The sequence below is a fragment of the Trinickia sp. Y13 genome (assembly GCF_029522115.1).
Lineage (GTDB): Bacteria > Pseudomonadota > Gammaproteobacteria > Burkholderiales > Burkholderiaceae > Trinickia.
Genome location: NZ_JAKWFK010000017.1, coordinates 57,672 through 108,261, shown reverse-complemented (window position 1 = coordinate 108,261; position 50,590 = coordinate 57,672). Strand labels below are relative to the sequence as shown.

The 50,590-nt window shown below is 62.6% G+C and carries 54 protein-coding genes (1 of these 54 running past the window's edge); 23 read left to right on the top strand and 31 right to left on the bottom strand.

The features are described 5' to 3' along the window. Both MMB74_RS23835 and MMB74_RS23830 read right to left on the bottom strand, forming a co-directional pair. Positions 1 to 240, bottom strand: a 240-nt coding sequence (locus MMB74_RS23835; protein WP_277431132.1) for a transposase, incomplete at its 3' end; no start/stop codon positions are given. A gap of 449 nt (positions 241 to 689) precedes the next feature. Continuing rightward, positions 690 to 1,103, bottom strand: a complete 414-nt coding sequence (locus MMB74_RS23830; protein ID WP_277431127.1) for a hypothetical protein — start codon at positions 1,101 to 1,103, stop codon at positions 690 to 692. Positions 1,104 to 1,314: 211 nt separating this feature from the next. Here MMB74_RS23830 and MMB74_RS23825 point away from each other — a divergent pair, with 211 nt between their 5' ends. From MMB74_RS23825 to MMB74_RS23815, 3 genes are all read left to right on the top strand, one after another. After that, on the top strand, positions 1,315 to 2,064 hold the full coding sequence (locus tag MMB74_RS23825; protein WP_277431126.1) for a hypothetical protein: 750 nt from the start codon (positions 1,315 to 1,317) through the stop codon (positions 2,062 to 2,064). A 343-nt stretch (positions 2,065 to 2,407) separates the two neighbouring features. Continuing rightward, positions 2,408 to 2,959, top strand: a complete 552-nt coding sequence (locus MMB74_RS23820) for an isochorismatase family protein (protein ID WP_277431125.1) — start codon at positions 2,408 to 2,410, stop codon at positions 2,957 to 2,959. Positions 2,960 to 3,124: 165 nt separating this feature from the next. Beyond that, complete coding sequence (locus tag MMB74_RS23815) at positions 3,125 to 3,421, top strand: hypothetical protein (protein ID WP_277431124.1); 297 nt, start codon at positions 3,125 to 3,127, stop codon at positions 3,419 to 3,421. A gap of 110 nt (positions 3,422 to 3,531) precedes the next feature. Here the strand turns inward: MMB74_RS23815 and MMB74_RS23810 are convergent, their stop codons facing one another. From MMB74_RS23810 to MMB74_RS23780, 7 genes are all read right to left on the bottom strand, one after another. After that, positions 3,532 to 4,092, bottom strand: coding sequence for a hypothetical protein (locus MMB74_RS23810; RefSeq protein ID WP_277431123.1), 561 nt, complete (start codon positions 4,090 to 4,092; stop codon positions 3,532 to 3,534). Between the two features lie 465 nt (positions 4,093 to 4,557). Next, positions 4,558 to 4,920 carry a transcriptional regulator gene (locus MMB74_RS23805; protein WP_277431122.1) on the bottom strand — a complete coding sequence of 121 codons (363 nt, stop codon included), beginning with the start codon at positions 4,918 to 4,920 and terminating at the stop codon, positions 4,558 to 4,560. Then, positions 4,917 to 5,156: a DUF6516 family protein gene (locus MMB74_RS23800; RefSeq protein WP_277431121.1), complete on the bottom strand. Its 240-nt coding sequence runs from the start codon at positions 5,154 to 5,156 to the stop codon at positions 4,917 to 4,919. Before MMB74_RS23800 ends, MMB74_RS23805 begins: the two co-directional genes overlap by 4 nt. A gap of 66 nt (positions 5,157 to 5,222) precedes the next feature. Next, complete coding sequence (locus MMB74_RS23795) at positions 5,223 to 5,930, bottom strand: ATP-binding cassette domain-containing protein (protein WP_277431120.1); 708 nt, start codon at positions 5,928 to 5,930, stop codon at positions 5,223 to 5,225. A gap of 10 nt (positions 5,931 to 5,940) precedes the next feature. Further along, the gene (gene modB, locus MMB74_RS23790) at positions 5,941 to 6,615 is read right to left on the bottom strand and encodes a molybdate ABC transporter permease subunit (RefSeq protein ID WP_277431119.1); all 675 of its coding nucleotides are present in this window, start codon (positions 6,613 to 6,615) and stop codon (positions 5,941 to 5,943) included. A 28-nt stretch (positions 6,616 to 6,643) separates the two neighbouring features. Beyond that, on the bottom strand, positions 6,644 to 7,438 hold the full coding sequence (gene modA, locus MMB74_RS23785) for a molybdate ABC transporter substrate-binding protein (protein ID WP_277431118.1): 795 nt from the start codon (positions 7,436 to 7,438) through the stop codon (positions 6,644 to 6,646). A 177-nt stretch (positions 7,439 to 7,615) separates the two neighbouring features. Then, positions 7,616 to 8,350, bottom strand: coding sequence for a phosphatase PAP2 family protein (locus tag MMB74_RS23780; protein ID WP_277431117.1), 735 nt, complete (start codon positions 8,348 to 8,350; stop codon positions 7,616 to 7,618). 265 nt (positions 8,351 to 8,615) lie between these two features. Between MMB74_RS23780 and MMB74_RS23775 the strand changes: the two genes are divergently transcribed. Together MMB74_RS23775 and MMB74_RS23770 are read left to right on the top strand one after the other, a co-directional pair. Further along, positions 8,616 to 9,773 (top strand): PHB depolymerase family esterase, encoded by a 1,158-nt coding sequence (locus MMB74_RS23775; protein ID WP_277431116.1) that lies wholly within the window; start codon positions 8,616 to 8,618, stop codon positions 9,771 to 9,773. Positions 9,774 to 9,905: 132 nt separating this feature from the next. Beyond that, entirely contained in the window at positions 9,906 to 10,082 is a 177-nt protein-coding gene (locus tag MMB74_RS23770; RefSeq protein WP_277431115.1) for a DUF3563 family protein, read from the top strand. Between the two features lie 45 nt (positions 10,083 to 10,127). Here the strand turns inward: MMB74_RS23770 and MMB74_RS23765 are convergent, their stop codons facing one another. The 3 genes from MMB74_RS23765 to MMB74_RS23755 form a co-directional block, all read right to left on the bottom strand. Next, the gene (locus MMB74_RS23765) at positions 10,128 to 10,934 is read right to left on the bottom strand and encodes a BPSS1780 family membrane protein (RefSeq protein ID WP_277431114.1); all 807 of its coding nucleotides are present in this window, start codon (positions 10,932 to 10,934) and stop codon (positions 10,128 to 10,130) included. After that, the gene (locus MMB74_RS23760) at positions 10,925 to 11,920 is read right to left on the bottom strand and encodes a homoserine kinase (RefSeq protein ID WP_277431113.1); all 996 of its coding nucleotides are present in this window, start codon (positions 11,918 to 11,920) and stop codon (positions 10,925 to 10,927) included. Before MMB74_RS23760 ends, MMB74_RS23765 begins: the two co-directional genes overlap by 10 nt. Before the next feature lie 134 nt (positions 11,921 to 12,054). After that, the gene (locus tag MMB74_RS23755) at positions 12,055 to 12,462 is read right to left on the bottom strand and encodes a hypothetical protein (RefSeq protein WP_277431112.1); all 408 of its coding nucleotides are present in this window, start codon (positions 12,460 to 12,462) and stop codon (positions 12,055 to 12,057) included. 166 nt (positions 12,463 to 12,628) lie between these two features. Between MMB74_RS23755 and MMB74_RS23750 the strand changes: the two genes are divergently transcribed. The 9 genes from MMB74_RS23750 (at position 12,629) to MMB74_RS23710 (ending at position 24,941) form a co-directional block, all read left to right on the top strand. Continuing rightward, a complete protein-coding gene (locus tag MMB74_RS23750; RefSeq protein ID WP_277431111.1) occupies positions 12,629 to 14,155 on the top strand; it encodes an AMP nucleosidase in 1,527 nt (508 codons plus the stop codon). A 265-nt stretch (positions 14,156 to 14,420) separates the two neighbouring features. Beyond that, positions 14,421 to 15,047, top strand: a complete 627-nt coding sequence (locus MMB74_RS23745) for a carbonic anhydrase (protein WP_277431110.1) — start codon at positions 14,421 to 14,423, stop codon at positions 15,045 to 15,047. Between the two features lie 95 nt (positions 15,048 to 15,142). Continuing rightward, a complete protein-coding gene (locus MMB74_RS23740; RefSeq protein ID WP_277431109.1) occupies positions 15,143 to 16,711 on the top strand; it encodes a SulP family inorganic anion transporter in 1,569 nt (522 codons plus the stop codon). 105 nt (positions 16,712 to 16,816) lie between these two features. Further along, positions 16,817 to 18,127: an NYN domain-containing protein gene (locus MMB74_RS23735; protein ID WP_277431108.1), complete on the top strand. Its 1,311-nt coding sequence runs from the start codon at positions 16,817 to 16,819 to the stop codon at positions 18,125 to 18,127. Between the two features lie 60 nt (positions 18,128 to 18,187). After that, positions 18,188 to 18,373, top strand: coding sequence for a hypothetical protein (locus tag MMB74_RS23730; protein ID WP_277431107.1), 186 nt, complete (start codon positions 18,188 to 18,190; stop codon positions 18,371 to 18,373). 221 nt (positions 18,374 to 18,594) lie between these two features. Next, the gene (gene mprF, locus MMB74_RS23725; protein WP_277431131.1) at positions 18,595 to 21,153 is read left to right on the top strand and encodes a bifunctional lysylphosphatidylglycerol flippase/synthetase MprF; all 2,559 of its coding nucleotides are present in this window, start codon (positions 18,595 to 18,597) and stop codon (positions 21,151 to 21,153) included. Then, positions 21,150 to 22,589, top strand: a complete 1,440-nt coding sequence (locus MMB74_RS23720) for an AcvB/VirJ family lysyl-phosphatidylglycerol hydrolase (RefSeq protein ID WP_277431106.1) — start codon at positions 21,150 to 21,152, stop codon at positions 22,587 to 22,589. The genes mprF and MMB74_RS23720 overlap by 4 nt, the downstream gene beginning before the upstream one ends. A 187-nt stretch (positions 22,590 to 22,776) precedes the next feature. After that, positions 22,777 to 23,499, top strand: a complete 723-nt coding sequence (plcR, locus tag MMB74_RS23715; protein ID WP_277431105.1) for a phospholipase C accessory protein PlcR — start codon at positions 22,777 to 22,779, stop codon at positions 23,497 to 23,499. 62 nt (positions 23,500 to 23,561) lie between these two features. Then, the gene (locus MMB74_RS23710) at positions 23,562 to 24,941 is read left to right on the top strand and encodes a pectin acetylesterase-family hydrolase (protein ID WP_277431104.1); all 1,380 of its coding nucleotides are present in this window, start codon (positions 23,562 to 23,564) and stop codon (positions 24,939 to 24,941) included. Positions 24,942 to 24,972: 31 nt separating this feature from the next. Here the strand turns inward: MMB74_RS23710 and MMB74_RS23705 are convergent, their stop codons facing one another. The 4 genes from MMB74_RS23705 to ald form a co-directional block, all read right to left on the bottom strand. Then, the gene (locus tag MMB74_RS23705; RefSeq protein WP_277431103.1) at positions 24,973 to 25,503 is read right to left on the bottom strand and encodes a GNAT family N-acetyltransferase; all 531 of its coding nucleotides are present in this window, start codon (positions 25,501 to 25,503) and stop codon (positions 24,973 to 24,975) included. Between the two features lie 79 nt (positions 25,504 to 25,582). Continuing rightward, entirely contained in the window at positions 25,583 to 25,981 is a 399-nt protein-coding gene (locus tag MMB74_RS23700) for a hypothetical protein (RefSeq protein ID WP_277431102.1), read from the bottom strand. Positions 25,982 to 26,113: 132 nt separating this feature from the next. Further along, on the bottom strand, positions 26,114 to 26,314 hold the full coding sequence (locus MMB74_RS23695) for an oxidoreductase-like domain-containing protein (protein WP_277431130.1): 201 nt from the start codon (positions 26,312 to 26,314) through the stop codon (positions 26,114 to 26,116). Positions 26,315 to 26,404: 90 nt separating this feature from the next. Further along, complete coding sequence (ald, locus tag MMB74_RS23690) at positions 26,405 to 27,520, bottom strand: alanine dehydrogenase (protein WP_277431101.1); 1,116 nt, start codon at positions 27,518 to 27,520, stop codon at positions 26,405 to 26,407. Between the two features lie 231 nt (positions 27,521 to 27,751). On the opposite strand from ald, the gene MMB74_RS23685 reads away from it, so the two are divergent. Both MMB74_RS23685 and MMB74_RS23680 read left to right on the top strand, forming a co-directional pair. Then, positions 27,752 to 28,660: a DnaJ C-terminal domain-containing protein gene (locus MMB74_RS23685; protein ID WP_277431100.1), complete on the top strand. Its 909-nt coding sequence runs from the start codon at positions 27,752 to 27,754 to the stop codon at positions 28,658 to 28,660. Between the two features lie 200 nt (positions 28,661 to 28,860). Further along, complete coding sequence (locus MMB74_RS23680) at positions 28,861 to 29,298, top strand: anti-sigma regulatory factor (RefSeq protein WP_277431099.1); 438 nt, start codon at positions 28,861 to 28,863, stop codon at positions 29,296 to 29,298. Here the strand turns inward: MMB74_RS23680 and MMB74_RS23675 are convergent. The 5 genes from MMB74_RS23675 to MMB74_RS23655 are packed head-to-tail and all read right to left on the bottom strand — an operon-like array spanning position 29,295 to position 33,011. Then, on the bottom strand, positions 29,295 to 30,656 hold the full coding sequence (locus tag MMB74_RS23675; RefSeq protein WP_277431098.1) for a PAS domain-containing protein: 1,362 nt from the start codon (positions 30,654 to 30,656) through the stop codon (positions 29,295 to 29,297). The two genes, MMB74_RS23680 and MMB74_RS23675, sit on opposite strands and share 4 nt — an antisense overlap. Next, positions 30,653 to 31,273: a SpoIIE family protein phosphatase gene (locus tag MMB74_RS23670; protein WP_277431097.1), complete on the bottom strand. Its 621-nt coding sequence runs from the start codon at positions 31,271 to 31,273 to the stop codon at positions 30,653 to 30,655. The genes MMB74_RS23675 and MMB74_RS23670 overlap by 4 nt, the downstream gene beginning before the upstream one ends. Further along, the gene (locus tag MMB74_RS23665) at positions 31,270 to 31,671 is read right to left on the bottom strand and encodes an anti-sigma regulatory factor (RefSeq protein WP_277431096.1); all 402 of its coding nucleotides are present in this window, start codon (positions 31,669 to 31,671) and stop codon (positions 31,270 to 31,272) included. The genes MMB74_RS23670 and MMB74_RS23665 overlap by 4 nt, the downstream gene beginning before the upstream one ends. Further along, the gene (locus MMB74_RS23660; RefSeq protein ID WP_277431095.1) at positions 31,661 to 32,035 is read right to left on the bottom strand and encodes an STAS domain-containing protein; all 375 of its coding nucleotides are present in this window, start codon (positions 32,033 to 32,035) and stop codon (positions 31,661 to 31,663) included. The genes MMB74_RS23665 and MMB74_RS23660 overlap by 11 nt, the downstream gene beginning before the upstream one ends. A gap of 4 nt (positions 32,036 to 32,039) precedes the next feature. After that, a complete protein-coding gene (locus tag MMB74_RS23655; RefSeq protein ID WP_277431094.1) occupies positions 32,040 to 33,011 on the bottom strand; it encodes a protoglobin domain-containing protein in 972 nt (323 codons plus the stop codon). Between the two features lie 538 nt (positions 33,012 to 33,549). Here MMB74_RS23655 and ppk2 point away from each other — a divergent pair. Beyond that, positions 33,550 to 34,476, top strand: coding sequence for a polyphosphate kinase 2 (gene ppk2, locus MMB74_RS23650; protein ID WP_277431093.1), 927 nt, complete (start codon positions 33,550 to 33,552; stop codon positions 34,474 to 34,476). A gap of 89 nt (positions 34,477 to 34,565) precedes the next feature. Here the strand turns inward: ppk2 and MMB74_RS23645 are convergent, their stop codons facing one another. Then, positions 34,566 to 35,033 (bottom strand): Lrp/AsnC family transcriptional regulator, encoded by a 468-nt coding sequence (locus tag MMB74_RS23645; RefSeq protein WP_277431092.1) that lies wholly within the window; start codon positions 35,031 to 35,033, stop codon positions 34,566 to 34,568. Between the two features lie 142 nt (positions 35,034 to 35,175). Here MMB74_RS23645 and MMB74_RS23640 point away from each other — a divergent pair, with 142 nt between their 5' ends. Next, complete coding sequence (locus tag MMB74_RS23640; RefSeq protein WP_277431091.1) at positions 35,176 to 35,817, top strand: LysE family transporter; 642 nt, start codon at positions 35,176 to 35,178, stop codon at positions 35,815 to 35,817. Here MMB74_RS23640 and MMB74_RS23635 read toward each other — a convergent pair. Next, entirely contained in the window at positions 35,749 to 36,432 is a 684-nt protein-coding gene (locus MMB74_RS23635; RefSeq protein ID WP_277431090.1) for a TetR/AcrR family transcriptional regulator, read from the bottom strand. The two genes, MMB74_RS23640 and MMB74_RS23635, sit on opposite strands and share 69 nt — an antisense overlap. Positions 36,433 to 36,513: 81 nt before the next feature. Here MMB74_RS23635 and MMB74_RS23630 point away from each other — a divergent pair, with 81 nt between their 5' ends. Next, positions 36,514 to 37,641, top strand: a complete 1,128-nt coding sequence (locus MMB74_RS23630) for an MBL fold metallo-hydrolase (RefSeq protein ID WP_277431089.1) — start codon at positions 36,514 to 36,516, stop codon at positions 37,639 to 37,641. Between the two features lie 29 nt (positions 37,642 to 37,670). On the opposite strand, the gene MMB74_RS23625 is transcribed toward MMB74_RS23630, so the two are convergent. Beyond that, positions 37,671 to 38,693 (bottom strand): transporter, encoded by a 1,023-nt coding sequence (locus MMB74_RS23625; RefSeq protein ID WP_277431088.1) that lies wholly within the window; start codon positions 38,691 to 38,693, stop codon positions 37,671 to 37,673. Between the two features lie 577 nt (positions 38,694 to 39,270). Here MMB74_RS23625 and MMB74_RS23620 point away from each other — a divergent pair. Next, positions 39,271 to 40,785 carry an acetyl-CoA hydrolase/transferase family protein gene (locus tag MMB74_RS23620; protein ID WP_277431087.1) on the top strand — a complete coding sequence of 505 codons (1,515 nt, stop codon included), beginning with the start codon at positions 39,271 to 39,273 and terminating at the stop codon, positions 40,783 to 40,785. An 86-nt stretch (positions 40,786 to 40,871) separates the two neighbouring features. Here MMB74_RS23620 and MMB74_RS23615 read toward each other — a convergent pair whose 3' ends face one another. Next, on the bottom strand, positions 40,872 to 41,255 hold the full coding sequence (locus tag MMB74_RS23615) for a hemerythrin domain-containing protein (RefSeq protein ID WP_277431086.1): 384 nt from the start codon (positions 41,253 to 41,255) through the stop codon (positions 40,872 to 40,874). Positions 41,256 to 41,416: 161 nt separating this feature from the next. Further along, the gene (locus MMB74_RS23610; protein WP_277431085.1) at positions 41,417 to 42,061 is read right to left on the bottom strand and encodes an XRE family transcriptional regulator; all 645 of its coding nucleotides are present in this window, start codon (positions 42,059 to 42,061) and stop codon (positions 41,417 to 41,419) included. Between the two features lie 107 nt (positions 42,062 to 42,168). Between MMB74_RS23610 and MMB74_RS23605 the strand changes: the two genes are divergently transcribed. The 3 genes from MMB74_RS23605 to MMB74_RS23595 are packed head-to-tail and all read left to right on the top strand — an operon-like array spanning position 42,169 to position 46,307. Further along, positions 42,169 to 43,461 carry an MFS transporter gene (locus MMB74_RS23605; RefSeq protein ID WP_277431084.1) on the top strand — a complete coding sequence of 431 codons (1,293 nt, stop codon included), beginning with the start codon at positions 42,169 to 42,171 and terminating at the stop codon, positions 43,459 to 43,461. A 28-nt stretch (positions 43,462 to 43,489) separates the two neighbouring features. Next, positions 43,490 to 45,016: an amidase family protein gene (locus tag MMB74_RS23600; RefSeq protein ID WP_277431083.1), complete on the top strand. Its 1,527-nt coding sequence runs from the start codon at positions 43,490 to 43,492 to the stop codon at positions 45,014 to 45,016. Positions 45,017 to 45,074: 58 nt separating this feature from the next. Further along, a complete protein-coding gene (locus MMB74_RS23595; RefSeq protein ID WP_277431082.1) occupies positions 45,075 to 46,307 on the top strand; it encodes an FAD-binding oxidoreductase in 1,233 nt (410 codons plus the stop codon). A gap of 15 nt (positions 46,308 to 46,322) precedes the next feature. On the opposite strand, the gene MMB74_RS23590 is transcribed toward MMB74_RS23595, so the two are convergent. The 5 genes from MMB74_RS23590 to MMB74_RS23570 form a co-directional block, all read right to left on the bottom strand. After that, complete coding sequence (locus MMB74_RS23590; RefSeq protein ID WP_277431081.1) at positions 46,323 to 47,123, bottom strand: dienelactone hydrolase family protein; 801 nt, start codon at positions 47,121 to 47,123, stop codon at positions 46,323 to 46,325. A gap of 57 nt (positions 47,124 to 47,180) precedes the next feature. Beyond that, entirely contained in the window at positions 47,181 to 48,029 is an 849-nt protein-coding gene (locus MMB74_RS23585; protein ID WP_277431080.1) for an EamA family transporter, read from the bottom strand. Continuing rightward, positions 48,026 to 48,643 (bottom strand): nitroreductase family protein, encoded by a 618-nt coding sequence (locus MMB74_RS23580; RefSeq protein WP_277431079.1) that lies wholly within the window; start codon positions 48,641 to 48,643, stop codon positions 48,026 to 48,028. The genes MMB74_RS23585 and MMB74_RS23580 overlap by 4 nt, the downstream gene beginning before the upstream one ends. Before the next feature lie 178 nt (positions 48,644 to 48,821). Continuing rightward, positions 48,822 to 49,673 carry a carbohydrate ABC transporter permease gene (locus tag MMB74_RS23575; RefSeq protein WP_277431078.1) on the bottom strand — a complete coding sequence of 284 codons (852 nt, stop codon included), beginning with the start codon at positions 49,671 to 49,673 and terminating at the stop codon, positions 48,822 to 48,824. 12 nt (positions 49,674 to 49,685) lie between these two features. Continuing rightward, positions 49,686 to 50,590, bottom strand: the 3' portion of a protein-coding gene (locus tag MMB74_RS23570) for a sugar ABC transporter permease (protein ID WP_277431077.1). The gene runs 64 nt beyond the window's last position; only the last 905 of its 969 coding nucleotides appear in the window; its start codon lies off the right edge, out of view — the gene reads right to left on this strand; its stop codon occupies positions 49,686 to 49,688.

Here is a 50,590-nt window from a genome sequence, read left to right as displayed (position 1 = left end):
CCGTTCAAGCCGCAGTTGGCGATTCTCCCGACGAAGTCGCGTCAGCTCTTCGCGCTCCGCCGTCGTCAGGCCATCATGCCGCTTGCCGCTGTCGCGATCCGATTGTGCAACCCAGTTGTAGATCGTTTGCGCTGTCGGCTCGAACTCGCGCGCAAGCTCTTCCGGCGACCGGCCGGCTTTGACTAACTCGACCATCTGCGCCCGGAATTCCGGCGCGTAGGGGTTGTGGTGCTTTCCCATGGCAGGCACCTCCTGTTCCAAAGGATAGGTGTCCACGAAACCGGGTCAACTCCACCTTTGTGTAAGCGAGGCTAAACCCGGCCCGCTCCGTATTGCGGGCGCTAGCGTTCCGAGGCCGAGCTGTGATGCTCGCGTGGTGCACCCGGCCTGCTGGGCCGCAGCCAATCTTGAGCGGATCAGTGCGAGTTGAATGCCACGACCGCGATGCGGCAGGTGCGTGCTGGCAATATAGAGATGTGCGATCTTCCCAACGGAACTTACAACGACGCTCATGGCTGCCGTGCCCCCGAGACGTCCGTCCAGCCTAGCGGCGAAGAGCATCGTATCGGCTCTCGCAACGGCGACTTTCGCCAGCGCTGCGAGCAGGATCGGTGGTCGACGCACTGCTTGAACTTCGAAACCAGCAATCGAATGTGACACGAACTCGTCCTCGACGACGGACCGATCGGTTACGATCTCGATGCCATCGGGTAGTCGTTTTCCAGGTCCTTATCCCGGAGGGTCCGGACGTAGGTGTTGCTGAATGCATTGACCGCATATCCACGCTCCGTCAAAACAGCGAGCGTGGTGGCGTCTCCATGCGGGCAAAGATCGATCTCGACATCCAGTGCTCTCGCGTGATACGCCGCTTCAAGCTGCTCAATTGCCTCGGTGCTTACGGAGGTGCCCATGCCGAGCCCCGTGACGTGATTCATCTTTCTTCCAAGAACATTTTCGGTCAACGCCGCGATGCCTCCGCAAATTTCGAGCGCACTAACGTTTTCACGGTTCGTCAAGCTACGGTAAGTAGCCACTTGCTGGGCCAAATGCCGAGCCTCAGCACCTTCCAGCGCGCGAACGACTTCGAGTCCGGTCAGAATCATGGGGGCTGCATCGGATATCTTTCAAAGCCTTGAAATCTATCATCAAGAGCACCATGGCTGCCATGAATGACGTGTAGGAGGCGATTGATGATCGGCGCATATACGAGCCCGTGGTTCACGAACGAATGTCGTTCGCTCAAGTTTCCCGCAAACGATCCGATATAGCGCGTATCGCGGAATAGTCGATAACGCCAATTAAACGGGACCACCGATGCGCTCAACCTTCAACTTCTTTAACCTGGCCGCGATCTCCGCGCTCACGGTTCTTCTCGTGGGCTGCGCATCGGCCCCGCACGCCGAGGTCGATGCGGCGAAGATTCGTAGCGTTCACACCGTTACGGTCGTCTATCCCGGCAAGGCCGTGTACTCCGCCGGGCGGCCGCAGTTCGAGTTCCAGTCTGTAGGCGGCGGCGCGATCGTTGCGATAGCCACGGGCACCGCGGCCGCCGTCGCGAATGCTCACAACGCCAAACAGAACCCGCTCGCGTTTGACGATGTCGTCACGAAGAAGCTAGGCGACACGCAATTGAATCGCAAATTTACGGACGGTATCGAAGCGGCGCTACGTTCCCACGGCTACGTCGTGCGAGAAGTCGATGCGTCAGATCCGGCGCTCCCTACGTTCGCGCGTGACGACCATAACCTCTGGCATGCCGGGGGCCCCGTCTATCGCGACAGCGACGCGGTGCTGATCATTCGTGTGTCGCCAACCTATGGCCCGCCTGGACCGATGAGCTACCTTTCGCGCTTCATCATCGGTGAGATCGTGATGTTCGCGGGCGATACCCACGAAGCCGTCCTTCGACAACGCATTTATTCGGTGAAGCTCAACGACCCGTACAGCTATTACTCGACCGATTTGATCAAAGCCGATCTCGCCCGCGCGATCAGCGGCCTCGATGAGAGCATGATGGCGCAAGTCGGCGTCTTTGATAGGTCGCTCGACGGCATAGCGCATTGAAGCGGTCGATCGATACGACGTCTATTGGCGGACGAAGAACCGCCGGGCAGTGCAGTTGCTACTCGGAGATACGAAGCTGGAGAGCACGGTTTGCTATCTCGGCGTCGCGGCATGCCGACACACCGATGATGTCCTCTCCGGATAGCGTCGAGCGGCCAACAGCCGACATTGGACGGTTCTAGGCACATCGTCGACAATGGGAAAAGCTGCCGAGCGGCAGCTTACCTAGAGTTCCTCGGTAACGGCGCTAGCAAAGCTGAGAATGGAATCGTCGGCAGACCACGGCTCTGTTTCGTCAGTGCCGCTGGACTCGTCCCTATGACCAACGAACTGCGAGGCTTTCATGTCCCGTATTGCCGTCATCGTTATCGACGTGCAGAAAAAGTTTTTTAGCGGCCAGGCGGCCGCGTATCGCGCCAACGATGTGATCGATGGCATCAATCGAGTCACGGGCGCGGCGCGCAGCAAGAATGCCCCTGTCTTTTTTGTGCAGCACGAGAGCGATGCGAATGGGCCACTGGCGCACGGCAGCGACGCGTGGCAATTACCCGCCGGCTTGGTTCGCGAGCAGAATGACGGGGCGATCTTCAAGACTGTCGGCGATTCGTTTCAGAACACTTTGCTTGCGGAGCAACTCAGGGAAAAGGATATTGATAGCGTACTGCTGTGCGGGTATGCATCGGAGTTCTGTGTCAACGCCACGGCTCGCCGGGCGGAACTGCTTGGCCTGCGCACCATGGTCGCGTCCGACCTTCACACGACCCATGACAAGCCGCATCTAACCGCAGACAAAATCGTCGAGCATCAGAACTTCGTTTGGGCGAATTCGTCGATGTCAGGCAGACGCGTCAGACTACTTGGGCTAGCGGACGTTCTGGAAACGGAGTTCCAATAAACATGATGAAGCGTCGCAGAGAGGCTCCGCCCTCAGGGCCGGAGCCGGCCTGTCTCTTCGGAAGCTGATCGGCCAAAAGCGGTCGGTCGACATCAAGGTCTAGATCGTTGACCATCGACGTGTCGCTTCATCGACGGGCGATAGCAGAAAGTGAAACGAGGCGCTATGGGACAGAAATTGAGCGATATCGAACTTGAACTCTACCGCAGAGCGGATGAAGTTCTGTACTACGTATGGGATCCTATTGGCGTTGCGCCCGATCCCGTAACACGCGATGAATACCAACGGTATTTGCCGAAAGTGTTCTCCATGCTGCAAGAGGGAGCCAGCGCCTCGCTCATAGCGGCGTACTTGGATAACGTTGCGACTGAGAAGATGGCGCTGAACGGAAATCTGGAAGAGTCCAAGCGAGTTGCAGAATTGCTGCTCGACTGGAAAACAGAGATTTACCGGATGCGTTAGCGGCAGCGCGGGCGGGGGTCACCCGTCCCTCGAAGTGGGCGTTCCGATGGTGCAACCCTATTCGGCCAACAGCGGCCGGTCGACCGCGCGGCGTAGATCGTTGACGATCGTCATCCAGCCTGTACGGTGATCCGCATCATGCCGTGAGACACCAGAATTTCGATAAATTCGATCATCGCTTCCGCCGGTGCCGTACCAAAGTCAACTGTCAGGTACCACCACTCGCCATTCGATTCGACAGGCGTGAAGGAATGAGCCACCCCGCTAAGATTGTCATAGGCGTGAGCTTCTGTTTCTTCAACGTCGAGCCACCGAGTAATAAATCGGTCCAACTGCTGCTGATCGGCGATCGCCTTTTCGAAAACGATTTGTGCCCTGTTCCAGCTGAACGGATAAATCGCGACCTGAACCCCACCAAACTTGAATTCGGTCGCCTCAAAATTTGGGTCTGGGTCAAGCGTCAACTCGAATGGCTTGATCGCGGCATCGGAGTTTTTGGAGAGCACGTCGACTCTGAGATAACGATACGGATACGGGATCTGATCGTTGTTGAGAGCGACTAATACCTCTGTGGCGACGTTTTCTTCAGAGGCCGAAATGCGGTCGCGGGCAGCCGTGAAAAATTCAATGTAACGTCGCTGTACGTCACCGATCAAAGACGTAATCGTCACTAAACCACCTAAGTAGAGTTGTCGAACTAGCCGCCAGTATAGAGTGGCGCCAACTTTCCAAACTTCCACCGACGATCGAGGTTTCTCGGTTTCAGCGGCTGCTTTGGAGGGATACGAGAGACCGCTCAGGGTCGAAACTTGCCCCCGGATGTCGTCATGGGCCACAGCACCGGCGCGACGACGTCGTATGGCGCAGTGCGGCCATCTACGGACGTTGGCCTACGCTTTCACCTGGACTTTCGAACGCCGGCTCCGCCCTGATAACCCATCGTCGTGCGCCAAAACACGGTGTTCACAAATCGGTACCGGCTTCCTCACGTCGCGAACCGGAGTTGTGGCCTCGAGGCGTTCCCGATCTGCGCAAGGCAGGTGAACCATCTCCCTGAGGTTATTGAGGCGTGAGAGGGTTTGCACGAACCGCTGGGCAATGAACGTGCCGGTACTGCGGTTCCGGAGAGTCGCACCTCAGGCGGCTGCGAGCAGATCGAACTCGATATGAACCTTGTCGTACGGCACGTGAAGTTTGCCGTTCGCGGTGCGCTCAATCAGCCCCCAGTCGAGCAACACAGCGGCATCTTCGTGAACCCGCTTCACGTCACGCTCCAGGCTCCGTGCGAGCGCGCGCAAGCTGACGTCGCCAAGTGCCTGTAGACGCTCGATCAATTCCCAGCGCTTCGGCGTCAGTACGGTGAACAGGGCTTTGGGCGATTCGAACTCGAATGTGTCCGTGTCAGACTTGCCTTCGCGCCAGGCCTCGATAAAGCGCTCGCCCATTTCCGCGAGCGCGGTCGCCGTGTCCCGGCGAATGCGAATGGTGGCGGTTTTCATAGTGCTCTCCTGCGCGTGACTTCCGCGAGAAACTCCCGGACCAAGTCTTCCGGGGTAGTGAATCGATATGGTTCTTCCACGCCGTCGACGTGCCGATGGTCGCCCTTGGGCCGCTCGTTGTCGTATCCGACGACACGACTGCCAACATACCCATAGAACAGCCACGCGGGCGGCGGGGATTTTCTCGGGTGGTTCGCCGGCGTCAGCGTGCGCTCGCTGGCCCATGGCCTAGCCATGCAACCAACGATTCGGCGCCCCAATCATCGCTGGGCCGGGTTCGCCAACACTGACCTTCGCGGCACTCACCGAGACGCGTTGCGTGCCGCAAAGGCCTCGTAATGGGCCACGTTCTGCACGCGGCCTTGGTCGATCTGAACCACTTGATCGCCGAACACCGCGACGTCGGCTTCGTCATGGGTAATCAGCACCATCGGAATGTCGAGCCGCGTTTGCAGATCCGACAGCTCGCGCCGCATCCGTTCGCGCATGTTGGCGTCCAACGCGGCAAACGGCTCGTCCAACAATAGGATGCGCGGCTGCGCTGCCAATGCGCGCGCGAGCGCGACGCGCTGTCTTTGTCCGCCCGACAGTTCGGCTGGGTAATTGCCGGCCACGGCGTGCAATTCGAAGGCGTCGAGCCAATACTCGACAGTGCGCGTCACTTCTCGCGCGCGTGGATTGAGCCATCCTTGCCGTAACGAAAAACCGACGTTTTGCCTGACATTCAGATGGGGAAACAGCGCGTAATCCTGGAACAGGTACGCCGCGCCGCGCGAACGCGCCGGGACGTTGATCCCGCGCCCCGCTTCGAATAGCGGTTCGCCCCCGAGCGTGATCGTGCCGCGGTCGGGCTTGAGCAGACCCGCCACCGCTTGCAGCGTCAACGTCTTGCCCGCGCCCGAGGGGCCGAATAAAACGATGCGCTGGCAGTTCCCCGTGAACGACACGGACAGCTCGAACTTGCGTTCGCGCGTGATCAACGTTTTTTGGATATCGACGGCGAGGCTCATGGCGGCGTCCTCAGCGCGAGGTCAACAGCGTGTGCTGCGGGACTAGCCGCCCGGCCACGAGCAGCACGATCACGCAGACGACGGAAGTCACGAGCACCAGCACGTTCGCTGTGTGATCGTCGCCCGCTTGCACCGCCGAGTAGACGGCTACCGAGAGGGTCTGCGTGCGCCCCGGCAAGTTGCCCGCCAACATGAGCGTCGCGCCGAATTCGCCGAGGGCGCGCGCAAACGAAAGCAGCGCGCCCGCCATGATGCCGCGCGCCGCGAGCGGCAAGGTCACACGAAAGAAGATGGCGGTTTCGCTGAGGCCGAGCGTGCGGGCCGCATGCTCCAACTGGGGATCGGTGGCTTCAAAGGCGGCGCGCGCCGATTTGAGCACGAGCGGGAACGCCGCGATCATCGATGCGATGACGGCGCCTTCCCAAGTGAACACGACGCGCACGCCGAACGTGTCGAGCCACGCGCCGATCGGCCCGCGCCGCCCGAGCAGCACGAGCAGATAGTAGCCGAGCACAGTTGGCGGCATCACGAGCGGCAGCGTCAACAAGGCGTCCACCACATCGCGCGCGCTCGAGCGCCAGCGGGCGAGCGCGCGCGCGGCGGCGACGCCGAACAGCAAATCGAGCGCGGTCGCCCAACCGGCCACTTTCAGCGACAGCGCAAGGGGGATCCAGGCATCTTGCACGATGGGCGTCTCGGTTGGATATCGGTGGTCAATGTTGCGCCGGCGGCATGAAGCCGTATTTGGCGAGAATCGCCTGGCCCTGCGCCGACAGCACGAAATCGGCGAACGCCTTGGCGTCGGCGGCATGAGCGCTGCCATGCACGAGCGCGATCGGGTAGGTGACGGGCGTTTGCGTCGGCACGGACGCGGCGACTTTGACCGCGTGCGGCATGATCGCCGCATCGGTGCTGAAGACGAACCCGGCTTCGGCCTCGCCGCGCGCCACGTAGTCGAGGCTTTCGCGGACGTTGCCTGCCAGCACCGCTTTGCCGCTGACGACGTCCCACGCCCCCTCGTGTTCAAGCGCCGCCTTGGCGTACCGCCCCGCTGGAACCGAGGCCGGATTGCCGAGCGCGACATGCTTGACCTGAGCCAGCATCATCGCTTCGCGCACCGACCGCACGGGCAACCGGCTGTCGGAGGGGACGATCATGACGAGCGAATTGGTGGCGAAATCGCGGCGCGTATCCGGGATGACGGCTTTGCCCTCGACGGCTTTGTCCATGGCCGTTTCGTCGGCCGAGGCGAACACATCGGCGGGCGCACCGTTCAGGATTTGCTGAAGCAGCACGTCCGACGCGCCGAGATTGAGAACGACCTGTGTTTTCGGATGCGTTTTTTCGAAGGCGGTGGCCATCGTGCGAAACGCGTTGGTCAGGCTCGCGGCCGCCGACACGACGAGTTCATCGGCACGTGCGGCGCTGGGAACGAAGAACGCGGCGGCGGAAAAGCACGCGGCGGCAGCGCGGGCGTAGCGACGGACGGCGGACACGGGGTTGCTCATGATCCAAAGGGAGGGGTTGAAACCGACATCGTAATATACCGGAGGTAATAACGGGTGGCGCGATGCCAGGCATACGGTCGCGCCTATGAGGTGAACGCGTCGATGAAGCTGGCAACAGCCGGGCGGTAGGGCCGACGCCCGGCTTGCGCGACGGGGCCGGAACGGTGTCCCGGCCGCTCAGGCCAACGGCTTAGGCGAACGGCTCGCGAGCACGGCTTGGGCAGACGACCCCGGCAGGGCGGCGCTGTGGCCGGATGGCGCGGCAGGGCGCGACCGAGGCGCTTCATGCCCTACGCGCCAGCGAGCGCGAATGAACGGCCGATCGCGGCCCGACAGATGTAGCGCGATATGCGTGATCCAGTATTGCGTGGGCACGCGCACGTCGTGCAATGCGACTGCCAACATGAGCAGGCTGACCGCCACGGGGACGGCCGATAGCTTCCCGGGTTTGGCGTTCCAGGCCGACCACACGAATAAAATCGCGGCGAGCGCGCCGACGACACACCCCGCCACGGCCTCCGACGGCGAATGGGCGCTCAGCACGACGCGCGAGAGCCCGACGGCGAGACCCGCACCCAACCCGCATATGACGCCGAGCACCCGGATGCCGGTGCGGGCGGGCAGCAGCGTCAGAAAGAAGGCGACGGGATACACGGCCGTCGACAGCATGGCATGGCCGCTCACTCCCGTGAAATCCCACTCGCGCACTCCGACGCCCCAGCCGAGAAACGCGATCTTCGTGAGCGTGACGATCGTTGCAGCCGCACCGACGATGCCGAGCCACCCGGCCGCCAGCCGCCACGAATAGCCGAGGGCGAGCCACAAAGCAATCGCGACCGCCAGAGGCAGCGTCAACCCCGCACCGCCGAGGCGCGTGATGGAGAACCAGAGGTGAAGGGGTAAGTCGTGCATGTCGAGCTTGTGCCACGGGCAGATGCCGCGCGACGCCTATCTATATCACTAACGCGCGAACGTTCAATGCGACGACACGCGGAAGGGACAGTATAACGAGAGCGGCACTTCGCGGCGCCGCTCGGAAGTGCGATCGCGAACGCGGCGCCAAGTTCAACTGGTGAGAGGCCATGCGGAGCGCGATAGCACGAAGAGGGTATATTGTGCATTGCGGCAAAAAGCTGCTCAGCAGATAAATTTGTCCCTTTTTAGCGAGCCACGCCGAATGACCAAAAGTCTGACGAAGCTCTGGCTTCAGGGCCTCAAACGCTTGATTAACGGCGTTCCGAACGCGCAAGCCGAGTACCTGCGCGAATTGACGAAAACGAAGCGTCGCAAGCGCGCCGCGCCGGTCCGGCGCGCGCCCGAACGCCCTGCGCGTGCGGCCCGGACCGCCCGCGACTCCGCCGAAGCGCGCGAATCGCGGGTCCGCCCCCGCGCGGGCGCCTGGGCCAAGGGAGATTGGACGCGTTCGTATCATTCCGCGCCGCCGCTGCCGGGCCGCCTCGTCAATCATTTGTCCTACGGTCTTTACATTCCGCCGACGGCTGCGCGCAAGCCCATGCCGCTGGTCGTCATGCTGCACGGATGCAAACAGACGATCGACGAGTTCGCGTTGGGCACCCGAATGAACCTGGTGGCCGACGCGAACGGTTTTGCCGTGGTGTATCCGGAGCAATCCAAGCATGCCCACGCGCATCGATGTTGGCATTGGTATGACGATCGCGACACGGCGGGCCTAGGCGAGGCGCGCGCGATCGTCTCGCTCGTCGATTCGCTGATCGAGCACCAGGGCGTCGACCCCGAGCGGGTCTACCTCGTGGGGCTTTCCGCGGGAGCGGGGCTGGCGTCGCTACTGGCGCTGCACTATCCAGAACGGTTCGCGGCGGTTGCACTGCATTCCGCCCCAGCATTGGGCGAAGCCCATTCCGGCATGACGGCGATGGACGTGATGCGGCGCGGCGCCCGGCGCGACCCGATCGCGCTCGTGGACGCGTTGGTGGATCCGGCAAGCTACCCCGGCATGCCCGCCATCATCGTCCATGGCGATGCGGACCATGTGGTCGCGCCAAAAAACGCCGAGCAGGTGGGTCTCGCGTTTTTGCGACTGAACGGTTTGATCGACGGCGAGGGGGCGCTCGTCGATGGGACGCTGAACGAAACGAGCGAGGGTTGCGCGCGGATTCACGATTATTCGATCGGCAATCGCCCCGCGGTGCGGCTGTGCCTGGTTGCCGGACTCGGCCACGCATGGGCGGGCGGCGATGAAGCGGTGCCGTTCCACTCGAGCACGGGGCCGGACGCGAGCACGATGATCTGGGCGTTTCTGCGGGATCATCGCCGCCGCCGCCCCGCGGCCGCTCGCAGGGCGGCGGCTCGCTAGCGCGACGCCGGGCCGGGCGGCTTTGATGCGGAAAAACCACAAGGAAAGATGGTGCTGGCGCAACCCTAGGGTTTTCCCTATAATTCGGGTTATCGCTTAGGTGTTAACACCTACTACCGCACGAGGTACACCATGTTCTTGCTTACCCGCCTTTTCCTGCTGCTGACCCAAACCGCCGACGAGCGCCAAAAGGCGCGCAACGACGCCTATTTGGCCGAAGCCACCGATCTTTACGATCTCGAGTTCCGTATGCGCAAGCTCGATCGCGAAGCTGCGGTCGCACACCCGTCCTGGCAAGCTGCGCGTTAAGCCCCGCGCCGCGTTTCGCCGCCCGGTACGGGTTGGCCGCGTCGGTCAGATGCTGGATGCCCCTGGCGTGTCGGTCCGGCCTGGCTCCTGCACGCCGTAGCAGCCGCGATACGTAGCGTAGAACGAGCAGTAGAGCATCGTCGTCAGCGTGATCGAGGCTGGAAACAGCACAGTGAACGCATAAGCGCGTGCGCCGATCGCATCCATCAACAGCGATAGCCCGGTCGATACGACCACCGCTGTGAGTAACCATAGCGCGCCATAAACGATGAACGCGCCGCGGTTTCGCCAGCAGGTCATGAAACTGAAGAACATCGCTTTGAGGGGCGGCACGTCGTGCCATGCCGCGAGCACCGGCGCGAACCAAAACAGCATCGCGACCGGCAGATAGCACGCGAACGAGACGAGCCCGGCCAGCAACAGATTGCTGCCCACGAGCGTCTCCGGCGTCACGGCTTCCGTGCCCATCATCAGCTTGAACAGCACCCCTCCATCCACCAGCGCCGAACTGGCGAACACGAGCGCGATCGCGGCGACATAGATGCCGCCGAGTTCGAGCAAGCGTATGGCCGCCGTCGCGCCATAGGATCGAAATCCATCGGCAAGCACCGTCGGGAAGACGAGCTTACCGGCCACCGTGTCGCGGCATGCAGCCATGAACCCAACGGCGATGCCCGGAATCAGAACGAGCGGCAACACGGCGCCGACGAAGGGGATCAGCGACACTGCCCACATCGCCAGCAGATAAGTAAAGAAGATCGTCAGAAAGCCGAGCGGATTTCGACGGAACAGCCAAATGCCCTGGCGATACCAGACATAGCCGGTTTTTGCGGTAACTTCGGTTAGTTGCATGAATTTGACGCGTCCAACGGTGCAACGCCGGCTAGGCGTTCGCGCAAGATGCGTTCGAAATGAGTAGGGTCGTGGGGCTTGAGCATTTCGGCCTCACGGGGCAGGTAAAAGTCATAAAGGCGCGACATCCAGAAGCGGTAGGCGCCCGCGCGCAGCATGTCGGTCCAATGGCGCGACTCTTCCTTCGTGAACGGACGCACGCTCTGGTAAGCGCGCAACAACGCGTCCGCGCGTTGTGCGTCGAGCCTGCCTGTGGCGAGATCGACGCACCAATCGTTGACCGTCACCGCAACGTCGAACAGCCACTTGTCGCAGCCCGCGAAGTAGAAATCGAAAAAGCCGCCGAGCCGCACCGTATGACCGGTGCTCGGCTGCGCCGGGTGAAATAATACGTTGTCGCGAAATAGATCGCAGTGGCAAGGACCGCCGGGCAGCGCGGCGTAGTCGTCCGAAGCGAAGAAGGCGCTTTGGTGCGCAAGCTCCGATTCGAGCAGGTCGCGTTGCGCCTCGCTCAAAAACGGCAACACCTGCGGCGCCGTTTCTTGCCACCAGAGCAGGCTGCGCAAGTTAGGCAGATTCGGCGTGAAGTCGCGCCCGGCGAGATGCATGCGCGCGAGCATTTGCCCCACCTCATGGCAATGCTCGACGCCCGGCGCCAGTTCTGGCGCCCCCGGCAGCTTGGTGACGATGGCCGCCGGCTTGCCGTGCAGCAAGCCGAACAGGGCGCCGTCGTTGCGTGGCACCGGATCGGGCACGGGCACCTGATGCTTGGCGAGGTGGCGCATCAGTTCGAGGTAGAACGGCAATTGCTCGGCCGTCAACTTCTCGAACACCGTGAGCACATAGGCGCCGCGCGTCGTCGTCAGAAAGAAGTTGCTGTTCTCGATACCGGAAGGAATGCCGCGAAAATCGACGGGTTCGCCTAGACGGTAGTGGCGCAACCAGTGCGCAAGGTCGGTTTCGTTGACAGCGGTAAAGACGGCCATGCGTAAGGCTTCGAATGCGGTGGTGAAATGGGAGGCCGGCGCGCGCGACGACTACATGAGCGCCAGCCGGGGGCGCACGCGGGCGATCGATGAATCGGGCGCTCGCGTGGGCTGCGGTGTGAATCCGGTGCGAATCAGTAGTGCAGGTTGATCGAGGGCAACCGCGTGCTGGGTTGCGCGCTGTTGTGCACTTTGGGCGACGTGTCCGGCGACGCGCTCATTTGATAGTGCGTGCCGAAGTTCGAGCGGACGTCGATTTCGACGGGTTTGCCGCGATCGCGATACTCGGTGATTTCCGTGCCGTTGGCGCTCTTCTCATAGAAGCTCGGCCTGCGCGGCACGTCATTGATGTCGACCTTCGACGATACCTCGGCGGCGGGGCGATTGATTTGAGTCAGATCGGGCAAGCCTGCCGCCTCGTTGGCGGCGCGCTGCGCTTGCGCGTCGTTTGCGGGCGCGCCTGCCAGTGCGATGCGCGGCAGGGCGGCAAGGCTCGCGACGGCAAGCCCCGCATAAACGGCGGCGGAAAGGTACGGCTTCATGGCGGATCTCCGGAAGATCCTTCGATTCTAGCAAATGCGCCCCTCGATCCGCCTGCGATCTGACGAAAACTTAGTGCGGCCCAGGGTACGCGGCGGCCGGCCGCGCGAGGGCCGTATTGGCGCGCTTCGTGGTAATGTCGTTGCAACGAACGACGCGAAACGAACGATGAAAAACGACCTGACGCAGCATGCGCGCGCCATGCACCCGACCGATTTCCCGACCGAAGCGTTCACCGACGCCGCCGACGCCGTCACGCGCTTGTCCGAAATCTACGAAACCAATGCCGCTTTCTTGCGCGACGCTTTTTCTCGCTATCGGCGCAACGAGCCGTTCAACGAGCGCGTCCGTGCCTGTTATCCGTTCGTGCGCGTGCGCACCGAAGTGGTCACGCACGTCGATTCGCGCCGCTCCTACGGGTTCGTCGCCGGGCCAGGCGTATTCGAGACGACTGTGACTCGCCCCGATCTGTTCGCCAACTACTACCGCGAACAACTACGCTTGCTGGCGAAGAACCATCACGTCGAGATCGAGGTGGGCGTCTCGCAGCAGCCGATCCCGATTCACTTTGCCTTTGCCGAGGGTATTCATCTCGAAGGCGATCTCGGGCGCGATCGATTGATGGCCATGCGCGACGTTTTCGATACGCCGGATCTGGCCGCGCTCGACGATCGCATCGTCAACGGCACCTACGAGCCGCTGCCGGGCGAACCGTTGCCGCTCGCCCTGTTCACCGCGCCGCGCGTCGATTTTTCGCTGCATCGCCTGAAGCACTATACGGCCACCTCGCCCACCCATTTTCAGAACTACGTGCTTTATACGAACTACCAGTTCTATATCGACGAGTTCACCAAGCTCGGCCGGCAATTGATGTCCCATACGGACGACGAGGAACTGCGCGCTTATCGAAGCGAATACACGTCGTTCGTCGAACCCGGCGATGTCGTCACGTACAACGCCAACATCGGCGAGCAGCCCGATGAAGGCACCGCACCCGCGCGGCTGCCGCAAATGCCCGCTTATCACCTCAAGCGCGCCGACGGCAGCGGCATCACGATGATCAACATCGGCGTGGGGCCGTCGAACGCGAAAACGATCACCGATCACATTGCGGTGTTGCGTCCGCATGCGTGGGTCATGCTCGGCCACTGCGCGGGGCTGCGCAACACGCAGCGGCTCGGCGATTACGTGCTGGCCCATGGCTATGTCCGCGAGGACCACGTGCTCGATGCCGATTTGCCGCTGTGGGTGCCGATTCCGGCGCTGGCCGAAGTGCAGGTCGCCTTGGAGCGTGCCGTTGCGCACGTGACGCGGCTCGAAGGCGCCGAGTTGAAGCGCGTGATGCGCACGGGCACGGTGGCGAGCGTCGACAACCGCAATTGGGAGTTGCGCGACCACCGCGAACCGGTGCAGCGGCTATCTCAAAGCCGCGCCATCGCACTCGATATGGAAAGCGCGACGATCGCGGCAAACGGTTTCCGGTTTCGGGTGCCATACGGCACGCTGTTGTGCGTATCGGACAAACCGCTGCACGGGGAACTGAAGCTGCCAGGAATGGCCGATCAGTTCTATCGCGCCCAGGTGGACCAGCATCTGCAAATCGGCGTGAAGGCGATGGAGTTGCTGCGCATGAACGGGCTCGATCGGTTGCACAGTCGCAAACTGCGCAGCTTCGCCGAAGTCGCGTTTCAATAAAGACAAGAGGCCACGGTTTGGCATACGCGATCCGGCCCGTGATCCGGGGCGGGGGCCACAACGCCTAGCCGTCGAGCGCGCCTGCGCAACGATTGCCCCCAACCGGTGCTTTGCACCGAATGAATGCATCGACTCCGGCCCCTTAACGAATATTTTATTTTTTTATTTTTTTCGGATTCGTCTGATCGTAAGCTTTTCGTAACGCAGTCTTATGCCATTTGGAAGCATGACGGACTGCGTTCGTACGGACTTCAGGAGGACGTTAATGAACCACGCGAAGCGCCTGTTGCTTGCCAATCGAGCCTGGTCGCAGGAAGTATCGGCAAGAGACCCCGGCTTCTTCGAAAGGCTCGCATGCGGACAGCAGCCTCGCATTCTATGGATCGGTTGTTCCGACAGCCGTGTGCCTGCCGAACGGATCACGAATGCACAGCCGGGGGAGCTGTTCGTCCATCGCAACATCGCCAACCTTTACACCTCCGATGACGGCAATACATCGAGCGTCATCGAATATGCCCTGCATGCGCTGCACGTCGAGCATATCGTCATCTGCGGCCATCACCATTGCGGCGGGGTGCGGGCGGCGCTCACCGCGCCGTCGGATTCATTGCCCGCGGTCAATCGGCGCATCGCCGGCTTGCGCGAACTCGCCGAGCGTCACCGCGATGCCTTGAACGCCATCGACGATATCGAGGCGCGCGTCGATCGCCTGGTCGAATTGAACGTCATCGAACAGGTGCGGCTGCTACGCGAGTCGCCGATCGTTCGCAGCGCCCCGCATCGGCCGGCCCTGCATGGCTGGGTGTTCGGCTTGCGGCAAGGGTTGTTGACCTCGCTGACGGATGCCGGAGAAGCGCCGCAGCCGGTCAAGCTGCTGCGCGACGCCGCATAGATGCATCGCTAGTTAGCCAAGCCCATCCGACCATCGTTTGCCTTCGTTCGCCGCGCGCTCGCGCGCGGCGCGGCTAAACTCGTCTTCGCCATATCATGGACCTCTCTTCTGCCTCGCGTTTCTCCACTTTGCGCAGCGACGTATTCGCCGGCATCGTCGTCTTTCTCGTCGCGCTGCCGCTGTGCCTCGGCATCGCAACTGCATCGGGCGTCCATCCGTTCGCCGGCCTCGTGTCGGGGATCGTGGGCGGGCTCGTCGTTGCCTTGCTGAGCGGCTCGCATTTGAGCGTGAGCGGCCCCGCCGCAGGGCTCGTGGTGATCGTCGTCTCTGCGATAGCCTCGCTCGGTAGTTTCTCGGCATTCCTTGCCGCCGTTCTGATCGCCGGTGCGCTGCAAGTCGGCTTAGGCCTGCTGCGAGCCGGACGCTTGGCGAGCTTCGTGCCGGCCGCCGTCATCAAAGGCATGCTCGCTTCGATCGGCATCATCTTGATCCTCAAGCAGATTCCGCTAGGGGCGGGGCTGCTCTCGGGCGCCCAGGCGCATGTGGCGCATGCCGGCGCGCTATCGACGCCGTTCGGACGGATCCTGCCGATATCGCTCGTGTTGTGCGCGACCTCCGTTGCGATGCTCTTTGCATGGGAGACTGCGTTCGCCAAACGGTACGCCCTCGTGCGCGCCGTGCCGGGACCGCTTGCCGCGGTCGCGCTCGGCATTGGCGTCACGCTGGTGCTCGATTGGATCGCGCCGTCGTTTGCCACGCCCGTCGAACATCGCGTGTCGCTCGTCGCGCTCGACTCCTTCGGCGCACTCGTGAACGCCATCTCCATGCCGGACTTCTCGCAACTCGTCGATCCCGATGTGTGGCGTGTAGGGGTGACGCTCGCGATCGTCGCCAGTCTCGAGACGCTGCTCAGTCTCGAAGCGCTCGAAAAGATCGACCCCAAACGCCGCCGGGTGTCGCCCGATCGGGAATTGAAAGCGCAAGGCGCGGGCAATATCGCCGCGTCACTGCTCGGCGGGCTGCCGTTGACGGCCGTCATCGTGCGCAGCTCGGCCAACGTGCATGCGGGGGCGCAGACGCGCCTGTCGGCGATCATTCACGGCACCCTGTTGCTCGCCAGCGTCTTCGCGCTCACTGCCGTCCTCAACCTCATCCCATTGGCAAGCCTCGCGGCGATCTTGATTCAGACGGGCTACAAACTCGCTAAGCCGCGTCTTTTCGTCGTCATGGCGCGCGAAGGCGCCGGGCGCTTCGTTCCGTTCGTGGCGACCATCGCAGGCGTGCTCGCGACGGACCTCTTGATCGGCATCGGGATCGGCATTGCAACGAGCGTCTTGTTCGCGATGCGCGCAAGCTTCGGTAGCACCTTCATGCTCACGCGGCACGACGATTACTTTCTGCTCTCGTTCCGTAAGGACGCCACCTTCTTCTCCAAGCCAGCGCTGGCTCACTGCCTCGCGCAGATTCCCGAGCGTGCCACGGTGCTGATCGATGCGGAACGGGCCGACTTCATCGATGCCGACATACGCGAGGCGATCGACGCGTTTGCGGAAGAAGCGCAGCGCAAGCAGATCGTGGTCGAGCGCGTGCGCTGGCCGCAGCCGAATGTCGCCAAGGAGACCAGCATCCGCTTGCCTGCCGTGCTGACGCGCGCGACGGGATAATTCGCCGTTGCTGTGCCGCTCGGGGCGAGCTCGTTCTCACAACCGGCTATCATGTGCGCAAATTGAACATCAACGAACCATGCGCCTCATCGGCCGGAGAGATTTATGGCTTCCCCACAAGATAGCGTCAGCATGGCGCTGTTCTGCGACTTCGAGAACGTCGCGCTGGGCGTGCGCGACGCGAAATTCGAGAAGTTCGACATCAAGCCCGTGCTCGAGCGGCTACTGCTCAAAGGAAGCATCGTCGTCAAGAAAGCCTATTGCGATTGGGATCGCTACAAGGGCTTCAAGGCGTCGATGCACGAGGCCAGCTTCGAGCTGATCGAAATTCCGCACGTGCGCCAATCGGGCAAGAATTCCGCCGACATTCGGCTCGTCGTCGATGCGCTCGACCTTTGCTACACGAAGTCGCACGTCGACACTTTCGTCATCATCAGCGGCGACTCCGATTTTTCCCCGCTCGTCTCGAAGTTGCGCGAGAACGCGAAGAAGGTGATCGGCGTCGGCGTCAAGAACTCGACGTCCGACTTGCTCGTCGCCAATTGCGACGAATTCATCTTCTACGACGATCTCGTGCGCGAGCAGCAGCGTGCGGCGGCCAAGCGCGAATCGCGCGAAGCGAGCGTGGCGGCCAAACGCGCGGCCGACGAAGACAAGCATCCGAAGGCCGAGATGGAATCGCGCAAGGCCAAGGCGATCGCCATTGCCGTCGAGACCTTCGATGCGCTCGCATCCGAACGCGGCGAAAGCGGGAAGATCTGGGCCTCGGTGCTCAAGAGCGCGATCAAGCGCCGCAAGCCGGATTTCAGCGAGTCGTATTACGGTTTTCGCGCGTTCGGCAATTTGCTCGATGAAGCCCAAGCGCGCGGATTGCTCGAAGTGGGGCGCGACGACAAGTCGGGGGCGTTCGTCTATCGCCCAACCGTTGCCGATGCGCCCGAGCCGGTGAGAGCGGCCGCGGCGGCGGGCGCTCCCGTCGTGCAGGAGGAGGGCGTCGCTGGCGAGGCGGCCAACAACAAAGGCCGCAAGCGGGGCAAGGGCGGGCGCAAGCAAGGGCGCGAAACCGCACCGAGCGCCACGGCGCCATCGCCGGTCGAGCCCGTCACAGCGCTCGAGACGCTGCCGTTCGAACCCGCGTCGAGCGAAGCTGCGCCGATGCACGAAGCCTCGACCTACGAAGCCTCGGTACAGGAAGCGCCGACGCACGAAGCTGCAAAGCCGCGCCGCACGCGCAAAGCGGCGGCGAAAAAGGCGCCGACCGCCGGCGGCAACGTCTCGAAGCAAGCCGTCAGCGCCGAGGGCGAGCCGGGAATCGAGGCCCCCGCGCAGGCGAAACCGGCGAGAACCGCGCGCAAGTCGAGCGCGCGCGCCGGTCGCTCGCGCAAGAGCGCGGCCGCAAGCGGCAACGAGCATTGAACGATTCAAACGACAAAACGACATTTAGCAACGAATTGAGCATCGAGCTGGAGAACATCAGTGTTTACGTGTAGAAATCAGAGCTGCCAAGCCCAATGGGCGCTGTCGGACGTCGTCATCAAGAATGAAGGCCAGGGGTTGTTGTTCCGTTGTCCGATGTGCGGCGCGCGCAATTACGTCGAACAAATCGAAACAGACGACGGCACCGTCGTCTACGAGCAGCTCGACGGTAAGCCGTTTCTCTGACCCTCATTAAATTTCAGGCACCGGGCCCGCGCCGGTCAACCGAAACCCGCCTTCCCGCGTTGTAAAAGTTCACAACTTGCTACACCGATCGATCGTCGGCCGCGGGCGGTGCCCCGGCTCGTCGAACGGTGCGTGACCGCCGCCGCGATCCCAACCGCCGGCTTGCACGATCGACGACAGAAAAGATGCTCGGACGTATTGGGGACCGCAGTTTGAAGACCATGGTCGCGTTTGGCGCGAGGCTGCGGCATATCGGCATCAAGCGCTTGCTGGCGCCTGCGCTCGCGCTGGCCATCTGCATTCTCCTGTTGTTTGCGCTGCAGGAGATGTCCGAGAGCATCAATTACCATTCGGTCAGCCGGCAACTGTTCAGTATCGCCCCGCACAAGTGGGCGGTTGCGCTGGCTGCGACGGCACTGAGCTTCGTCGCGCTCGTCGCCCGCGACGAAATCGGATTGCGCCACGTTCGGGCGAAGGTGCCGCGAGCGCTGCTTTGGATCGGCGCCACGGCCGCTTCGGCGCTCGGCAATATCGCGGGGTTCGGCGCACTGACGGGCGGTGCGGTGCGCTGCCGCGTTTATGGCGCGGCTGGCGTCACGCCGGCGCAGGTCGGCCGCCTCACGGTATTCACGAGCGTCTCGCTCGTCATGGCATTGCTCGCGATCGGCGCGTTGGGCGCGCTTTGGGATACCAACCTGCTCGCGACGATGACGCATCTCTCGCCGGGTCCATTGCGCCTCGGCAGTGCGCTCGTGCTCGTCGCGCTGGCTGCGGCCGTCGCTTGTTGCGGCGCGCGCACGAAACGGATCGAAACGCCGTGGCGCGCAATAGCGATCGATATTCCCGCACGGGCCGATTTGGCGGCGCAAATCATCTTCGGAATCGTCGACGTCGTCGGCGCGGGGGCGGCGTTATGGGCTTTTTTGCCCAGCACGCACTCGGACTTCATCAGCTTTCTCGCGGTCTACTCCGTGTCGTTGCTGCTCGGCATCTTGGGCCATACCCCGGGCGGCGTCGGCATCTTCGAATCGGTGATGGTGTTCGCCTTGCGCGGCGATGTGACGACGCCCGCGCTCGTTGCCGCCCTTCTCGCCTATCGCGCCGTCTACTTCGGCTTGCCGCTCGTGTTATCGGCGGGCGTGCTGGCCGGCTACGAGGGCAGGGCGTTGCGCGCACGGCTGCCGTTGCGCCGCGTCGCGCGCATCGGCCGGCTCGCGCCGTTGTTCCTCTGCCTCATCACGTTCGTGACCGGCTCGATGCTGATCATGTCGAGCGCGACGCCCGCTTTGGCGCATCGGCTCGCCGTGCTGCATCAGCTCGTGCCGCTATGGGCGCTCGAAAGCTCGCAACTGGTCAGCGGTGTGCTCGGCGTGTTGTTGCTGTTCGTCGCCCGCGGCCTGCTGCGCCGGCTCGACGCGGCCTGGTGGGTGGCCGTCGCGCTGACGGCGGCGAGCCTCGTGCTCTCGGTCATCAAAGGGTTGGCTTTCGTCGAAGCGGGCATCCTGGCGACGCTGCTGGTGCTGCTCGTCAGCACGCGCCGCAACTTCAATCGGCGCACCGCGCTGTTCTCGGAGCCGTTCACCGGCGGATGGTTGATCTCGGTGGCGATCGTGCTCATGTGCGCGCTGTGGGTGATGTTCTTCGCCTATCGCAACGTGCCTTACCGCAACGATCTATGGTGGCAGTTCGCATTCGATGAGCGCGCGTCGCGCTCGCTGCGCGCGATGCTCGCTTCCGGCCTCGTCGCGACGGCGTTTTCGCTGTGGCAACTGTTGCGGCCTGCGGCAGGGCGCTTCGTGCGTCCGAGTTCGCAAGATCTCACCGACGCGGTGCAGATCATTCGCGCGCAGGAGCGCAGCGATGCCGGACTCGCGATGATGGGCGACAAGAGCTTCCTGTTCTCCGATTCGCGCCAAGCATTCTTGATGTATGCCAAGCATGGCCGGACCTGGGCCGCGCTGCACGATCCGGTTGGGCCGCGTTGCGAGTGGGAGCAACTGATCCGCAAATTCGTCGTGCTGGCGCACCAGCACGGAGGCCGTGCCGCGTTCTATCAGGTCCGTGCCGATTCGCTGCCGCTCTATCTGGATTCGGGTTTGACCTTGATGAAGCTCGGCGAGGAGGCGCGGCTCGCGCTCGACGGCTTCGATCTGAACGGGCCTAAGCGAGCCGCATTGCGATACTCGCTGCGCCGGGCGGAGCGGGACGGTTGCACGATCGAGGTGATCGATGCGGCCGCGGTGCCCGGGCATCTGGACATTCTGCGCCGCATCTCCGACAGCTGGCTCAAGAGCCGTTCGGCGCGCGAGAAGAGCTTCTCAGTCGCCGCATTCAGCGAAGCCTATCTCGCCGCGCAGTCGGTGATGCTCGTTCGCCAGAACGGCGAGCCCGTCGCGTTTACGACGTTCATGACGACCGACCTGAACGTCGAAGCGACGGTTGGCGTCATGCGTCACGTGGCCGATGCATCGCCATACGTCATGGACTATCTGTTCGTGCAGCTTGCCCTCTTCTTGAAGAGCGGCGGCTATCGGTCCTTGAGTCTTGGCGTTGCGCCGTTCTCGGGCGTGCAACCGATGCCGCTCAGCTCGCCGCTTCACCGCTTGGCGACGATGGTATGGCGCTTCGGCGGGCGTTTCTACAATTTCCAAGGCCTGCGTGCATTCAAGGGCAAATTTCAGCCGCGCTGGGAGCCGCGTTATCTGGCGGTGTCCGGCTGGGCCAGTGCGCTCGTAACATTGGTGGACCTTTCAATTTTGGCCGGCGGGCGCCGTTCATGAAACTCAATTCAGTACTTACTCAAGCCAAACGGCTGGCCGTGGTCGTTGCCGGCGTATGTTTCTGCATCACCGCACAGGCTGCCGAATCGCGCGTATCGGGCGGGCGTTATGGCGACGTCGCTGTCGAATGGCCGCAAGGCGAGATGCGCGGCTTCGTCGTGCTGTTTTCCGCCGGTAAAGGATGGACGGAGGCGGATGCGCAAGCCGCGCGGGCGCTGGCTCGCGAAGGCGCACTGACCGTTGGCGTCGACACCGGACGCTACGCAGCGAATCTCGCCGCCACGGGGCGCGATTGCCGCTATCTCGACGGCGATGCCGAAGCGCTCAGCCATCAACTCGAGCGCCAACTGAAATCCGATCGCTACTTCGCGCCGATCATGGCCGGAACCGGGCAGGGCGCCACGCTTGCATTGCACGTTCTCGCGCAAGCGCCGGCCAATACGATCGCGGGCGCCGCGGCCATCGATGCCGATGCGGCCTTGCGCAGCGAGTTTCATCAATGCCCGCCCGACCCGACCGTGAGCCGGGGTAGCGTATTGCCGGGCTTCGTCGAGTTCGGCGTGACCCAACAACGCGCGACGGACGCGATGCAGCGCGCGTTGCGCTCGGCCGTCAAAGAAGGCGCCAATGCGCCAGGCTTTCATTTCGACAAAGATGCGAAGGCGTTGATGGCGCCGTTCACGGGAAAGCCGATGCGCGTGTTCGCCGCATCGACATTAAGGGCCGAGCAACTTGCCGCATTGGTTCGTCCGCACTTGCAGGCAATCACGGCAGGCGAGCAAGACGTTTCCGATTTGCCGCTCATCGAACTGCCGGCGGCGCACCCGCGCGGCATGCTCGCAATCGTGATGTCGGGCGACGGCGGGTGGCGCGATCTCGACAAGACCATCGGCGAGCAATTGCAGAAAGATGGCGTATCGGTGGTGGGTTGGGACAGCTTGCGCTATTTCTGGAGCGAGAAGAAACCGGAACAAGTGAGCCGCGATCTTGCCCGGGTGCTGCGCGCCTACGGTTCGCGCTGGCATGCGAATTCCTTTGCGCTGATCGGCTACTCGTTTGGCGCTGACGTGATGCCGTTCGCGTATAACCGCCTACCCAACGATTTGCGTGACAAGGTCTCGATCGTCTCGCTGCTCGGCTTTGCGCGCGCGGCGGACTTTCAAGTGCGCGTCACGGGCTGGCTCGGCATGCCGCCGAGCGACAAAGCGCTGCAAGCGAAGCCGGAAGTCGAGCGGCTCCCTGCCAGCATCGTGCAATGCTTCTACGGCGAAAACGAAGACGACACGTTGTGCCCCGATCTCGCGGGCACGCGCGAGGTGATTCGCACCTCGGGCGGGCACCACTTCGGCGGGGGATACGACGCTCTCGAGAAACGCATCTTGCAAGGCTGGGAGAAGCGCGTGTCGTCGAACGAGCGGTCGGCCGGCGTGAAGTAAGCGCGCCGGAGGGCCGCTTGCCATCCGCATCGGCTATGCGCAACAGAGACGTGTTTCATGCGCAATCGACGCGCGCAATCAATTTAGAGTGCCACGCTTAGCGTTGATTTTGACGACCGCTGCCTTTCGTCCTAAAACGTAGCCCTATCTAAGCATCGCGCAGCGATGACGGACTTAGGGAGGCGGCATGAAGCGAGTCAAAACGCTTTGGCGCAGGGTGTTGTTCGTTGCGGTTGCGGGTGCGGTCGTCATCGCGCTGTGGCGATATGAACGACGCTTGCCGGGCGATGCCTTCTCGCCTATCCGGTCGACCGACGCGTCGACGATCGATCTTCAACCATCCCCCGATATCGCCACGCGAGTCGCTGCCGCCGCTGAGCCCGGCCCGGCCGAACGCGCGCTGAATATCGACGCCTTGCGCAAGACCCTCGCATCGCGAATCGACGCCGAAGCTCAGATCGGACGCATCGTGGCGTTCGCCCGCTTTCGCGATCGAGTGGCCGCATACGGGCGCGACAAGGCGCGCATGGGCGTAGCCGAACGCGCGCAATTGGCCCGGCAAATTCTCGCTGATCTGCCCGAACACGTTGCTCGCAATGAAGTCCTGCCGGCGCAAGCGGAAGTCATGACCGCCGCGTTGCTCGGCGATGCCGAGCCGAACTCCGCCGCACGCGAAGCGCAGTTGCAAGCGGCGCGCGAGCAGTGGGACGCGTACGCTCGACGAACGGTTGGACCGTCTCCGGCGCGAGACCCGCGTTATCAAGCGTATGCGAGGCAGAGCAAAGCGGTGATCGATGAGGTTCAAGCAACCGTGTCCGATCCGCAGCAGCAGCAAATCGTCATCGGTCAACGCTTGCAAGCGCTGCGCGTGCAATTGTTCGACCACGCTTCTTCATCCGCTACTCACTGAACGTACGGCGCATGCATTTCGCCTGCGCCGGCAGCGCCTCAACCGTTAGAGAGGGAGGGAAGATGTTTGCATCCAAATTGTTGAAGGGGCTTTGCCTCGGCGGCATATTGAGCGTCGCCACGTTGAACGCACGCGCGACCGATACCGTATTACCCGATCCGTCGATCCCGTACTACGCGTGGTATGAAGTCGTGCTACCCGAAAGCAGCGGCGCGTCGTGCGGCAACGGAACGCCCATGCGGTTTTATATCAATCGCGCGCAATCGAACGACATGCTCTACATGATGGAGCCGGGCGGCGCGTGCTGGAATTACGCCACCTGCACGGAGACGGCGAACTCGGGGCCCGAAGCTGGGCTAGGCGCGTACAACCCCGACGGAATCGCGCACAACTACATGGATGGCACGACGAGCCAAAGCCTGAAGTCGTCGTTGTTGTCGCCGCTGATGATCAGAATGGATTTGGCGCATATTCTCGTCGGCGAACCGAAAGTGGAGACGCAGGACTGGACCCAAGTATTCGTGCCGTACTGCACCGGCGACATTCATATGGGCAGCGCCGTGCGCAGCTATACGTCGCCGGCGGGCGATGCGAGAGTTCAGCACTACAACGGCCTGAAGAATGCGCAAGCGGTGGCGCAATGGCTGGCCGAGCATGGATTCGCCCGTCCGAATCGATTGCTCGTCTACGGCACGAGCGCCGGCGGCTACGGCACCTTGGCGAACTACCCCACGCTGCGCAACACGCTGCAGCCGCAGGCGCACAGCGCGTTGCTGGACGATGCCGGCACCGTGTTCAACACGCCGTTCGGCGCCGATCCCGCCGTCTATCCGTCCGTTGGCCTTTATGACAAAGTGAACCAAGAATGGGGGATGACCGGCCCTGACGGCATGGTCACGATCAACAGCAAGCTCTCGCCGTATTTCGATCCGAAGAACATGGGCAGCGCCTATGCCGCGTTATCGAAGACTTATCCGCACGATCGCTTCGGCTATACGACTTACCAGCGTGACGAGGTGATCGCGGCCTATCACTATCGCGCGTTCGTTCCGTCGGTGATCGCCGCACCCGACGATGCTGCCAAGGATGCGCTTTCGAGCGCGATGTTCGCGCAGGAACTGAACCGGCTCAAGCAAACGCTCAATCCGCTGCCGAACTTCGGCTACTTCATGCCCTGGGCGCGCGGCGATTTCATGCACAACCACCAGGTGACCGTCGTCAGTTTTACCGGCTCCGGCATTCACGAGAACGGGATCGACGCCGATGTCGGAACGTTCATCGCCGATCTGCTCAATCAGAGAGACCCGGCCGATACGCCGGTGATGAAGGCGTTTCGCACAGACCAGTCGTCGGATTTCACGTTCTCGACGTTTTTGGCATGGATCGATCGCGTGTTCAATTTAACCGGGGAAGCGGGGCCGATTTCTGGGCATCGAGCGTGACGATGGGCGCACCCGCTTCGGACCGGCAGCTTCATCCATCGACCGGATGCCGCGGCGTTTCCAAGATCAATTGATAGAACGCCAAATCGAGCCAGCGCCCGAACTTGAATCCGACCTGCGGCAAGGTGCCTACGTGCTTGAATCCGAGCCGCTCATGCAATGCGATGCTGCCGTGGTTGGCCGCATCGATACCGCCGATCATCGCGTGCAGGTCTGCGTGCCGCGCCGCTGCAATGAGTTCTTGCATCAGCACGCGGCCCAGGCCTTGACCGCGATGATCTTTCTCGACGTACACCGAGTGCTCCACCGTGTACTTGTACGCCGGCCACGCGCGAAACGTGCCGTAGCTGCCGAAGCCCATCAGCTTGCCGCTGCCGTCTTCCACGCCGATCACCGGAAAGCCGCCGCTTTGCTTGGCGTCGAACCAGGCGACCATGTTTTGCGACGTCCGCGGCTTGTAATCGTAAAGCGCCGTCGAATTGACGATGGCCTCGTTGAAGATGGCGAGAATGGCGTCGCCGTGGCGCTCGAACGTGCAGCGCACGATGTTGTGTTCGCTCATGGTGTTCCTTTGACGATTCGATGGTGTGAGCGCATGGCGTGACGTATCGCTTCGCAGCCCCGCGCTGAAAGCGAAGCAGCTATGACTTGGCCTGCGACTTCCTGGGTAGTGGCGAGGCCCGCCGCCTCTTCCTCGGCTTGGGCTCCACGCCGATACGCGGATCTCGCGCAAGCACCAGCGCCGTCGCCTGCGCGACGACCGATTCGAAGGCTGGGTCGCGCTGCGAAACGTACAGCCATTTGCCCAGCACCGGATGCACCTCCAAACCGGGCATGTCGTCGATCAGCGCAGCGTGATGTTCATGCGACGTGCACACCAACAGCCCGTTCCATGGTTCGTCGCCATCGCCTACGGTGAGGCATAGGCGCCCGTCGATATAGGCGGCGTCCGCGGCGAACATGCGCTTATGAACGAAAGTCGGATCGCGCTCGAACGCCTCGAGAATCCAGGCGAGTGAATTGCGGACGGAGGAAGGCATGTCGATTCGATCGAAGTTTGACAGGCGCGGCTCAAACGTGGTGCCACAGGATGGCGTGATCGTACTACACGCATGCCAGCACGGCCTTCATGCTTGAAACGCCTGGAAAGCGAAGAGGCGAGCATGCCCGCGTCAACGCGCTTTGCGTCGCATGGCTTGACGCGCTTCCCAAAGCGCGAGCGCGGCTTCGTACCGATCCAGCGCTTCTTCGTAGAGCTCGAAGACGCAGGGCGAGCAGCCGCTATGGCAGCAATCGTCTTGCGTCGGCCGCTTCGGTGGCGTGGGGCGAGGATCGTCCTGCGATCGATCTCGGGGAGCAGGGGCTTTCGGCACGGCGGGGAAGGGGAAGGTCCGAGAGGGCGCGCCCGGTTTCATGGCGAGCGCCCCCGCGGATGGTTTCGTCGTAATGAGTGCGGCCGTACCTTAGGCGAGCAAATCGTCAGCGCTGACGTAAGGCCGCCCGAGCGCCTTCGCCACGGCCTCGTGCGTGACCTGCCCCTCGCAGACGTTCAGCCCTGCTCGCAGGTGCTTATCCTCGGCCATCGCTCGTTTCCATCCCTTCGTTGCCAGCGCGAGCGCATGGCCTAGCGTGGCGTTGGTCAGCGCGAAGGTGGACGTGCGCGCCACGGCGCCCGGCATGTTGGCGACGCAGTAGTGGACCACGCCGTCGACGACATAAGTGGGATCCGCGTGGGTCGTAGCGTGCGACGTCTCGAAGCACCCTCCTTGATCGATGGCGACGTCGACGACGACCGCGCCCTTCTTCATGGTCGAAATCATGCCGCGGGTGACGAGCTTCGGCGCCGTGGCGCCCGGGATCAGAACCGCGCCGATCACGGCGTCGGCGCTGGCGATGCATCGCTCGAGCGAGTTGGCGCTGGAAAACTGCGTCGTAATGCGGTTGCCGAAGATCAAATCGAGCTGGCGCAGGCGATCGACGTTCGTGTCGAGAATCGTGACGCGCGCACCGATGCCGACCGCCATCTGCAGCGCGTTCGTGCCCACCGTGCCGCCGCCGATGATGACGACGTGCCCTGGCGCGACGCCGGGCACGCCCGCGAGCAGCAGGCCCATGCCGCCATGCGGCTTCTCTAGATGCGCCGCAGCAACCTGAATCGACATGCGTCCCGCCACTTCGCTCATCGGCGCGAGCAAGGGCAAGCCGCCACCGGGGCCGGTAATCGTCTCGTAGGCGACGCACACGGCGCCCGATTCGATCAGGTCGGTGGCCTGCTGGCGATCGGGTGCAAGGTGCAGATAGGCGTAAAGGATTTGTCCTTTGCGCAGCATCGCGCGTTCGACGGCTTGCGGCTCTTTGACCTTGATGACCATGTCGGCGCGCGCGTAGACCTCTTGTGCGTCGCCGCATATCGATGCGCCTGCCGCGGTATAGGCCTCGTCGGGTAAGCCGACGGCCAAACCGGCATTCGCTTCGACGATGACTTGATGCCCGCGGCTTACGAGTTCTCGTGTCCCGGCCGGGGTAAGGCCCACCCGGTACTCTTGGTTCTTGATCTCCTTGGGAACGCCGATCAGCATGATGCACCTCCTCCTGGGATGGAATCGATCGATCGCATTGTCAGCCCGGGCTCGTGGCGCGGGATGAAGACATAGTACGCCGTTGCCTAGGCCGTTGAGCCGAACCGAGGCGCGCTATCGGCCGCGGCATCGTGTGCGTGGACCGCGCGCGCAACGCTTGACCGGACATCGCCGGTGAGTTCGCCGCTTCTTGCTAGACTTACGCATCTTGCAATGCATCGGGGAGAGCGCGTGAGCCTCGACCAATATTACAGGCGGCTCGAACTGCCGAGTACGGCGTCGCCCGTGGAGATCAAGCGCGCCTACCGGCGGCTCAGGGCCAAATACCACCCGGACCGAAATAAAGGCCGCGAAGCGAGCGTCGAGCCCGTATTCAAGCGTATTCAGGAAGCGTTCGAAATTCTGATCGGCGAGCGCAAGGCGCCGGTATCCAGCCCTCAGCCCGGCCCGGCACAGACGCGAGAGAAGGAAAGGGACGCCTCGCCTGCGGAACCCCGCACGCGCCCGCCCATGCGCGGTGCGGATTGCATGGCGGAATTGTTCGTGCCGCTCGAAGCCGCGATCTATGGCGGCGAGGTGGAGGCGACCTACATGACGAAGGGCCCGTGCTTGCATTGCCAAGGGCACGCGAGCCATCGTTGCCCGCTCTGTCGCGGCGCGCGTGCCGCGGCCCAGCGCAAGATGCAAACGGTGAAGATTTCGCCCGGTGCATGGGATGGCCAGCGTTACGTCGTCGAAGGCGGCGGCTACGCCGGGGTTCATGGCGGCGCGGCGGGCGATGCAATCTTCTCTGTGGTGATCGTATGCAGCGCCGCGTTCCGGCGCGATGGTTTGAATATCGCGTGCGACATCGAGGTCGACTTCGTGACGGCCGTGCTCGGCGGCGTGGTGGAAGCACGGGTGTTGGGCCGCGCGTTGCAGGTGAACATCGCCCCGAACGCTCGATCGGGCAGCGCCATTCGTTTGCGCGGCCAGGGCCTCACGGACCGCAACGGCGTGCGCGGCGACCTGACGCTGCACCTTGCGCTCGTCATGCCCGCGGAAGCGAGTCATCTGACGGACGAGGACCGGCAACGGTTGCACGAGATGTTTGCGGCGGCGCGCCAGCGAGCGATGCGCGCTGTCTCGGGATCGCAATGAGGGTGGCATACGGCGAAAAGCGCCCGGCGATCGTCTACGATACTGATTCGATTCCGAGCACTGTGGAAGAAATACGCGTGGTCTTGCTCGCGTCGCCGCGTCGAGGCGCGAACATTGCTGCATGCGAACGCTAACGGGAGCGATAGCTCATAGCTCATGGCCTCTCGCAACATTGTGCAACGTCTACGATCGAACGCGATATGACCGAGCGGCGTGCAATTGGCGAACGCGTCGACGTGTTCGTCAGTGAACCTTCGGACGTAGACTGGGCGCGCCAGCGCGCGCGCGATTTGGCCAGGAGAGAAGGATTCAGCGAGAAAAAAGCGGTGGCGCTTGCTACCGCCGTGTCGGAAATCGCCCGCAACATCGTCGTCCATGCCGGTCGGGGCGAACTTTGCTTTCGCCGGCTCATCGATGGAGAGCGTCGCGGCATCGTCGTCGTGGCGCACGATCAAGGCCCGGGCATTGCCGACATCGCACTGGCGATGCAAGACGGATACTCCACCAAAGGAAGCCTTGGTCTGGGCCTTTCCGGCGCGCAGCGCTTAGTCGACGAGTTTCAGATCGAGTCGGCGCCCGGCCGCGGCGTGACGATCACGCTCACCCAATGGGACAAAGACGATCCGGCCGACGATTAGCGCGCGGGCTTCGCTTCGATCGATGCGAGCGGCAAGAGGGCGGTCAGTGCGAATCCTTTCCCGGGCGCGGTGCTGATGCGGATCTCGCCGCCTAGCAATGCGGCGCGCTCGCGCATCCCGAGCAGCCCGAACGAATGACGTCCCTTCGCGCCATGCTGTGCGGCCCCGCGACCGTTGTCCGCGATGCGCACGATGCAGTGCGGATCGACGCGCTCGATAGCCAATACGACCTCGGTGGCGCCCGAGTGGCGCGCCACGTTCGTCAGCGCTTCCTGCACCATGCGGAACATGTCGATTCTGCACTCGCGATTGAATGAGATCGCGTCGGCATCGATATGCCGGATCACACGAATGCCGTAGCGGGCGGAGAACTCGTCGACAAGGCTGTCGATCGCTGGAATCAATCCCAAATCGTCCAGAATCACCGGGTGCAAGTCCGCCGCGATGTGCCGCACCGATTGCACGAGGTTGTCGATCATCGCATAGAGGCCGTTCAACGCGCCCTGATCGGCTCGGGCGCGATCGTTATCTCCGGCGTGCTCCAACAACGACGTAGCCATTTTCAGCGCGGTCAGTTGCTGCCCCAGATCGTCATGAAGCTCGCGCGCGATTCGTGCTTTTTCTTGCTCCCGTACCTGCTGGATATGCGCCGACAGACGCCGCATTTCTTCCTGCGACGTGCGCAGCGCTTCTTCGTCGCGCTTGCGATCTGTGACGTCCAAGATCCAGCCGACCATGCGATAGGGCTTGCCCGATGCGTTCCATAGCGCTTGGCCGCGCGAATGCACCCAGCGCACTTCCCCCGATTTGGCGATCACCCGGTACTCGATATCGTAAGCGAGCCGATCTTCCAGATGGGCCTTCATTCTTTGCGCGACACGATCCCGGTCGTCGGCATGAATGGCGCCGAAATGCGCCTCGCGTTCGTTGGGCAGCTCGCTATCCTCGTAGCCCATGATTCGCTTGAACTGCGGGGAAAAATAGATGTCGTCGGTTTGCGGATTCCAGTCCCACAATCCCGCCATCGCGCCGCTCACGGCGAGATGAAAGCGTTCCTCGCTGGCCGTCAATGCGGCGCGATATCCTTCGATGGATAGCTCGAATGGCGCGAGCAACTCGTTGAAAAACGCCGTCGCTGCATCGAGCAGACGCCCGCGATCGGCGGGCGCGGCAGGCAGCACGAGCGTATCGAGCGCGCCACGATGCAATTGCGCGATGTCGAGCAGGCCGAGCCCATCGGCCATGGCCTGCCGGCCGAGTTCATAGGCGTGGGCGAGTCCCGTCTCGCTCGCTGCTTCCAAGTACGCGCGAAGGCCGCCGAGATACGCGGCGCTCAGCGCCTCGAGCCGCGCGGTCATGGGCCAGCCCCAAGATAGCGCGCCACGAGCACATGCGCATCGTCGGTTCCCTTCGCATATCGGACCAGGATCGATTCGGCGATTTCCTGTGCGGTAAATTGCGTCACGATGCCCGCGCTGAAGGTGCTTCGAATGCCGTCGGTCGCCATGACGAGCAGGTCGCCGCTCGACACCTCGTGCCGCGTCGCGCGCAGCGACGGCAGGCGATAACCCACGACGCCGCCGCGGGTCGAAATGGCTTCTTTGGGCCCTCGCTCGGATCCGGCCGCGCGGATCAGGACGCCGTCGACGTTGCCAACGCCGGTCCAGGTCATCGACGCGTCCCGCGCATCGAACCATGCGACCGTCATCGCCGCCCCGCGGGTCTTGCGCAGCGCTTCGTGGCATTGCTGCACGAGCGAGACGACCGACGCGCCGTCGTGCGCTTCGAGCACGGGAATCGCGGCGCGCGCGGCGGTGGCCGCTTCGATGCCATGCCCGAGCCCGTCGAGCAGCGCCACCAGCGCGCCGTCCTCGCGCTCGACGATCGCATGCATGTCGCCGGACGGCTCTTCCAATGCCCGGCCGGCCCAGCCCCACTCGATGATCGACGCGCGCATGACAGCCGGATCGGTCATCGCAGCCACCTTTTCATTTTGACCGTCGTGCCTTTGCCGACGACCGAGGTCAGCGCGAATTCGTCCATGATTCGCTTCGTCCCCGGCAGGCCCACCCCGAGGCTTTTCGCCGTGGAGTAGCCGTCGCGCATCGCGAGTTCGATATCGGGAATGCCGGGCCCTTCGTCCTCTGCGACGATGGAGATGCCCAGGCGCACGCCATCGTCGATCCGGGACATCACGATCTCGCCGCGGCGCGCATAGCTGATGATGTTGCGCGCGATCTCCGAAATGGCCAGCGCGATGATGGTCCGATCCGTGTTCGAGAAGCCGATTTCGGCGCCCAATTCGCGGCCTTTTTGGCGCGCGATGACGACGTCTTCCTCGCGCTCGATGGGCACGCGGATTTCAGCCGGCATGGCCCAGGCTCCTGCGAGTGGTTTTGCCGAGGTAGTCGAGGCCCTCTTCGAGATCGAGAGCCGTCGCGATGCCCTCTAGCGCAAGCCCGAGCTGCACCATGGCGAAGGCGACTTCAGGTTGGATGCCGACGACGACCGTGGTGGCGCCGCGCAGCTTGGCGACATAGGCGATCCCGCGCAAGGTGCGTGTGGCGAACGAATCGAGCACGTCGAGCGCGGTGACGTCGATGACGACGCCGCGGGTGCGAAAGCGCCCGATCTTCTCGGCGAAATCCTCGCGCAGCTGAATGAGGTCTTGATCCGTGAGGGCCGACTGAATCGACGCGATCAGTACATCGCCTTGCTTGAGAATGGGAACGGACACGGTATCAGTTCACTCCATTGACGCGCGCGTCGATCGGCTCCCCTTGCGTGACACGGTAGCCCAGATTGCGTTCGGCCACTTCGATGCCGCCTTGCAGGTCGCTTACGGCATCGAGGCCGCCCAATTCGATGCCGAGTGAAACGAGCGACTGGGCCACGGGCGCCGAGATGCCGCTCACGATCACTCGCGCACCCATGAGGCGTGCGGCCGTCACGGTCTGTAAGATATGGTTGGCGACGCGCGAGTCGATCGTGGCGACGCCGGTCACGTCCATGACGACCACTTTGGCACGGTTCGCCCGAATCGATTCCAGCAGGTTCTCGGTGATGAGGCGCGCGCGATAGGTATCGATCACACCGATGATCGGCAACAGCAACAGACGATCGCGCAGTTGCAGCACCGGCGTCGACAGTTCTCTGATGGCCTCTTGCTGCTGCCGGATGACGCGCTCGCGTTGGGCCACGAGCACATCGACGATGAGGCCGATATCGAAGAAGATCACCTTCTGCAACGACATGAAGGCTTCGAATGCATCCATAGGCGGCAGACCGGCATGCTGCATGATGTCCGTACCGACCTGCTTGACGAGGGCGAGGAAGGCGCCCAAGAAGGTGCGGTTGTCGAGGCCGGCGGCCGCATAGAGCAAGCCTAGTTCGATGCGCTGCTCGACGTATTGGGTGTCGTACTCGCCCGAGGCGAGCGCCCTCAGGTGATCGAGCTTGAGGCGCCTCGCTCGATCGAACAGCGCCGTGTTATGGAGCAACGGCCGGGCCTCGGCGAAGGTGGCGAGGGAATCGAAGAAGGTGGCGCAATAGTCGTCGGCCTTGCCCAGAACGAGGTCTTTGATCGTCGCTATGCGCGCCAGGTCGGCCGCCGCAAGGCCGACGATCTCCCTGCGGCGCTCGATCGCCCCGCTGTTCAACCCCATTTGGTGCATCAATGCGAGCGACTCACGTTGCTCAAACTGCTCTGCCATGCGTGCCTCCTCGGTTGCGGCCCAGCGCGTACTGTTTGCCGCTGGGCATCGAATTCGGGAAATACGACACGGCAGCCCGGCGTCGGTCAGCGTGTCGGCAGTTCATTGCGGCCCGCGGGAGGGCTGGACCGCATTCGCGTTGCTGGAATCGTTTGTGTTATCGCGGCAATGACTGTGTCTCGCGCGGCGACGTTTCGTCGAACCGGGTAAAAACCAATATGTGAACCGTCAGATTATTCGAAGTATAGCCAGGGTTGAGGAACTGGCAAGCGCCAACGCGCATGTCATGCGCGGCGCCGCCGCGATGGCGCGCGATGGCTGCACATCTACCCTCATGCACAGGACGACGGCAATGCCTCTGCTCGCAATCTCCGCCAATTCGCTCTAGCCCAGATCGGCGTTCATGAAGCTCGGCGCGCGATGAAACCTCAGTCGTAATATGGCTGACATGGCCGGCCCCGGATAATGCGTGGCTGCATGGCAGCTCGCTTGCTCGTGTGCATGGGCAAGATCGCTCGCATGGTGAGGGAGAACAGGGATGAACAAAGAGGACCGCGAAATCGACGCGGAACTGTTGGCCGAGCGGCAGCGCCGCTTCGAGGAGGAGCTCGTCGATGCGTATGACGAAGAACTCGAAATGGAGGTGGACGACCGCATCCTGGACGGCTCCGATGCGTTCACGCCCGAAGCGCGCAGTTTGCGCAGACATTACTTTCGCGAGCTCTTTCGCCTGCAGGGCGAGCTCGTGAAGTTGCAGGATTGGATCGTGGCGACAGGGCACCGCCTCGTCGTCATTTTCGAAGGCAGGGACGCGGCAGGCAAGGGCGGCGCGATCAAGCGCATCACGCAGCGTCTGAACCCGCGCGTCTGCCGCGTCGCTGCGCTGCCCGCGCCGAATAACCGCGAGCGCACGCAATGGTATTTCCAACGCTACGTCGCGCACCTTCCGGCCGGAGGGGAAATGGTGTTGTTCGACCGCAGTTGGTACAACCGCGCGGGGGTCGAACGTGTCATGGGGTTCTGTAGCGATGACGAGTACGAAGAATTTTTCCGCTCGGTGCCGGAATTCGAAAAGATGCTCGTGAGAAGCGGCATTCAAATCGTCAAATACTGGTTTTCGATCACCGACGAAGCGCAGGAGATCCGCTTTCAAGCGCGTATTCGCGATCCGCTCAAGCAATGGAAGCTGAGCCCGATGGATCTCGAGAGCCGTCGCCGATGGGAAGCGTACACGCAAGCGAAGGAAGTGATGTTGCAGCGCTCGCATCACCCGGACGCACCGTGGTGGGTCGTGCAGGCGGTCGACAAGAAGCGGGCGCGTTTGAACTGCATCCACCACCTGCTGAGCCAGGTGCCCTATCGCGAAGTCGAGCATCCGGCCGTTGCGTTGCCCGAGCGCGTGCACAACGAGGACTATATCCGTCAGCCGGTGCCGGACGAGATGATCGTGCCCGAGCTGTATTGAGCGTGCGGCCGCGATTGCGACCGCGGCCGCCAGCGTCGGCTACGTTGGCCGGGGCGGCGAAGCGCCGTCACATGAGGCGCCGCTGACGCTCAGCGCTTGCCGGTCCGCTCCTTCGCTTTGACAGGCGGCCGTTGCAAGGCGCGAGCGGGTAGCGGCGTCGACATGATGATCGAGGTGCGCGTCTCGCCGTATAAGTTGATTTGCCCGATCAACCGTTCCAAATCGGCCATGCTGACTGCAACCAAGCGCATGATGTAGGAATCCGCTCCCGTCACGTGATGGCACTCGATCACTTCCGGGATCGTCTCCAGCAATTTCAGAAATCTCGCTTTACCGGGCTGCTGCACGGTGATGGCGATCAGTGCCGTGACCACGTATCCCGCCGCAGCGGGATCGACGCGCGCAGCGTAGCCTTCGATCACGCCGCCTTCTTCGAGACGCTTGACGCGTTCGGTCACCGCGGGCACCGACAATTGCACCTGGCGCGCTAGATCGGTGTAAGTCATCCGGCCGTTGTTCTGTAACAGCGCGAGTATCTTCCAATCGGATTCGTCCATTGACGTTAGCTTTTAAGGTGACGCACCCATTCTCCCTTAAAAACCGTCTGTTGCGTCGATCGTGCTTGGCCTACGATAACGGTTCGATGACGAGAAACAAAAGACTCACACGATTTACGCGAACCACAACGGGAACGCATCCATGTTGTTCATCAAATCGATCACGATCGGACTTTCCATTGCCGCACCGGTCGGGCCCATCGGCATGCTGTGCATTCAGCGCAGCCTAAGCCGAGGTTTTCGTTCCGGCTTTGCTACGGGAATGGGTGCGGCCTGCGCCGATGGGATTTACGGGCTGCTCGGCGCGCTCGGCATAGCGGGGCTAGCGGCGACGCTGCCCGCGCTGAGCGTCGTCCTCAAAATCGGCGGCGGGGCGTTTCTGATTTGGCTCGCGTGGGCCATTGCGCGCGAAAAGCCGGCTCCAGCGGCGATTGCGCCCGAGGCGGCGCGCACCGGCGCCAGCCGCGATTTCTTGACGACATTCGGTTTGACGCTGTCCAACCCCATGACGATTCTTTCGTTCATCGGCATCTTTGCCGCACTGGGCCCGCTAGCGGGTGACCCGTCCGGGCGCGGCGGCGCGCAGTGGTTGACGGTGATACCGATGGTGAGCGGGGTGTTCATCGGCTCGGCAGCCTGGTGGCTGTGCTTGAGTGGCGCGACATCCGCGTTGGGTAAGCGCATGCCGTTGTCGTTCATTCATGGCGTTGCCCGGCTATCGGCCGTAGTCATCGCCGTGTTCGGCGCCGTTCAACTCGTGATTGGGCTGCGCGGCATCATTTAGCTTCGCATAATGCGAGAGAAACATGTCGGCGGTAGCCTCCGCCACTTTCTTCTGCTCTCGTTTGCCGATCTGCGGCTGTCCCATCGTTACCTGCGGCCAGAAAGCGAACGCCTTCACCATGGCCTGCAACTGCTGGGCGGCGAACAAGGGGTCCCGCGTTTTTAGACGGCCGTCGGCCGCGGCGGCGCGGACCCACACCGTCAAATCTTCTTCGCGCTCGCCGATGCGCGCCACCATATCGCGCGCGCGCTCGGGGCAATGGATGCCCTCCGCAATCGCGACACGTGCCAGCGATAGAAAGGCCTCGTCGTTCAGCAGACTCAACTTGCGCATGAGCAGGTCGAGCAACTGCGGACGCAACGGCTCTTGCGCGCGATAGCCCGGGGCATCGCCGGTTCGGCTCGAGTCCCACAACTGCCGCAAGATCGCCGCGAACAGCGCCTCCTTGCTCGGGAAATGGTTGTAGATCGTGCGCTTCGAGACGCTTGCGCGCGCGGCGATGCGATCCATGCTGGTCGCATCGAACCCGGCAGCTCGAAATTCTTCGATCGCCGCGTCGAGAATGGCGACACGTTTGCGATCGGTCAGGCGGGGGCGGTCATCAGGCGAAGTCATGACGAAATATTACACCAAGTAGTTTACTTTCTTGGGCAATAAACTACACTGCACAGTCTACCTTCAATTGTGCCATCGCTCATGTCATCGATTCCCGATCTCGTCAGCCGCACGCTCGGTATCGCGGCTGCCAAGCGCGGTCGCGATTTATCGCGCTCGTCTCCGCAGCACGACGGCGAGCGCTTTCGCAACGTCGAGCCTCCTCCGGCGCACGGCATCGGCAAGACGCTGCGCATCATGTGGAATGCGCTGTTCAACAAGCCGCGCCACACTGTGCCCGCCGGTTCGTTGCCAGTCGATGCGCTCGGGCGCGAGCAACTGCACGCTGCCCCCGATCGCAGTCTTTACCGGCTCGGGCATTCGACGTTGCTCTTGAAGCTGCGCGGGCAATTTTGGCTGACCGATCCCGTATTTGCCGAACGCGCGTCGCCGTTTCGGCGCATCGGCCCGAAGCGCTTTCACGCACCGCCGATCGCACTTGCGGATTTGCCGCCCCTGCGCGGCGTGATCTTGTCTCACGACCATTACGACCATTTGGATCGCGAAACGGTGATCACGCTCGCCGAAACGACGCAGGTGTTCGTTACGCCGTTGGGCGTGGGAGACCGCTTGATCGAATGGGGGGTCGATGCGGCCAAGATCCGGCAATGCGATTGGTGGCAGAGCGTCGAAGTGGACGGGCTGTCGCTCACGGCTACGCCCGCGCAGCATTTTTCCGGGCGCAGTTTCTTCGATCGCAACAGCACGCTGTGGGCGTCTTGGGTCATCGTCGATGACGATCTGCGTGTGTTCTTCAGCGGCGATACGGGCTATTTCGACGGATTCAAAACGATCGGCGAGCGGCTCGGCCCATTCGACGTTACGCTGCTGGAAACGGGCGCTTACGACGCGCAGTGGCCTCATGTGCACATGCAGCCCGAACAGACGGTGCAGGCGCATATCGACTTGGGCGGCCGCTGGTTGCTTCCGATCCACAACGGCACGTTCGATCTCGCGATGCATCACTGGCACGAGCCGTTCGAGCGCATCACGGCGTTGAGCGCCGCCCAGGGTCTTGCGATCGCGACGCCGCGCATGGGCGAGCGCCTCGATTTGGCCGCGCCGCACCGCGGCGAGCGGTGGTGGCGTAAAGTCGCGCAATCGGTAGAAGCGCCAAAGAAGACGGGGCGGTGGTGCGCGTCGCGTGATGCGGAGCAGGCGAGCCGTTGAGGGCGTTTGTGCGAGACCGGTTCCGCGGCTTACCGATCGCCGCGTCGCCGAAATGTCCACCATGCGGCAAATGCCGTGAAGCTCGCGACGAGCAATACCATCAGCCAAAAGCCGTGCTTGTTTTCGGAGAAGGGGATGCCGCCCACGTTCATCCCGAAGAACCCGGCGACGATATTCATCGGTAGAGCGATCACCGTCACGAGCGTCAACGTGAACAGCGTCCGGCTGTTCTGCTCGTCGAGGCGAGAGGTTATCTCCTCTTGCAGGAGTTTGATTCGTTCGACGAGTCCCGCCAGGTCTGCCAGCACGACCGAGAATTCCTCGGTCGATTCGCGCAATTCCTGCACGTCCTCACCCAACAACCAGACAGGCGGCTTTGCGAGCAGGCGGAAAATCGACCCCGGCTCCGGTGCGAGCATGCGTTGGAGCCGAGTGAGCGTGCGACGCATCGTGCTCAGTTGCTCGCGGCTCGCGGTGGGGCGTTCGGATAGGAAGCGGTCTTCGATTCGATCGATGTCCGTGCCGGCGCGCCGCACGATCTGCATCATCAAGTCCGCTTGATCGCGAAGCAAATGAATCAGCAGTTCGGCCGGTGAACGAAAGCGCTCGCCTTGCCGCACGCTTTCTCGCAAGGTGTCGAGCGAGCGGAGCGGTTTCATGCGCGCCGTCACCATCAATCGACGGTCGACGTAAATCCACATCGTAGCGATCTCCGAGGTCTCCAGATCGTGACTGAAGATGACGTCGTTCACGACCGCACGCAGTCGTCCTTCCTGCTGCTCGATTCGCGTCGAGTGCGAGCCTTCCCGAAGAAATTCATAGAACGTCTCGGGCAAATTCAGGTGGGCGCGCATCCAGCGCTCGCTCGCGCTGTGGGCGAGATTGAAGTGCAACCAAAGGAATGCGTCGTCTTGCTCGTCGCCACGGGTCAAGCATTCGGCGGCAAGGCCGGCCGGTATCGCCTGCCCGGCGCAATCGCGCATGAAGCGAAAGCCGCACACGATGCCCGACGTATCGGCGCCGTAGGTTGGAATGATCATCTCGGGTTTCATCGATAGCTCCGCTGTGCTACGCCGCCGCGCCTCGGGCGTGACAAGAAGCGGCGAGGAAGCGGCGGCACGGCTGCGCCTGGCGCATAGCGTACGGGAGCTGAGCGACAGCAGCGTGACAGCGCTGCGCCGTGCGCTCCCGTTGCGTGGCGTTGCCGGCGCGCAACGCTTGCCCGCGCGCATCGGTGCCGCTGGGCCAGCCGCTGTCGACGGTCGCAGCCACCAAGTGCTTGCGCTGCAATGCTTTGGCCGCGATCGCCCAGCTTACCGCTCGGCGCTGCTATTACATTTTGTCGCAGCGCTTTTTTGGCGCGGCCCGGTAGCATAACGGCAATGACGCATGCGGCCGCACGCTGTGCGGCGGCGGCGCACTCTATTGGATCGATCTCCTATTCGATGAGCCTTTATCTCGTGTTTCAAGATTCACTCTTACATCGAGAGCGCAGCGCGCGCGTGCGACGACTGCGATAATCGAGGACACGCACTGGCGCCAAGCGCCGTTAAGTCGCCACGATGTCGCACCGCCAACGAGCTTCGCTCATCGCCTTCGCCGTTCACCCATTTCGTTCGACCTTCCGCCATGTCCACTTCCCGCATCCTCGCTCCCGCGTTGCGCGCACTCGTCCGTACCCCCGACGAAGCCGCCGCACAGATTCGCCACAACATGACTGTCGCCATGAGCGGCTTCACCGGTTCGGGCTATCCCAAGGCGGTGCCTAGCGCCTTGGCTCGTCAGATCCAAGAGGCGCACGGCCGCGGCGAAGATTTCCGCATCAACGTGCTGACGGGCGCCTCGACTGCTCCCGAACTCGACGGCGCGCTCGCTCGCGCAGACGGCATTTCGATGCGCCTGCCGTATCAGTCCGATCCGACGTTGCGCGACAGGATCAATGCAGGAGAACTCGACTACCAGGACATTCACCTGAGCCACGTGGCGCAGTATGCGTGGTTCGGTTTGTTCGGCGAGATCGACGTGGCGATCGTCGAAGTCGCCGGTATTCGCGAGGATGGCCTGTTGATTCCCTCCGCCTCGGTGGGCAACAACAAGACGTGGCTCGAGCAGGCGAAGAAAGTGATCCTCGAAGTCAATTCACGCCAGCCGGCCGGCCTCGAAGGCATGCATGACATTTATTACGGCACGGCGCTGCCGCCGGACCGTAAGCCGATCCCGCTCACTAAGACCAGCGACCGCATCGGCGAGCCGTATTTGCGCTGCGCCGCCGACAAGATCATCGCCATCGTCGAGACCGACGCGCCCGATCGTAGCAACGCCTTTACCGCACCCGATGCGACGTCCAAGCAGATTGCCGGGCATCTGCTCGATTTCTTGCGTCATGAAGTCGCTCGCGGGCGCTTGCCGCCGAATCTGCTGCCGCTGCAATCGGGCGTCGGCAACATCACGAACGCGGTGCTCGCGGAGTTGAGTTCGGCAGGTTTCTCGAATCTGACGGCATTCACGGAAGTAATCCAAGACGGCATGCTCGATCTGCTCGCCGACGGCACGTTGAGCTTCGCATCGGCAACGGCGCTCTCGCTCAGCCCCGCTGCGGTCAAGCGTTTCGCGGACGAGATCGACGTGCTGCGCGAGAAGATCGTGCTGCGTCCGCAAGAAATCAGCAACCATCCGGAACTGGTGCGTCGCTTGGGGTGCATTGCGATGAACGGGATGATCGAGGCCGATATCTATGGCAACGTGAATTCGACGCACGTGATGGGCACGAAGATTCAAAATGGCATCGGCGGGTCGGGGGACTTTGCCCGTAACGGCTATCTGTCGTGCTTCCTGTCGGCGAGCACGGCCAAGGGCGGCGCGATTTCGCGAATCGTGCCGATGGCGAGCCACGTCGATCACACCGAGCACGACGTGGCCGTCGTCGTGACCGAGCAGGGCATTGCGGACGTGCGCGGCTTATCGCCGAAGCAGCGGGCGCGAAAAATCATTGCCAACTGTGCGCACCCGGATTTCCGGCCGATGCTCGAGGATTACTTCGCGCGCGCATGCCGTGAGAGCTTCGGCAAACAAACGCCGCATCTGCTTGCGGAGGCGCTGAGCTGGCATGAGCGCTTCGTGCGCACCGGCACGATGAAGCCTTGATGAAGCAGGGGCATACGGGTTCCCGGCTCTCCGAATGCCCCAAGCTTCTCCCGCGCGGCGATTAGCCACGCGCGGGCCGCGCAAAATCAGGCGCAATGTTGATCGAATGCCGGATACAAGCGAATCTCTTCGCGCGTCATGCGTTGACGCAAATGCGTAATCGTGGCGCCCATTTGGCGCGCGAAATCCATACCGGCTTTTCCTCGCTCCAGCGAATCGAAAAACGCGAGCACCTCGTGTGAGATCCCTTTCATCTCCGATGCATAGGTAGAGGCGAGTTCCTTGGTCACCGCGTGCTTCTGCATTTGCGGATACAGACTATGGTCTTCACGAGCTAGGTGGGCCATGACCAAGCCTTTCACCTCCTTCAGTTTTTTTCGGCCCTCTTCGGTCATGCTGATGTTCCGGCAGGCTTCGAGAAGACGGAAGATTTCTTGGTGCTCGCTCTTGAGAATTGCGGTAAGTGACATGGTTCTTTTAGGCGTCCGTGGTAACAGGGCTGGGGGTTAAGGCATTTAAAGATGTATGAAGTATACATGTTTAAAGGCGCGCTTCGCCAATGCCCATACCCCGCTTGCGGGCTTCTAGTGCGCCTCGGCAAAGGTTGGACGAGGCAGTTCGACACTCATCCTCACAAGCTCCCAGGCTGCACCCGTGCATCGGCATCGACGCAACACACCAACGCTTCCGCTTCTTCCTTGCTGGTGCTGAGATAAACATGGCCCACTGCACTGTCGAAGTACAGGCTGTCGCCTTGCTCCAATTTGTACACGGCACCGTTTTCGAAATGCAGTTCCAACTTGCCCTTCAATAGAAAGACGAACTCCTCGCCGCTATGGCGGATGAAATCCGGGAAATCCGCCAGTTTGCGCGCGCGGATATGGGCTCGCATCGGTACCATGCGCTTGCCGGTCAGATCGTGGGCAATCATCCCGTATTCGTAGTTGGGTGTGTCATAGATCATTTGCGTGCCCGAGCGCGTGAGCGAGGGCGCCATGGCGCTGCCGACGCGACGCTCGGCGCGCCCGACGATCGTGTCGAAGTCCACCTGCAACGCATGCGCCAGCGCGGCGAACTTGTCATAGGTGAGTGCGATATCGCCGCGTTCCGCCTTCGAAATGGTCGACACGGCGATCCCCGATAGCGCCGATAGTTGCGCGAGCGTCAATTCGCGAGACTTGCGCGCGTTGCGCAACCGCGCGCCGACGGCTCGATGATCGACCTGCGCAGCCGGCGCGCAAGACACCGCGCTTGCCGCGGCCGTTCGCTTTGCCATGAGATGACTTCCAGAGGGACTAGGTGTTTTGTCGTATACGAGAATTTGTTTTTTCTCGTATATGATAACTCGGACATCGTCATCGTCGTCCTTCAAGGAGCTGCGCCGTGGCCTCTCTCGCACTGGAAAAAGCGGGCTTGTCGAAAGCTCAAGTCATCGCCGCAACGACGCTCGGGACTGCGCTGGAGTACTACGATTTCACGATTTACAGCTTCTTCGCGATCCAGATCGGCAAGCTCTTTTTCCCGTCCGCGTCGCCGGTGAATCAATTCTTGCTTTCGATCGGCGTGTTCGGGGTGGGGTTTGTCGTGCGTCCTTTAGGCGGCATCGTGATCGGCGCTTATGCTGACCGCGCCGGCCGCAAGAAAGCCATGGTGCTTACCATCCTGTTGATGGCGCTGAGTTGCGCCTTGATTGCAGGCGCGCCGACATACACCGTAGCAGGCATGGCCGCGCCGCTGATCGTGCTCGCCGCGCGGTTGCTGCAGGGCTTCGCCGCCGGCGGCGAATTCGGCCCCGGCACGACGCTGCTCGTCGAATATGCCACCGACAAGACGCGGGCGTATTTCGCGAGTTGGAATTTCGCGGCAACGGCGCTTGGCCTGGCCATCGGCGCCTGCGTGGCGACGATCGTCAATCTGTCGCTGCCCAAGGAGGTAGTCGATGCATGGGGCTGGCGCATTCCGTTCCTGCTGGGCATCGTCGCGGCGCCGGTCGGCATGTTGATTCGCCGCCGTCTCGAGGAAACCCTGATTGCGGCGCCTTCGCACGCTCCGCAGCAGCAGCGGCGCGGCGCGTTGAAGGCCGCATTGACCACGCATCTGAAGTGGACGATTCTCGGTACGTTCGCCGAGCTCGGCGGCTCCGTGTCCATCTACATCACGGCGTTCTTCTTGCCCAATCACGCGGTGCGCACGCTGCATCTGTCATCTACCGCATCGGTGACGTCCGGTGTCGTCAGTGCGCTCGTCCTGTTCGCGGCAGCGCCCGTTGCGGGCAAGCTTGCCGATCGTTTCACCCGCAAGCGCCTGCTCGTGATTTCGCGCGTCATGCTCCTGCTGTCCGTGTACCCGGCCTTCGCATGGTTGTCCGCGCAACCATCGATGTGGTTGCTATGCGCGGTATCCGCGTATCTTTCCCTGTTCGTCGCGGCGCAGATCGTGCCGGTGCTCGTTATGATTCCAGAATTGTTTCCACGGGAAGTGCGCGCGACGGGTATCGCGTTGACTTATGTCGTGAGCGCTTCGTTTTTTGGCGGATTTTCGCCGCTGATCGCTAGCTGGATCGTCGCGCACACGGGAAATCCGCTCGCGCCGGCATGGTATGTCGCCGCGGCGTGCGCCGTGTCGCTGATCCCCGTGATCTGGTTGCCCGATCGCACGGGTGAAGCCATCGGCTGAACGCTATTCTTCAGGAGCCCTCATCGTGATGACGGATCGCACCGAACTCACGCGTCTATCGGCGGTCGCATTACGTCGCCTGATAGGCGCCAAGGCGATTTCGCCGGTCGAGCTGCTCGAGGCGTGCATCGAGCGCATCGCAGCCGTGAATCCCGCCGTGAATGCCATTACCGCCACCGGCTTCGATGCCGCGCGTCGAGCGGCCAAGGCCGCCGAGCAGGCCGTGATGGACGGCAAGCCGCTCGGTTTGCTGCATGGCTTGCCGCTCGGCGTGAAGGATCTCGAAGACACCGCAGGGTTGCTCACGACCTATGGGTCGCCGCTCTCGCGCGGCAACGTTCCGGCGCGCGACGTCGCGCTCGTGGAGCGCCTCAGAGCGGCAGGGGCGATCGTCGTCGCGAAGACCAACGTTCCGGAACTCGGTGCGGGGGCGAACACGCGCAATCCGGTGTGGGGCGCGACGGGCAACCCGTTCGATCCCGCGCTCAATGCCGGCGGTTCGTCGGGCGGCTCGGCCGCGGCGCTCGCGTGCGATATGTTGCCCGTTTGCACGGGCTCCGATACCGGCGGCTCGTTGCGCATTCCCGCATCCAAGTGCGGGGTGGTCGGCTTTCGCCCCTCGCCGGGCCTGGTGCCGAACTCGCGCCGCCTTCTCGGCTGGACGCCGATTTCGGTCGTCGGACCCATGGGGCGAGACGTTGCGGATACCGCGTTGCAACTCGCCGCCACCGCGGGTGAAGCGATCGCCGATCCGCTGAGTTATGCCGTCGATGCGCTCGCGTTCGCGTTGCCTCCCGCGATCGATCCCGCGACGCTGCGCATTGGATATACCGAGGACTTCGGCTGTTGCGATGTCGATCAAGGCATCCGCGCAACGTTTCGGGCGCGCATGGCGGAACTCGGGCGCATCGTTCGCTCGTGCGAGCCCGTTGCGTGCGACCTCGGCGACGCGCATCGGTGCTTCGATATCATTCGCGCGGAGAGCTTCGTTGCCGGTCTTCACGAGACGTATGCACGCGATCCGAATGCGCTCGGACCGAACACGCGCGCGAACTATGAAATGGGCGCGAAGATGTCGCTGGCCGATAGCGCGTGGGCGCAGGCCGAGCAGACACGCATCTTCCGGAGATTCCAGGAGGCGTTCGCACGATACGACGTAATCGTTTCGCCGACTACGCCCGTATCCCCGTTCCCTTGGACGCAGTTGTACGCGACGGAGATTGAAGGTAAGCCGCAGGAGAACTACTATCGGTGGCTGGCGCTGACCTATGTCGTGACGCTGACGACGCACCCCGCGCTCGCATTGCCGTGCGGCGTCGATCACGCGGGCATGCCGTTCGGCTTGCAGATCGTCGGGCCGTTTCGCGCAGACATGAAGACGCTCGCCGTTGCGCAGGCGCTCGAGTCGGCTTTCGCAGCCTCGCCCACATTGCGTCGGCCTTTGCCCGATCTCGCGCGCCTTGCGCAACCCAATCCGGCGCTGAAGTCGATCGTGACCGCGCCGCCTATTGTCGACTCGGCCGGCGGCGGCAGCGCTGGTCTTTCCATGGTGTAACGATGATCGATCCGATCGAACGACCGAATGTCAACTCAATGATGAGCGAAGCCAAGCAATGAAGTTCGATATCGTCGTGCTGGGCGGCGGCATCGTCGGCGTCTCGGTGGCGTTGCAGTTGCAGCGCCGCAATCTATCGGTGGCGCTCGTGGACCGTCGAGCGCCGGGTCACGAGACGTCGTTCGGAAATGCCGGACTGATCCAGCGCGAAGGCGTCTACCCCTACGCATTTCCGCGCGATCTGGCGTCGCTCGTGCATTACGCCGGCAACCGCGCGACGGACGTTCGCTACCATCCCTCGGCCGTGCCGGCTCTGTTGCCGTTTCTCTATCGGTATTGGTACCACTCGCGCGCCGATCGGCATGCGAAGATCGCGCGCGCCTATTCGACGCTGATCGAGCACTGCATCGCCGAGCATCGCGCGTTGATCGATGCGGCGGGGGCGCAATCGCTGGTGCGCAATGGCGGCTGGATCAAGGCGTTTCGCACCGAACGCGTCATGCTTAAGGCGCTGGCGGAGGCGCAGCGGTGGCATGCCGAGTACGGTGTGGAATACGAAGCGCTCGATCGGTCGGCATTCCAGGCGGCCGAGCCGGCGTTGAACTCGGTGCTGATTGGCGGGGTTCGTTACCCGTCGTCGGATTCGGTTAGCGATCCGGGCGGGCTCGTCACCGCTTACGTGAAGCTGTTCGAGCGAAGCGGCGGCACGGTGTTGATCGGCGACGCCAATACGCTCGAACGATCATGGCGCGTCACGACGGAGCATGGGCAAATCGAGGCGGCATCTGTCGTCGTCGCGTTGGGACCGTGGTCGAAAGAGGTGGCGCGCAAGTTCGGCTATTCGCTTCCGCTGGCCGTGAAACGCGGCTATCACATGCACTACGCGGCACGAAACGGCGCGCGGCTGAACCGTCCCGTGCTCGACGCCGAGATCGGCTATTTGATCGCGCCGATGGCGCGCGGTATTCGATTGACGACAGGCGCTGAATTCGGTCGTCGCGATTCGCGTAAGACGCCCGTGCAACTCGATGCGGTCGAACCGATTGCGCGCGCGGTCTTTCCGTTGGGTGAGCGGGTAGACGATGACCCGTGGCTGGGCTGCCGTCCGTGCACGCCCGACATGATGCCGATCATCGGCCCGGCCGCGAAAGAAAAGGGCCTGTGGTTCGCGTTCGGCCACGCGCATCATGGGCTGACGCTCGGGCCCGTGACGGGGCGGTTGATTGCCGAGATGATGACAGGCGAGCGGACGGTGGTGGACCCCACGCCGTTTCGCGTCGAGCGGTTTTGAAAGACGATTCGATGCCTATTGCTTCATCTCGCTCCCAAAGCTCTCCGCCAACCAATCCCGCATCATCCGATACGAGCGCGCCGCCGCTTTCTCGTCGTACCGGCAATTGCCCGTCTTGCCGGTCGCTTCCGTCTCCGTGAAGCAGTGCACGACATGCCCGATCTCGACGAACTGCCAATCGGCCGGGCTCTGCTTCATTTGCTCGGTGAACTTCGGCACGTCGGGCATGGTGAAGGCGTCGTCGGAGCCGTTGATGGCCAGCACGCGGGCCTTGATACGCGAAGCGAGCGAGGGGTCGTCCGTGCTCAAATCGCCATGAAATGCAACCACGGCTTTGGCGTCGGCGCCACTGCGCGCAAGGTCGAGCACCACCGCACCGCCGAAGCAAAATCCGATGGCTGCGAGACGCGAAAGATCGATCGGCGCATGCGCGGCCTCGGCCTTAAGTTGATCGAAAGCTTTGTCGATGCGTGCGCGCATCAGATTTCGATCCTGATAAAGCGGCGCGACAGCCGCCTTCGCTTCCGCGTCATTTTTCGGCCGCACGCTTTCCCCGTACATGTCCGTCAGCAAAATGACGTAGTCCTTGCCGGCGATTCTTTTCGCTTTTGCAATAGCGATATCGTTGACGCCGGTCCAGTTCGGCACCATCACGAGCCCTGGCCGCTTGGCTTGAGTTGCATCGTCATAAACAAGCAAGCTCTTGAAAGTCGTACCGCCCAACGTCCAGCTAACGGGTTGGGCGACCATTTTCGCGAGGGCCGACGTTGAAGCGAGAACAGCGAGCAACGCAACGGCAAGACGCACGAATCGCATGGCGGATGTCTCTCGGTAGGGTGAACGATGAATGGCGGGCACCGGTGGCGCGCGGCCTTAGCGAGCGGGCCGTTGGCTCAGCCAGATGCTTCCGATCACGAATCCTACACCGGCGATTTGAATGGGGCTAAGCGTTTGATCAAGGAAGGTCCAGCCCAAAGTGACCGCCGTCAACGGGCTGATGAACAGCAGCGGCGAAACCGCCGTGGCGTCGAGTCGAGCGATGCCCCGAAACCAGAGCACGTACGTGAGCGCCGCCCCGATCAACCCGAGCCATGCCAGCGCCGCGAGATTGATCGCCGTCGGCGCAGGCAGTGTCGGCGCAAACGCCAAAACGACCGGTACCAGCAATATGCCCCCGGCAGTCAATTGCCACGCCGTGAAGGTAAGCAGCGACACGGGCGGTTGCCACTTACGCGTGAGGATATTGCCGACGGCCATGGACGCCGCGCCCGCAAGGCCGGCGGCGATCCCGATCGAATCGAGCGCGGCGCGCGGCGTCAACACGAGCAACGCGACGCCGGCGACGCCAAGCAACGCGGCCAAGATGGATAGAGGGCGAATAGCGCTCGAAAGCAACAGCCTCGCCAAGAAGACCGCGAATAGCGGTTGCACTGCCGCAACCGTGCCCGCCACACCGCCTGGGAGCCGGTAGGCCGCGACGAACAGCATGCTCAAAAAGATCGAGATATTGAGTGCGCCCAGAACGAAGACGCGCCACCACCAGATGCCGCGCGGCAGTTGGCGCACGATGAGGAGCAGCAACAACCCGGCCGGCAACGCGCGCAGCATCGCGACCGTCATCGGCGAAAAATTAGGCAGAAACTGAGTCGTGACGATATAGGTGCTGCCCCACACCATAGGCGCGATCGCGGTGAGCAGCACATCCTGGCCGGTGGTTTTCATGCGATGACCAGCACTTCCGACAGCGGGCGACGCGGCTTTTGCGGCCAGTTGCCCGGCGCGGCGCGACCCACGCAAACGAGCATGACGGGCACTTCGTCGGCGCCAAGTGCAAACGCGCGCGCCACGCCTTCGGCGTCGAATCCCCCCATGGCTCCCGAGACGAAGCCCATCGCTTCGGCGGCATAGATCAGCGTAGCTGCGCCGAGGCTCGCCGAACGCACGGCTTCATCGCGGGCGTCCCGAGGGTTCGCGTATTGCGCTCGCGCACCGTCTTGCCAACTCGACGATGTCTCCGCCGTCATATGGCCGCTTTCGACGAAAGGGCTCAGTCTTTCATGGATACGCAGCGCATCCGGCAGTTGCCCGCAGACGATGAACGTGACAGCGGCGTCGGATACCTTCGCTTGATCGTAAGCAAGCGCGCGTAACGTGGCTTTCGCTTCGGGCGTCTTGACCGCCACGAACCGCCAGTTCTGCAAGTGATATGCGGTCGGCGCGCGCGTCGCGAGACGCACGAGTTCGCCGATCACCGTATCCGGCAATACGTGGGTCGCGTCGAATCGGTTGGCCGAAACACGTCGCTCGATCAGTGCGAGCATGGCGTCGATCTTCATTCCTATCCTTTCCTAAATGCGGTCGCATCAGGATAAGGATTTCACCCGAAAATGATAATGCGCGAGGCGGAAGAAGATCATTCACTGGCAGTGAATGATTAAAAGCCCGATTGGTGGCATGGGTGCGCTTAGGCCTGACGCCTCGTTGATCCGAAGGCATCAGGCCCGAGCGACGGATTCACCCCTTCGTCGCCCCGAACGTGAGTCCCGCGACGAAATGCTTCTGCATGGCGAAGAACATTGCCACCGACGGCAACGCGGCGAGAATCGACCCGGCCGAGACGAGATTCCAAGCGGTCGTCCATTGGCCTTTGAGCGCGGCCACGCCTACCGTGATGGGCGCGGCATCGTCCCCTTGCGTGAGGCACAGCGCCCAGAAATAGTCGTTCCACACGAAAGTGAAGACGAGAATGCCGAGCGCCGCCAACGCCGGTCGAATCAACGGCAGCACGATCCGAAAGAACACGGTCCATTCGTTCGCGCCTTCGATCCGAGCCGCTTCGATCAGCTCGAACGGCAACTGTTTGATGAAGTTGCGTAGAAACAGCGCGCAAAAGCCGGTTTGAAACGAGAGATGAAACAGGATCAAGCCGCTAACCGTGTTGTACAAGCCGAGGTGCAATGACAAGTCGCGCACCGGGATCATCAGCACTTGGATCGGCACGAAGTTTCCCGCAACGAACGTTGCGAACAGTGCGGAGTTTCCGGGGAACCGATAGACGGCAAGCGCAAAGCCCGCCAGCGCCGCCAGTGCGATGGCGCCGGCCACCGCGGGCAGCGTGATTTGCACGCTGTTCCAGAAGTAGTGCAGCATGGGCGATGTCGTGAGCGCTTCCCGATAGTTCTCGATGAGCGAGAAGTGCTTCGGCCATCCCCAATAATTGCCTTCGCTGAGTTCTTCCGTGGATCTTATCGAAGTCACCATCACCGCAATCATCGGCAGCAGCCAAATCACGAGCGCGACCGGCAGCGACAATTGGTAGGCGCGGCGCGATACGGGCTTCCATTTCTCGACCGGCATGGGAAACATAATCAGCACTCCTTAACGTTCGTTCCTGAGCAACCGGCGCAAGTGATAGACGATATACAGCAGCATGATCGCAAACAACACCACGGCGATCGCGGCGGAGTAGCCAAGCCGGTAGTATTTGATCGCCTGGTCGTACATGTAGTAGGCGAGCACGGTCGAGCTTTCGAACGGTCCGCCGCCCGTCATGACCGAAATCAAATCGAAGCTGCGCAATGCCCCGATGACGGTGACGACGATCGCCATGAACGTCGTGGGCCTTAATTGCGGAAGGATGACGTGCCACAGCAACGACCATCCTTTTGCGCCTTCCATGCGGGCCGCTTCGATCTGCTCGCTGTTGAGCGTCGTCAGGCCCGTGAGGTAGAGAATCATGCAGTACGCCGTTTGCGGCCACAGTGCGGCGAGGATGATGCCAGGCGTCGCATATCGAGGATCGCCTAGAACGGGAATGCCGTGCCCGACGATGAGCGCGAGCAGCCCGAACGTGGGGTCGTAAAACCACGAGAAGATGAGGCCGACCACGACGCCCGACAGCACGAACGGTGCAAAGAACAGCGATTTGACGATGCGGATGCCGGCCACGGCTTGATTCAAATACAGCGCGATCGCAAGGCCCATCGGCGGCGCAAGCAAAAACATCGCGAGCCAAATGACGTTGTTTTTCAGCGCGGTGTAGAAGGTCGCGGCATGGAAGAGCTCGATGTAATTGGCGAGCCCCACGAACGTCGCATCGGTCATGCCGTCCCAGCTGTAGAAACTGAGGCGAATCGTCGACAACACGGGCCAGATGACGTAGATCGCCACCATCAAGCAGGCCGGCGCGAGAAACAGGCATGCCGCGCGGCGCTGCTGGCGCGCGGTCGGCGACGCGCGGCGGCGCCCGCGCCCGGCAGGACGGCTCGCGCGCGGCGTCGGGG

Coding starts and splice junctions, on each gene's coding strand:
- MMB74_RS23600 (WP_277431083.1), top strand. CDS start 43,490: ATGACGGATCGCACCGAACTCACGCGTCTATCGGCGGTCGCATTACGT.
- MMB74_RS23580 (WP_277431079.1), bottom strand. CDS start 48,643: ATGAAGATCGACGCCATGCTCGCACTGATCGAGCGACGTGTTTCGGCC.
- MMB74_RS23585 (WP_277431080.1), bottom strand. CDS start 48,029: ATGAAAACCACCGGCCAGGATGTGCTGCTCACCGCGATCGCGCCTATG.
- MMB74_RS23625 (WP_277431088.1), bottom strand. CDS start 38,693: ATGAAACCCGAGATGATCATTCCAACCTACGGCGCCGATACGTCGGGC.
- ppk2 (WP_277431093.1), top strand. CDS start 33,550: ATGAACAAAGAGGACCGCGAAATCGACGCGGAACTGTTGGCCGAGCGG.
- MMB74_RS23610 (WP_277431085.1), bottom strand. CDS start 42,061: ATGGCAAAGCGAACGGCCGCGGCAAGCGCGGTGTCTTGCGCGCCGGCT.
- MMB74_RS23680 (WP_277431099.1), top strand. CDS start 28,861: ATGACCGAGCGGCGTGCAATTGGCGAACGCGTCGACGTGTTCGTCAGT.
- MMB74_RS23590 (WP_277431081.1), bottom strand. CDS start 47,123: ATGCGATTCGTGCGTCTTGCCGTTGCGTTGCTCGCTGTTCTCGCTTCA.
- MMB74_RS23780 (WP_277431117.1), bottom strand. CDS start 8,350: ATGCACGACTTACCCCTTCACCTCTGGTTCTCCATCACGCGCCTCGGC.
- MMB74_RS23815 (WP_277431124.1), top strand. CDS start 3,125: ATGGGACAGAAATTGAGCGATATCGAACTTGAACTCTACCGCAGAGCG.
- MMB74_RS23830 (WP_277431127.1), bottom strand. CDS start 1,103: ATGATTCTGACCGGACTCGAAGTCGTTCGCGCGCTGGAAGGTGCTGAG.
- plcR (WP_277431105.1), top strand. CDS start 22,777: ATGAAGCGAGTCAAAACGCTTTGGCGCAGGGTGTTGTTCGTTGCGGTT.
- MMB74_RS23755 (WP_277431112.1), bottom strand. CDS start 12,462: ATGAAGCCGTACCTTTCCGCCGCCGTTTATGCGGGGCTTGCCGTCGCG.
- MMB74_RS23740 (WP_277431109.1), top strand. CDS start 15,143: ATGGACCTCTCTTCTGCCTCGCGTTTCTCCACTTTGCGCAGCGACGTA.
- MMB74_RS23615 (WP_277431086.1), bottom strand. CDS start 41,255: ATGTCACTTACCGCAATTCTCAAGAGCGAGCACCAAGAAATCTTCCGT.
- MMB74_RS23745 (WP_277431110.1), top strand. CDS start 14,421: ATGAACCACGCGAAGCGCCTGTTGCTTGCCAATCGAGCCTGGTCGCAG.
- MMB74_RS23700 (WP_277431102.1), bottom strand. CDS start 25,981: ATGCCTTCCTCCGTCCGCAATTCACTCGCCTGGATTCTCGAGGCGTTC.
- MMB74_RS23800 (WP_277431121.1), bottom strand. CDS start 5,156: ATGGCTAGGCCATGGGCCAGCGAGCGCACGCTGACGCCGGCGAACCAC.
- MMB74_RS23640 (WP_277431091.1), top strand. CDS start 35,176: ATGTTGTTCATCAAATCGATCACGATCGGACTTTCCATTGCCGCACCG.
- MMB74_RS23770 (WP_277431115.1), top strand. CDS start 9,906: ATGTTCTTGCTTACCCGCCTTTTCCTGCTGCTGACCCAAACCGCCGAC.
- MMB74_RS23635 (WP_277431090.1), bottom strand. CDS start 36,432: ATGACTTCGCCTGATGACCGCCCCCGCCTGACCGATCGCAAACGTGTC.
- MMB74_RS23630 (WP_277431089.1), top strand. CDS start 36,514: ATGTCATCGATTCCCGATCTCGTCAGCCGCACGCTCGGTATCGCGGCT.
- ald (WP_277431101.1), bottom strand. CDS start 27,520: ATGCTGATCGGCGTTCCCAAGGAGATCAAGAACCAAGAGTACCGGGTG.
- MMB74_RS23620 (WP_277431087.1), top strand. CDS start 39,271: ATGTCCACTTCCCGCATCCTCGCTCCCGCGTTGCGCGCACTCGTCCGT.
- MMB74_RS23595 (WP_277431082.1), top strand. CDS start 45,075: ATGAAGTTCGATATCGTCGTGCTGGGCGGCGGCATCGTCGGCGTCTCG.
- MMB74_RS23720 (WP_277431106.1), top strand. CDS start 21,150: ATGAAACTCAATTCAGTACTTACTCAAGCCAAACGGCTGGCCGTGGTC.
- MMB74_RS23575 (WP_277431078.1), bottom strand. CDS start 49,673: ATGTTTCCCATGCCGGTCGAGAAATGGAAGCCCGTATCGCGCCGCGCC.
- mprF (WP_277431131.1), top strand. CDS start 18,595: ATGGTCGCGTTTGGCGCGAGGCTGCGGCATATCGGCATCAAGCGCTTG.
- MMB74_RS23710 (WP_277431104.1), top strand. CDS start 23,562: ATGTTTGCATCCAAATTGTTGAAGGGGCTTTGCCTCGGCGGCATATTG.
- MMB74_RS23670 (WP_277431097.1), bottom strand. CDS start 31,273: ATGACCGATCCGGCTGTCATGCGCGCGTCGATCATCGAGTGGGGCTGG.
- MMB74_RS23765 (WP_277431114.1), bottom strand. CDS start 10,934: ATGCAACTAACCGAAGTTACCGCAAAAACCGGCTATGTCTGGTATCGC.
- MMB74_RS23645 (WP_277431092.1), bottom strand. CDS start 35,033: ATGGACGAATCCGATTGGAAGATACTCGCGCTGTTACAGAACAACGGC.
- MMB74_RS23705 (WP_277431103.1), bottom strand. CDS start 25,503: ATGAGCGAACACAACATCGTGCGCTGCACGTTCGAGCGCCACGGCGAC.
- MMB74_RS23655 (WP_277431094.1), bottom strand. CDS start 33,011: ATGGCAGAGCAGTTTGAGCAACGTGAGTCGCTCGCATTGATGCACCAA.
- MMB74_RS23825 (WP_277431126.1), top strand. CDS start 1,315: ATGCGCTCAACCTTCAACTTCTTTAACCTGGCCGCGATCTCCGCGCTC.
- MMB74_RS23665 (WP_277431096.1), bottom strand. CDS start 31,671: ATGCCGGCTGAAATCCGCGTGCCCATCGAGCGCGAGGAAGACGTCGTC.
- MMB74_RS23820 (WP_277431125.1), top strand. CDS start 2,408: ATGTCCCGTATTGCCGTCATCGTTATCGACGTGCAGAAAAAGTTTTTT.
- modA (WP_277431118.1), bottom strand. CDS start 7,438: ATGAGCAACCCCGTGTCCGCCGTCCGTCGCTACGCCCGCGCTGCCGCC.
- MMB74_RS23775 (WP_277431116.1), top strand. CDS start 8,616: ATGACCAAAAGTCTGACGAAGCTCTGGCTTCAGGGCCTCAAACGCTTG.
- MMB74_RS23675 (WP_277431098.1), bottom strand. CDS start 30,656: ATGACCGCGCGGCTCGAGGCGCTGAGCGCCGCGTATCTCGGCGGCCTT.
- MMB74_RS23805 (WP_277431122.1), bottom strand. CDS start 4,920: ATGAAAACCGCCACCATTCGCATTCGCCGGGACACGGCGACCGCGCTC.
- MMB74_RS23750 (WP_277431111.1), top strand. CDS start 12,629: ATGAAAAACGACCTGACGCAGCATGCGCGCGCCATGCACCCGACCGAT.
- MMB74_RS23795 (WP_277431120.1), bottom strand. CDS start 5,930: ATGAGCCTCGCCGTCGATATCCAAAAAACGTTGATCACGCGCGAACGC.
- MMB74_RS23735 (WP_277431108.1), top strand. CDS start 16,817: ATGGCTTCCCCACAAGATAGCGTCAGCATGGCGCTGTTCTGCGACTTC.
- MMB74_RS23760 (WP_277431113.1), bottom strand. CDS start 11,920: ATGGCCGTCTTTACCGCTGTCAACGAAACCGACCTTGCGCACTGGTTG.